At 66.6% G+C, this 56,451-nt stretch carries 51 protein-coding genes (2 of these 51 cut by a window edge); 24 read left to right on the forward strand and 27 right to left on the reverse strand.

The window, feature by feature from the left end; all coding sequences use genetic code 11:
- The 8 genes from DBY63_RS14645 to DBY63_RS14680 form a co-directional block, all read right to left on the reverse strand.
- Positions 1–578, reverse strand: the 5' portion of a protein-coding gene (locus DBY63_RS14645) for a PrkA family serine protein kinase (RefSeq protein ID WP_007159742.1). 1,345 nt of this gene lie to the left of the window's left edge; the window shows 578 of its 1,923 coding nt (coding positions 1–578); it begins with the start codon at positions 576–578; its stop codon lies off the left edge, out of view.
- Between the two features lie 377 nt (positions 579–955).
- Positions 956–1,282, reverse strand: coding sequence for a thiosulfate sulfurtransferase GlpE (gene glpE, locus DBY63_RS14650; protein ID WP_027597514.1), 327 nt, complete (start codon positions 1,280–1,282; stop codon positions 956–958).
- A complete protein-coding gene (locus DBY63_RS14655; RefSeq protein ID WP_058792038.1) occupies positions 1,279–2,100 on the reverse strand; it encodes a symmetrical bis(5'-nucleosyl)-tetraphosphatase in 822 nt (273 codons plus the stop codon). The genes glpE and DBY63_RS14655 overlap by 4 nt, the downstream gene beginning before the upstream one ends.
- An 8-nt stretch (positions 2,101–2,108) precedes the next feature.
- Positions 2,109–2,495 (reverse strand): Co2+/Mg2+ efflux protein ApaG, encoded by a 387-nt coding sequence (gene apaG / locus DBY63_RS14660; protein WP_007159739.1) that lies wholly within the window; start codon positions 2,493–2,495, stop codon positions 2,109–2,111.
- 34 nt (positions 2,496–2,529) lie between these two features.
- Entirely contained in the window at positions 2,530–3,321 is a 792-nt protein-coding gene (rsmA, locus tag DBY63_RS14665) for a 16S rRNA (adenine(1518)-N(6)/adenine(1519)-N(6))-dimethyltransferase RsmA (RefSeq protein WP_017640354.1), read from the reverse strand.
- Positions 3,322–3,409: 88 nt separating this feature from the next.
- The gene (gene pdxA, locus DBY63_RS14670) at positions 3,410–4,405 is read right to left on the reverse strand and encodes a 4-hydroxythreonine-4-phosphate dehydrogenase PdxA (RefSeq protein ID WP_108581591.1); all 996 of its coding nucleotides are present in this window, start codon (positions 4,403–4,405) and stop codon (positions 3,410–3,412) included.
- Positions 4,406–4,455: 50 nt separating this feature from the next.
- Positions 4,456–5,751, reverse strand: coding sequence for a peptidylprolyl isomerase (locus tag DBY63_RS14675; protein WP_108581590.1), 1,296 nt, complete (start codon positions 5,749–5,751; stop codon positions 4,456–4,458).
- Positions 5,732–8,536 carry an LPS-assembly protein LptD gene (locus tag DBY63_RS14680; protein WP_077171033.1) on the reverse strand — a complete coding sequence of 935 codons (2,805 nt, stop codon included), beginning with the start codon at positions 8,534–8,536 and terminating at the stop codon, positions 5,732–5,734. The genes DBY63_RS14675 and DBY63_RS14680 overlap by 20 nt, the downstream gene beginning before the upstream one ends.
- Before the next feature lie 119 nt (positions 8,537–8,655).
- Here DBY63_RS14680 and DBY63_RS14685 point away from each other — a divergent pair, with 119 nt between their 5' ends.
- Genes DBY63_RS14685 through DBY63_RS14695 form a run of 3 tightly spaced genes read left to right on the forward strand, consistent with a single transcriptional unit; the run spans position 8,656 to position 11,101 of the window.
- Entirely contained in the window at positions 8,656–9,678 is a 1,023-nt protein-coding gene (locus DBY63_RS14685) for a phosphotransferase (protein WP_108581589.1), read from the forward strand.
- Entirely contained in the window at positions 9,675–10,340 is a 666-nt protein-coding gene (gene murU, locus DBY63_RS14690; protein ID WP_108581588.1) for an N-acetylmuramate alpha-1-phosphate uridylyltransferase MurU, read from the forward strand. The genes DBY63_RS14685 and murU overlap by 4 nt, the downstream gene beginning before the upstream one ends.
- Complete coding sequence (locus tag DBY63_RS14695; protein ID WP_027600733.1) at positions 10,337–11,101, forward strand: DnaJ domain-containing protein; 765 nt, start codon at positions 10,337–10,339, stop codon at positions 11,099–11,101. Before murU ends, DBY63_RS14695 begins: the two co-directional genes overlap by 4 nt.
- Here the strand turns inward: DBY63_RS14695 and DBY63_RS14700 are convergent.
- Positions 11,076–12,086, reverse strand: a complete 1,011-nt coding sequence (locus DBY63_RS14700; RefSeq protein WP_108581587.1) for a DUF3530 family protein — start codon at positions 12,084–12,086, stop codon at positions 11,076–11,078. The two genes, DBY63_RS14695 and DBY63_RS14700, sit on opposite strands and share 26 nt — an antisense overlap.
- A gap of 138 nt (positions 12,087–12,224) precedes the next feature.
- Between DBY63_RS14700 and rpe the strand changes: the two genes are divergently transcribed.
- The 7 genes from rpe to DBY63_RS14735 all read left to right on the forward strand — a co-directional run bounded on the left by rpe (position 12,225) and on the right by DBY63_RS14735 (position 19,830).
- Positions 12,225–12,902: a ribulose-phosphate 3-epimerase gene (gene rpe, locus DBY63_RS14705; RefSeq protein ID WP_027600735.1), complete on the forward strand. Its 678-nt coding sequence runs from the start codon at positions 12,225–12,227 to the stop codon at positions 12,900–12,902.
- On the forward strand, positions 12,899–13,579 hold the full coding sequence (locus tag DBY63_RS14710; RefSeq protein WP_108581586.1) for a phosphoglycolate phosphatase: 681 nt from the start codon (positions 12,899–12,901) through the stop codon (positions 13,577–13,579). The genes rpe and DBY63_RS14710 overlap by 4 nt, the downstream gene beginning before the upstream one ends.
- 242 nt (positions 13,580–13,821) lie before the next feature.
- Positions 13,822–15,300: an anthranilate synthase component I gene (gene trpE, locus DBY63_RS14715; protein ID WP_027600736.1), complete on the forward strand. Its 1,479-nt coding sequence runs from the start codon at positions 13,822–13,824 to the stop codon at positions 15,298–15,300.
- A gap of 10 nt (positions 15,301–15,310) precedes the next feature.
- On the forward strand, positions 15,311–15,904 hold the full coding sequence (locus tag DBY63_RS14720; protein ID WP_027597527.1) for an aminodeoxychorismate/anthranilate synthase component II: 594 nt from the start codon (positions 15,311–15,313) through the stop codon (positions 15,902–15,904).
- On the forward strand, positions 15,905–16,954 hold the full coding sequence (gene trpD, locus DBY63_RS14725) for an anthranilate phosphoribosyltransferase (RefSeq protein WP_027600737.1): 1,050 nt from the start codon (positions 15,905–15,907) through the stop codon (positions 16,952–16,954).
- Entirely contained in the window at positions 16,951–17,778 is an 828-nt protein-coding gene (trpC, locus tag DBY63_RS14730; protein WP_108581585.1) for an indole-3-glycerol phosphate synthase TrpC, read from the forward strand. The genes trpD and trpC overlap by 4 nt, the downstream gene beginning before the upstream one ends.
- 270 nt (positions 17,779–18,048) lie before the next feature.
- The gene (locus DBY63_RS14735; protein ID WP_037007509.1) at positions 18,049–19,830 is read left to right on the forward strand and encodes a BCCT family transporter; all 1,782 of its coding nucleotides are present in this window, start codon (positions 18,049–18,051) and stop codon (positions 19,828–19,830) included.
- 58 nt (positions 19,831–19,888) lie between these two features.
- On the opposite strand, the gene crp is transcribed toward DBY63_RS14735, so the two are convergent.
- A complete protein-coding gene (gene crp, locus DBY63_RS14740; protein WP_027597530.1) occupies positions 19,889–20,533 on the reverse strand; it encodes a cAMP-activated global transcriptional regulator CRP in 645 nt (214 codons plus the stop codon).
- Between the two features lie 209 nt (positions 20,534–20,742).
- On the opposite strand from crp, the gene DBY63_RS14745 reads away from it, so the two are divergent.
- Together DBY63_RS14745 and speD are read left to right on the forward strand one after the other, a co-directional pair.
- A complete protein-coding gene (locus tag DBY63_RS14745; protein ID WP_007159722.1) occupies positions 20,743–21,165 on the forward strand; it encodes an OsmC family protein in 423 nt (140 codons plus the stop codon).
- Between the two features lie 264 nt (positions 21,166–21,429).
- Positions 21,430–22,224 carry an adenosylmethionine decarboxylase gene (speD, locus tag DBY63_RS14750; protein WP_007159721.1) on the forward strand — a complete coding sequence of 265 codons (795 nt, stop codon included), beginning with the start codon at positions 21,430–21,432 and terminating at the stop codon, positions 22,222–22,224.
- Positions 22,225–22,279: 55 nt separating this feature from the next.
- Here speD and DBY63_RS14755 read toward each other — a convergent pair whose 3' ends face one another.
- The 3 genes from DBY63_RS14755 to DBY63_RS14765 all read right to left on the reverse strand — a co-directional run bounded on the left by DBY63_RS14755 (position 22,280) and on the right by DBY63_RS14765 (position 27,528).
- Positions 22,280–23,539, reverse strand: coding sequence for a sodium:proton antiporter (locus DBY63_RS14755; protein WP_027600739.1), 1,260 nt, complete (start codon positions 23,537–23,539; stop codon positions 22,280–22,282).
- 202 nt (positions 23,540–23,741) lie between these two features.
- Positions 23,742–23,933, reverse strand: coding sequence for a hypothetical protein (locus tag DBY63_RS14760; RefSeq protein WP_027597532.1), 192 nt, complete (start codon positions 23,931–23,933; stop codon positions 23,742–23,744).
- An 88-nt stretch (positions 23,934–24,021) separates the two neighbouring features.
- Complete coding sequence (locus tag DBY63_RS14765) at positions 24,022–27,528, reverse strand: EAL domain-containing protein (protein WP_074584136.1); 3,507 nt, start codon at positions 27,526–27,528, stop codon at positions 24,022–24,024.
- 368 nt (positions 27,529–27,896) lie between these two features.
- Between DBY63_RS14765 and DBY63_RS14770 the strand changes: the two genes are divergently transcribed.
- Together DBY63_RS14770 and DBY63_RS14775 are read left to right on the forward strand one after the other, a co-directional pair.
- Positions 27,897–28,256, forward strand: a complete 360-nt coding sequence (locus DBY63_RS14770; RefSeq protein WP_007159717.1) for a BON domain-containing protein — start codon at positions 27,897–27,899, stop codon at positions 28,254–28,256.
- A 78-nt stretch (positions 28,257–28,334) separates the two neighbouring features.
- Positions 28,335–28,787, forward strand: coding sequence for a PA2169 family four-helix-bundle protein (locus DBY63_RS14775; RefSeq protein ID WP_007159716.1), 453 nt, complete (start codon positions 28,335–28,337; stop codon positions 28,785–28,787).
- 54 nt (positions 28,788–28,841) lie between these two features.
- Here DBY63_RS14775 and acs read toward each other — a convergent pair whose 3' ends face one another.
- The 9 genes from acs to DBY63_RS14820 form a co-directional block, all read right to left on the reverse strand.
- Complete coding sequence (gene acs / locus DBY63_RS14780; protein WP_108581584.1) at positions 28,842–30,785, reverse strand: acetate--CoA ligase; 1,944 nt, start codon at positions 30,783–30,785, stop codon at positions 28,842–28,844.
- 125 nt (positions 30,786–30,910) lie between these two features.
- Positions 30,911–32,575, reverse strand: a complete 1,665-nt coding sequence (gene pgi / locus DBY63_RS14785) for a glucose-6-phosphate isomerase (RefSeq protein ID WP_042138308.1) — start codon at positions 32,573–32,575, stop codon at positions 30,911–30,913.
- 181 nt (positions 32,576–32,756) lie between these two features.
- The gene (gene panC, locus DBY63_RS14790; protein WP_108581583.1) at positions 32,757–33,614 is read right to left on the reverse strand and encodes a pantoate--beta-alanine ligase; all 858 of its coding nucleotides are present in this window, start codon (positions 33,612–33,614) and stop codon (positions 32,757–32,759) included.
- Positions 33,611–34,411, reverse strand: a complete 801-nt coding sequence (gene panB, locus DBY63_RS14795) for a 3-methyl-2-oxobutanoate hydroxymethyltransferase (RefSeq protein WP_007159712.1) — start codon at positions 34,409–34,411, stop codon at positions 33,611–33,613. The genes panC and panB overlap by 4 nt, the downstream gene beginning before the upstream one ends.
- A gap of 129 nt (positions 34,412–34,540) precedes the next feature.
- The gene (gene folK, locus DBY63_RS14800) at positions 34,541–35,044 is read right to left on the reverse strand and encodes a 2-amino-4-hydroxy-6-hydroxymethyldihydropteridine diphosphokinase (RefSeq protein ID WP_177411457.1); all 504 of its coding nucleotides are present in this window, start codon (positions 35,042–35,044) and stop codon (positions 34,541–34,543) included.
- Positions 35,041–36,432, reverse strand: coding sequence for a polynucleotide adenylyltransferase PcnB (locus DBY63_RS14805; RefSeq protein WP_108581581.1), 1,392 nt, complete (start codon positions 36,430–36,432; stop codon positions 35,041–35,043). The genes folK and DBY63_RS14805 overlap by 4 nt, the downstream gene beginning before the upstream one ends.
- 698 nt (positions 36,433–37,130) lie before the next feature.
- Entirely contained in the window at positions 37,131–38,549 is a 1,419-nt protein-coding gene (locus DBY63_RS14810; protein WP_108581580.1) for a sigma-54 dependent transcriptional regulator, read from the reverse strand.
- Positions 38,550–38,664: 115 nt separating this feature from the next.
- Complete coding sequence (locus tag DBY63_RS14815) at positions 38,665–41,613, reverse strand: sensor histidine kinase (protein ID WP_027597540.1); 2,949 nt, start codon at positions 41,611–41,613, stop codon at positions 38,665–38,667.
- A complete protein-coding gene (locus tag DBY63_RS14820) occupies positions 41,597–41,773 on the reverse strand; it encodes a hypothetical protein (RefSeq protein WP_007159707.1) in 177 nt (58 codons plus the stop codon). The genes DBY63_RS14815 and DBY63_RS14820 overlap by 17 nt, the downstream gene beginning before the upstream one ends.
- A 104-nt stretch (positions 41,774–41,877) precedes the next feature.
- Between DBY63_RS14820 and DBY63_RS14825 the strand changes: the two genes are divergently transcribed.
- On the forward strand, positions 41,878–42,294 hold the full coding sequence (locus tag DBY63_RS14825) for a VOC family protein (protein WP_108581579.1): 417 nt from the start codon (positions 41,878–41,880) through the stop codon (positions 42,292–42,294).
- On the opposite strand, the gene gluQRS is transcribed toward DBY63_RS14825, so the two are convergent.
- Both gluQRS and dksA read right to left on the reverse strand, forming a co-directional pair.
- The gene (gluQRS, locus tag DBY63_RS14830) at positions 42,291–43,181 is read right to left on the reverse strand and encodes a tRNA glutamyl-Q(34) synthetase GluQRS (protein ID WP_108581578.1); all 891 of its coding nucleotides are present in this window, start codon (positions 43,179–43,181) and stop codon (positions 42,291–42,293) included. The genes DBY63_RS14825 and gluQRS overlap by 4 nt on opposite strands.
- A gap of 84 nt (positions 43,182–43,265) precedes the next feature.
- Complete coding sequence (gene dksA, locus DBY63_RS14835; protein ID WP_007159704.1) at positions 43,266–43,709, reverse strand: RNA polymerase-binding protein DksA; 444 nt, start codon at positions 43,707–43,709, stop codon at positions 43,266–43,268.
- A gap of 291 nt (positions 43,710–44,000) precedes the next feature.
- Between dksA and DBY63_RS14840 the strand changes: the two genes are divergently transcribed.
- The 6 genes from DBY63_RS14840 to deoA all read left to right on the forward strand — a co-directional run bounded on the left by DBY63_RS14840 (position 44,001) and on the right by deoA (position 50,084).
- Entirely contained in the window at positions 44,001–45,176 is a 1,176-nt protein-coding gene (locus DBY63_RS14840; protein WP_108581577.1) for a pyridoxal phosphate-dependent aminotransferase, read from the forward strand.
- Complete coding sequence (gene sfsA / locus DBY63_RS14845; protein WP_108581576.1) at positions 45,173–45,880, forward strand: DNA/RNA nuclease SfsA; 708 nt, start codon at positions 45,173–45,175, stop codon at positions 45,878–45,880. The genes DBY63_RS14840 and sfsA overlap by 4 nt, the downstream gene beginning before the upstream one ends.
- A gap of 105 nt (positions 45,881–45,985) precedes the next feature.
- Positions 45,986–47,248 (forward strand): NupC/NupG family nucleoside CNT transporter, encoded by a 1,263-nt coding sequence (locus tag DBY63_RS14850; RefSeq protein WP_007159701.1) that lies wholly within the window; start codon positions 45,986–45,988, stop codon positions 47,246–47,248.
- 151 nt (positions 47,249–47,399) lie between these two features.
- Positions 47,400–48,335 carry a nucleoside-specific channel-forming protein Tsx gene (locus DBY63_RS14855; protein ID WP_007159700.1) on the forward strand — a complete coding sequence of 312 codons (936 nt, stop codon included), beginning with the start codon at positions 47,400–47,402 and terminating at the stop codon, positions 48,333–48,335.
- Positions 48,336–48,348: 13 nt separating this feature from the next.
- Complete coding sequence (locus DBY63_RS14860; RefSeq protein WP_007159699.1) at positions 48,349–48,762, forward strand: cytidine deaminase; 414 nt, start codon at positions 48,349–48,351, stop codon at positions 48,760–48,762.
- An 11-nt stretch (positions 48,763–48,773) separates the two neighbouring features.
- On the forward strand, positions 48,774–50,084 hold the full coding sequence (deoA, locus tag DBY63_RS14865; RefSeq protein WP_108581575.1) for a thymidine phosphorylase: 1,311 nt from the start codon (positions 48,774–48,776) through the stop codon (positions 50,082–50,084).
- Positions 50,085–50,263: 179 nt separating this feature from the next.
- On the opposite strand, the gene DBY63_RS14870 is transcribed toward deoA, so the two are convergent.
- Positions 50,264–51,076 (reverse strand): cyclic nucleotide-binding domain-containing protein, encoded by an 813-nt coding sequence (locus tag DBY63_RS14870; protein WP_027597548.1) that lies wholly within the window; start codon positions 51,074–51,076, stop codon positions 50,264–50,266.
- A 130-nt stretch (positions 51,077–51,206) separates the two neighbouring features.
- Positions 51,207–52,754 (reverse strand): bifunctional aminoglycoside phosphotransferase/ATP-binding protein, encoded by a 1,548-nt coding sequence (locus DBY63_RS14875; RefSeq protein ID WP_027600754.1) that lies wholly within the window; start codon positions 52,752–52,754, stop codon positions 51,207–51,209.
- 153 nt (positions 52,755–52,907) lie between these two features.
- On the opposite strand from DBY63_RS14875, the gene mrcB reads away from it, so the two are divergent.
- From mrcB to DBY63_RS14890, 3 genes are read left to right on the forward strand one after another with little or no spacing between them, the layout of a single operon-like run.
- Positions 52,908–55,250: a penicillin-binding protein 1B gene (gene mrcB, locus DBY63_RS14880; protein ID WP_108581574.1), complete on the forward strand. Its 2,343-nt coding sequence runs from the start codon at positions 52,908–52,910 to the stop codon at positions 55,248–55,250.
- Between the two features lie 35 nt (positions 55,251–55,285).
- Complete coding sequence (locus DBY63_RS14885; RefSeq protein WP_108581573.1) at positions 55,286–56,038, forward strand: hypothetical protein; 753 nt, start codon at positions 55,286–55,288, stop codon at positions 56,036–56,038.
- The gene (locus DBY63_RS14890) at positions 56,038–56,364 is read left to right on the forward strand and encodes a YqcC family protein (protein ID WP_027597552.1); all 327 of its coding nucleotides are present in this window, start codon (positions 56,038–56,040) and stop codon (positions 56,362–56,364) included. Before DBY63_RS14885 ends, DBY63_RS14890 begins: the two co-directional genes overlap by 1 nt.
- A 1-nt stretch (position 56,365) precedes the next feature.
- Here DBY63_RS14890 and DBY63_RS14895 read toward each other — a convergent pair whose 3' ends face one another.
- Positions 56,366–56,451, reverse strand: partial view of a DUF4124 domain-containing protein gene (locus tag DBY63_RS14895; RefSeq protein ID WP_108581572.1) — the 3' portion only. Its footprint extends 379 nt past the window's final position; the window shows 86 of its 465 coding nt (coding positions 380–465); the start codon falls outside the window, past its right edge; the stop codon is at positions 56,366–56,368.

A 56,451-nucleotide genomic window follows, 5' to 3' on the forward strand; every position in this document is an offset into this window, starting at 1 on the left:
ACCACCCGGAACTTGCTGATGTCGCCGCCGAATTCCTGCAGACGCTTGGCCGCCCAGGGCGACATGATGCTGCGCAGGTAGTGGCGGGGGATGCCGTAGTCCTCTTCGAGGATCTGGCCGTCTTCGTCGGGATTGAACAGCCCGAGAGGCGATTCGAATACCGGCGAGCCCTTGATGGCGTAGAAGGGGATCTTCTCGATCAGGTGCTTGAGTTTCTCCGCGAGGGACGACTTGCCGCCGCCCACCGGGCCGAGCAGATAGAGGATCTGCTTCTTCTCCTCCAACCCCTGCGCCGCATGGCGGAAGTAGGACACGATCTGCTCGATGCAGTCTTCCATGCCATGGAAGTCGGCAAAGGCCGGGTAGCGGCGGATGACCTTGTTGGAAAAGATGCGCGACAGGCGTGAATCACTGGTGGTGTCCACCAGTTCGGGTTCGCCGATGGCCATGAGCATGCGCTCGGCGGCACTGGCAAAGGCGGTACGATCCTTCTTGCAGATCTCAAGGTATTCCTGAAGGGAATACTCTTCCTGGCGAGTCGCTTCAAAACGCCCCTGGAAGTGACTGAAAATGCTCATGACGTCTCCTCGCTGGATACCCTGGACCAGCTTGGAATCGATGCCTGGAGCCTTGCCTTGCTGCCGGTGGGGAGCGGTCATGCCGGGCGACGAAAGATAACGTCTCTAATACCTTCGCGGTCGTCTTGCCTAATCGATCCTTACACGCCTGCAGAATAGGGTTGGGTTTCGAGAGACGCACGAAGGAGACCGATGGAAACGGTCCCCCTGGAATTCCCCCGAATCTCCAGTGGTTACACCGATGGTCCAAAGCCGGTTATCGAGCCCGCCGTTTCCGGAGGGCCTGATTCCAGAATAGTCCTATCTGCGAGATGTGGAAGAGCCAATTCGGTTTATTCTTGTAACGACAGCGTCAATCGGCTGTGCTAGATGCCCGCTCAGGCCTGGCCGCTGGCGGTCTCGTCGGGATAGCGGGTGCGCCAGTTTTCGAAGCCGCCGTCGACGCTGTAGACCTGGCTGAAGCCCTGGCCGGCCAGGAAGGCGGCCGCACTCTGGCTGGAGTGACCGTGGTAGCAGAACACCAGCAGCGGCGCGTCCAGATCGGCGGCGGCGATGAAGTCGTGGATGTTCTGGTTGTCGAGCCGCTGCGCCCCGGCGACGTGCAGGGAGGCGTAGCTGTGCGGATCGCGGATGTCGACGATCTGGGCGCCCTGGCTGCGCAGCTCCAGGGCCCGCTCGGGGGAGATACAGGTGAATTCGCTCATTTCTTCTCCTTGCAACTGCAGAGATGACGGCGGTTGCCGTCGACGTCGAGCAGGGTCATGTCGCCGCCCCAGACGCAGCCGCTGTCTAGGGCCTCGACATTGGGTGCTGCGCAGCGACCCTTGAGCGCGGCCCAGTGGCCGAACAGGATGCGCACGTCGCGGGTCAGCCGGTGCTCATGGCTGAACCAGGGGGCGAAGCCGGCCGGTGCGCTGTCCAGGCCTTCCTTGCTCTTGAATTCCAGACGACCTTCGGGGCTGCAGAATCTCATGCGCGTCAGGTAGTTGGTGATCAGGCGCAGGCGTTCCTGGCCTTGGAGATCATCTTGCCAGAGCGCCGGCTCGTTGCCATACATCTGCTCGAGAAAGGGCACGTGGGCCTGGTCATCGCGCAGCACGGCTTCGACTTCGCCGGCCAGGCTCATGGCCTGGTCCAGGGTCCATTGCGGTGGCAGGCCGGCATGGACCAGCACGCAATTGCGCCCGGCATCGTGCTGGATCAGCGGCAGGTGGCGCAGCCAAAGCAGCAATTCGTCGCGATCGGGGGCGGCGAGGATGTCGCTCAGGGTGTCCTGTTTCTTCAGCCGGGCGCCGCCCAGGGCCACGGCCAGCAGGTGCAGGTCGTGGTTGCCCAGGACGCTGACCAGCGAATCGCGCATCGCGTACAGGTATCTCAGGGTTTCCAGGGACTGAGGTCCGCGGTTGACCAGATCCCCTACCAGCCAGAGGCGGTCCTGCGCAGGATCGAAGCGGACCTCGTCGAGGAGGCATTTGAGCGGGTCGAGGCAACCTTGCAGATCGCCAACGGCGTACAGCGTCATCGGGACTCCTAGTGCAGCGAGCCGGGTACGGCCAGGCGGAAGGTGGGGATGGCGGCTTCGAAGAGATGGCCATCGCTGGCGACCATCTGGTAGCTGCCCCTCATGCTGCCGACCTGGGTCGGCATCAGGGTGCCGCTGGAGTAGCTGTGGGTTTCGCCCGGGGCGATCAGCGGCTGTTCGCCCACCACGCCCGGTCCGCGCACTTCCTGCGCCTCGCCATTGCCATCGGTGATGATCCAGTGGCGGCTGAGCAGCTGCGCCGGGAGCTGGCCGTCGTTGCGGATGCTCACGTCGTAGGCGAAGGCGTAGCGCTCCTGGCTGGCACTGGATTGCTCGGGCAGGTAGCGGGTGGTGACCTGCACGGTGATGAGATAGCGCGGATCGGGCTCGGTCACGGAAGAATTCTCTGCGGAGGCGGGTGGAAAGGCTTCAGCTGGACGCCAGCTGGTTGGCCAGGCGCACATAGGCGGCCAGGTCCAGCTGCTCGGGGCGCAGCCCCGGATCGACGTCGGCGGCCTCGATGGCGGCGCTGTCCAGGGTACCCTTGAGGGTGTTCCTGAGGGTCTTGCGGCGCTGGCCGAAGGCCTCGCGGACGACGCGCTCGAGCAGCACCGGATCGCGGGCCACATGGGGCCGCTCGGTGTGGGGCACCAGGCGCACGATCGCCGAATCCACCTTGGGCGGCGGATTGAAGGCGCCTGGACCGACGTTGAACAGGTGCTCCACGCGGCAGTGGTACTGCACCATGATCGACAGCCGTCCCCAGTCGCCATTGCCGGGCACCGCGGCCAGGCGTTCCACCACTTCCTTCTGCAGCATGAAGTGCATGTCGGCGATGATGTCGGCGAAGCTGAGCAGGTGGAAGATCAGCGGCGTGGAGATGTTGTAGGGCAGATTGCCCACCACCCGCAGTCGATCGCCGGCGGCGATGCTGGAGAGGTCGTATTTCATGGCGTCACCCTGGTGCAGGGTGAACAGCGGATTGAGGCCGAACTTGAGTCGGAGCAGGGGAATCAGGTCCTGATCCAGCTCGATGACGTCGAGCCGGGCACCGCTGCCGAGCAGGCCCTCGGTCAGGGCGCCCTGGCCCGGACCGATTTCCAGCAGGCGCTCGCCGGGTCGCCCGTGGATGGCGCGCAGGATGCGATGGATCACCCCGGCGTCGTGCAGGAAATTCTGGCCGAACCTCTTGCGGGCGCGGTGTTGGTAGAGCTCGGTCATCAGGTGCTCCGGCGCAGGCAGCGGGCCTGCGATTTCAAGACGGCAAAGACCCACCAGTTTAGCAGACCCTTGGCCGTCACCGGAGCGCTCAGGTCACCGAACGGCGATGGGCCGCCATGCTGTAGGCGGTCTCCAGGGCCACCTTCAGACTGCCGGTGTCGATGCGTCCGCTGCCGGCCAGATCGAGGGCGGTGCCATGGTCGACCGAGGTGCGGATGATCGGCAGGCCCAGGGTCACGTTGACCGCCGCGCCGAAACCCTTGTGCTTGAGCACCGGCAGGCCCTGGTCGTGGTACATGGCCAGGACGGCATCGCAGTGCTCGAGGTGCTTGGGGGTGAAGAGGGTGTCGGCGGGCAGCGGTCCGACGAGATCAAGGCCTTCGGCGCGCAGGCTGTCCAGCGCCGGCTCGATGATCTCGATCTCTTCCCGGCCCAGATGACCGCCCTCGCCGGCATGGGGATTGAGACCGCAGACCAGGATGCGCGGCCGGGCCACGCCGAAATAGCGCTGCAGATCGCCATGCAGGATGCGGGTCACGTCCAGCAGCGTCTGGTGGTCGATGGCATCGGCCACTTCGCGCAGCGGCAGGTGGGTGGTGACCAGGGCCACTCTCAGGCCGGCGGTCGCCAGCAGCATCACCACCTGCGGAGTGTGGGTCAGTTCGGCGAGGAATTCGGTATGGCCGGAAAAGGCCACGCCCCCGTCGTTGATCACGCCCTTGTGCACGGGCGCGGTGATCATGCCGGCGAAGGTGCCGTCGAGGCAGCCCTGGCCGGCGTGCGTCAGGGTGTCCAGGACATAGGCGGCGTTGGCGGTGTCGAGCTGGCCGGTCACCACCGGCGCACCCAGCGGGGTATCCCAGACATAGAGGGCACCGGCGGGTGCCGGGCGGTCGGGCCAGGCCGCAGGGGCGACCTTGATGAGCTCGATGGCGAGTCCCAGTTCGAGCGCGCGGGCGGCCAGGAGGTCGCGGCTGGCGATGGCGATCAGGGCGTGGGGCTGGGCCACGCGGGCCAGCAGCAGACAAAGGTCGGGACCGATACCGGCGGGCTCACCGGGGGTCAGGGCGAAGCGCAGGGCCATGGCGGGCTCCGGAAACAAGAAGGCCGCAGGGGGTGCCTGCGGCCTCGGGGTTACTGCTTGATCTCGACGTAGGCTTCGTCGCGGATCTGCCGCAACCAGGTCTGCAGCTCCTGGTCGTACTTGCGGCTACGCAGGAGATTCAACGCCTGCTGCTCGCGGGCCTGCTGGGTGTTGTCGGTGGCCCGACGGCCCAGGACTTCCAGGATGTGCCAGCCGAAGGCGGTGCGGAACGGCTGCGACAGCTGGTTGACCGGCGAGTTGTTCATGACCTCGCGGAATTCCGGGACCAGGGATTCCGGATTGATCCAGCCCAGGTCGCCGCCATTGAGCGCCGAGCCCGGATCTTCCGAGAAGCTCTTGGCCAGGGTGGCGAAGCTCTCGCCATTCTGGATGCGCTCGCGCAGGCGCGCGGCCAGACGCTGGGTCTCGGCATCGCTGCGCACGGCATTGGGCTTGAGCAGGATGTGGCGCACGTGCACCTCGTCGACGATGCTGGCCTCGCCTCCGCGCTTCTCTTCCACCTTGAGGATCACGAAGCCGCCGGGTACGCGTAAGGGCTGGGTGATGCCGCCGACGCCGACACTGCCGATCAGGCGGTCGAAGGGCGGGGGCAGCTGGGCAGCCTTGCGCCAGCCGATCTCGCCACCGTCGAGGGCGTTGTCCCCGGCCGAGCGGGCGATGGCCAGCTGGTTGAAGTCGGCGCCCTGGCGCAGCTGGTTGTAGGTGTCCTGGGCTTGGCGCGCGGCGGCGTCGAGACCGGCATTGCCGGCGTTGTCGGCCACCGGGATCAGGATGTTGGCCAGCCGGTATTCTTCGGACAGCTGCAGCTTGCCCAGGTCCGAGGCGAGGAAGTTCTGCACCTCCTGCTGGGTGACCTGCACGCGCTGACCGACCTGGCGCTGGCGCACCCGGCTGATCATCATCTCGCGACGGACCTGCTCGCGCGCGGCATCGTAGGAAAGACCGTCGCGGGCCAGGGCCTGGCGGAATTCGGCCACGCTCAGGCCATTGCGCTGGGCGATGGTGGCGACGGCCTGATTGAGTTCCTCGTCGGAGATCTTCACGCCCATGCGGCCGGCCAGCTGCATCTGGATGTCTTCCAGGATCAGCCGCTCGAGCACCTGCTGGCGCAATTCGCTTTCCGGCGGCGCCGCGGCGCCGCGGCGGGTGATGTTCTGCTTGACCTCGTTGAGTCGCTGATCGAGCTGGCTCTGCATGACCACGTCGTTGTCGACGATGGCCACGACCTTGTCCAGCGGTACCACGGCAGCCTGAGCCAGGGGGGTGAGGGCGAGCGCCGCGCCCAGGGCGAGCGGGCGCAGGGCGTTACATAGCTTGGTCTTCACGTTCACGATAGCCTTGAATGCCTCTGTCCAGGAAGCCTTCGGTCTTGCCGCCGAAGACGTTGCCGAGTCCCTTGAGCACGATCTGCAGGAAGATCCCGCGATCGGCTTCGGAGCTCTGGGCGGTGTAGAAGACGTCGTCTTCGCTCTTGAGCCAGTAGCGGCTGATCAGGCGCAGCTTCCAGCAGCAGTTGTCGTACTCGAAGCCACCGAAGGCTTCCAGGGTACGGCTCTTGTTGTAGTCGAACTGCCAGCGGGCGATGGCGGACCACTGGGGCACGATCGGCCAGATGAAGGAGATGTCGTGCTGGTCGACCTTGTAGTCGTTGCTGTTGTAGGTGAAGCGGCCAAGGTTCGGATCGAACACCCGGACGTTGTCACGATAGCGATAGCCGACGTTGAGGATCTTGCCCGGTTCGGCTTCCGGCTGGTAGTGGAACATGACGCTGCCGGAGTCGGTCTGGTGCAGGGTCGGATCCCAGTTGAATTCGCCGTTCACGCGCCAGTCGCGGTTGAAGCGATACATGCCGGCCAGGGCATAGGGCGAGCGCGAGGTGGTGGCCTGGGGATTGTCGATGTCCTGACCTACGCTACGTGCGTATGCCAAGTCGTCCTTGGTCAGGCCGGGCAGCTGGACGTCGCGGTCGCGGAAGTAGAACAGCTGGCCGAAGCTGACGTTGGCGCGCTCGAAGCCGTTGGGCTCGATGAAGCGGCTGGTGGCACCCAGGGCCAACTGGTTGGCGTCGCCGATGCGGTCGCGACCGGTGAAGCGGTTGTCGCGCCACAGCGAGCTGTAGCTGAAGGTGTATTCGCCGGTATCGAACACTGGCAGATCGTCCTGGTCGCGATAGGGTACATAGAGGTACTTGGCGCGGGGTTCCAGGGTCTGCTTGCCGCCTTCGCCGAACAGATTCGAGGTGCGGTCGAAGTAGAGGCCGCTGTCGAGACTGAAGATCGGCACCGAACGGGTCGGGCTGTCGTTGAAGCTGGTCACGCTGGAGCCGGCCGAGGCGCGACGACCACCGCCGACCAGCGGCGAATTCAAGTCATTCTGGCCGGTGCTGTCCAGGTCGAGGTCGTAGCGGGTGTAGGCATAGCGCACCGACGGCGTCAGGAAGCCCCAGGACGCGGTCATCGGGCGGGCGATGCCCGGCTCGACGTGGTAGCGATTGCCTTCGGCGCGGGTCAGGCCGAAGAGATTGACGTCCGGGCGGTTGCGCACGTTGGTGCGATTGCCGTTGTCGTCCAGGTCGAAGTAGGTGTTGTCGTCGAAGCTGCGGGTGAAGCGCACCGCCTCGGTGTCGTAGGTGAAGTCCAGGCCGCCCGGGTTGTAGGGCAGGGCGCCGGTCAGGGTCAGCTGCGGCAGGCGGTTGTAGGGCGTCACGTCGGAGACCGTGGCCAGCTGGTAGGCCTGGGCGTTGAGGCCGGCGACAAAGGTGTCGCCACGGTAGGTCAGGCGGCCCTGCTGGTTGACGTAGGTCGGCTTGTTGATGCCGAGGTCGGTGTCCAGGTCCTGGAAGTAGTAGGGATCGCTGATGCGGGTGTAGTCGACCTCGGCCATCAGGCGCGAATCCAGGCCGCTGCGGTTCTTCCAGCCGTACAGCCAGCGGTTGTCGGTGGCTTCCGGTTCGCCCTCGTGCTCCGGATCGGTGTCCTTGAGGTAGGAACCGTAGACCTCGCCTTCGCTGCTGCGGGTCAGGTAGCGGAAGTCACCCTCGGTCTGCAGGCCATGCTTGGCCATGTAGCGCGGATAGAGGGTGGCGTCATAGTTGGGCGCTAGGTTGAAGTAGTAGGGCGTGGTGATCGCGAAGCCGGTGTCGCTGGAGGTGCTGATTGAGGGCGCCAGGAAGCCGGACTGCCGACGGTCGTCGATCGGGAAGTAGATGAAGGGCGTATAGAGGACCGGAATGTCCTTGACCCGTAGCGTCGCGTTGGTCGCATAACCCAGGCCAGTGGCCGGGTTCAGGGTCACGGTGTTGCCCTTGACCTGCCAGGCGTTGCTGCCCGGTTCGCAGGTGGTGTAGGTGCCATCCTTGAGGCGGATGATGGCGTCGTCGCCACGCTTGGCATAGAGCGCGCTGCCGCGGGCGCGGCTCTGGTGCATGACGAATTCGGCGTTGTCGACCTGGACCTGGCCGTTGTCCAGCTGCAGATCGGCCTTGTCGCCGACCATCAGCAGGCCGTTGTCGCGGAATTTGACGTTGCCCTTGAGCTCGCCGCGATTCTCCAGCTGGTGCAGGTTGGCTTCCTGGGATTCCACCTGCATGCCGCCCTGCCGCAGTACCACGTCGCCGGCCAGGGTGGCGACCTGCTGCTCCTGCTCGTAGCGCGAGGCCTTGGCCGAGACGTAGGTCGGGGCCTTGGACGTCGGGGTGTCGTCGTACATGCCCGGGCGCTGCGGCTCGACATAGGCGCCACTGCAGTAGGGGCCGGTCTCGGCCAGCTGGGCCGGGGTCAGCTGATCGCGCGGGACCCAGTCCAGGTGACTGTAGTCGGCGCTGCGGGACTTGAGGGCACGACCCTTGCTCTCGGTCACCAGCACGGCATCGTCGCCCTTGCGGGCGGCCGGCTCGGCGGCGACGCCCTGGGTCTCGCCCTTGCTGGGACGGGGCGGGATGGCCGCGGTCGGTGCCTGGGTGTTGCACGACCAGCCACCACCGGCGCCGGCACTGCAGCTGAACTGCTCGGCGGGTGCGGCGATAAGGGCGGTGACGGGCTGCATGGCGAGCAGGCTGCCGGTTACCAAGAGGGGGAATTTTCTGCGAAACGCGGGGGTTTTCACGGCCATCCTTAAAGTCGTCCTGCACGCCGGCCATTAAGGGGCCGCGGCCTCTCGATGGGCTCAAAAAGATAGCGGATAATAAAACATGACCTGCGCATCGGCTAGGGCCGGGGGATCCGCTGTAAATGACTGAAGATGTTCGCTTAAACCAGATAGAAGACTGGCTGACCACCGTTCTACCGGAAATTTTCCGGGAGCAGGCCTGGGGTGAGGTGCCCGTGGGCAGCCTGACCGCTGCCAGTAGCGATGCCAGCTTTCGCCGTTATTTCCGCTGGGCGGGCGAGGGCCGCAGCCTGATCGTGATGGATGCGCCGCCACCGCAGGAGGACTGCCGTCCGTTCGTCCGGGTGGCCGCGCTGCTGGCCGCCGCCGGTGTCCATGTGCCGCGCATCCTGGCCGAGGATCTGGAGCGGGGATTCCTGCTGCTGAGCGACCTCGGCACCCTGACCTACCTGGAGGTAATCAATGCGGCCAATGCCGACGATTATTTCCAGGCGGCCATCGACGCCTTGCTGGCTTTTCAGGGCAGGCAGCCGACGAACGGCAGCCTGCCGCTCTACGACAGGGCTCTGCTCGCCCGCGAGTTGAGTCTGTTTCCGGAGTGGTACGTGGGCCGCGAGCTTGACACGACTTTGAGCGCCAGCCAGCTCGAGCGCTGGCAGGCCATCTGCGAGGTGCTGATCGACAGCGCCCTGGCGCAACCCCAGGTGCTGGTCCATCGGGACTTCATGCCGCGCAACCTGATGCTCAGCACGCCCAATCCGGGGGTACTGGACTTCCAGGATGCGGTCATCGGCCCGGTGACCTATGACATCACCAGCCTGTTCAAGGACGCCTTCCTCAGCTGGCCGGAGCCGCTGGTGCAGCGCTGGCTGCTGGGCTACTGGGAGCAGGCCCGCGCCGCCGGCATCCCGGTGCAGGCCGAGTTCGCCGATTTCCAGCGGGCGTCGGATCTGATGGGCGTGCAGCGCCATCTCAAGGTAATGGGCATCTTCGCCCGCATCTGGCACCGCGACGGCAAGCCGCGCTATGTCGCCGACACCCCGCGCTTTCTCGACTATATCCGTACCGTGGTGGCGCGCCGCCCCGAGCTGGCCGACCTCGGCGCCTTGCTCGACGAGCTGCATGCCGAGCGGGCCGAGGCATGAAGGCCATGATCCTGGCGGCGGGCAAGGGCGAGCGTATGCGACCCCTGACGCTGAGCCTGCCCAAGCCGCTGATCGAGGTGAACGGCCGGCCGCTGATCGAGCACCACATCCGGGCCCTGGCGGCGGCGGGCATCACCGAGCTGGTGATCAATCACGCCTGGCTGGGCGCCCAGCTGGAAGCCGCCCTGGGCGATGGCAGTCCGCTGGGGGTCGCCATCCGCTTCTCCCCCGAGGGTGAGCCGCTGGAAACCGGGGGCGGCATCTTTCGCGCGCTGCCGCTGCTGGGCAGCGCGCCTTTCGTGCTGGTCAACGGCGACATCCGTACCGACTTCGCCTTTGGCAGCCTGGCCCTGCCGGCCGGTTGCCTGGCGCACCTGGTGCTGGTCGACAATCCGCTGCATCACCCGAGCGGCGACTTCGGCCTGGTGGACGGGCGGATCACCCTGGACGCCCCGGAGAAGCTCACCTACAGCGGCATCGCCGTGCTTCATCCGCACCTGTTCGCCAGTTGCACGGCCGGAGCCTTCAAGCTGGTGGACGTGCTGCGGCCGGCCATTGCCGCCGGGCAGGTCTCGGGCCAGCGACTGGACGGTCGCTGGGTGGACGTCGGTACCCTCGAGCGGCTGGCGGAAGCGGAGCGGCTGTTCGAGGCGGCTTCTTGAAGATCTGGTTCTGGCCGCTGACGCTGCTGGGTTTCCTGGCCGGCTGGGCGGTGGCCAGCATTCCCGGTGCGCTGCTGGTGGCGCTGCTCGCCCATGCCGGCGAGCGGCAACTGGGGCTGACCTCCCTGGCGGGCTGGAAGGCGCGCTGGCAGGGGCGCCCCGGGCGCTTCGAGCACCAGGCGCAATTCCAGATGCTCGGCCGGCTGGCCAAGCGCGGCGGGCGGGTGCTGACCGCCCACATCCGCCAGGCCGAAGGCGAGATCGAGCGTCTGGGGCTGGGCGCCGACGACCGCAAGAAGGCCATCGCCGCCTTCGAGCAGGGCAAGGGTGGCACCCTGCCGTCGACGGCCGATCTGCAGCGCCTCAGCGAGCGCAGCGAAGGCATCCTGCGCGCCTGCTGGCGCATGGTCTGGATCAGCGGCAGCGTGCGCCCCGGCGATCGCGACGAGATCCTCGGCTGGGGCCAGGCGATGGGCCTGGCCGAAGCCCAGGTGCTTGCCTTGCAGCCGCCGGTACAGACGGCGCCACGCCAGCCCAGCAACGAAGAAAAGTATCGCAAGGCGCTGCAGTTGCTCGGCGTCACCGATGACGCCGACGCCGCCACGGTCAAGCAGGCCTATCGGCGGCTGCTCTCGCGCCATCACCCCGACAAGAAGGCCGGCGCCGGGGCCGGCCAGTCGGCGGTCTATGCCGCTGCCCAGCGCACCGCCGAGCTGCATGCCGCCTACCAGGTGATCAAGACGCGGCGGGGCTTCCGCTAGCGGCCGGTGGCAGCCGATCCAGCCAGGCGCGCAGGCGACGGACGGTCTGTTCCTGCTCGGCGGCCCGGTCGCCGGGAATCACCGGCAGATCGATCTGCCGATAGCCCTTGTTGGCCTTTTGCGCCGCGCGTTCCTTGCGCCGCTGGGCGGCCGCTCCGGGGGCGTGCACCAGGTCGGCGATCTGCAGGTCGGTCTTGCCCATGGTGGCGTCCAGCCGCGGCGGCATGCCCTGGGGTTCGCGGGCGTCGATGAGCACCAGTTGCTTGACCTCGGCCGGTTCCTTTTCCGCCAGATAGCGCGCCGCCCAGTAGGCGCCGGTGCCGTGACCGACCAGCACGATGGGGCTGGCGCCCTGTTGCAGCGCCAGGTCGATGCCGGCGGCGATGCGCGCCAGTACCCGGGTGGCCTGGGCATTGGCCGCGGCTTCGGGATCCACCGGTGCGACCGCCGCCTGGGCCGGTTCGCCGCTGCCGGCTTCGGCCTGGGTCGGGGCGGCGGGCGCCGTACCGCTGCCGCCGGTCACCGGCGGTGCCGCCTGCTCGCTGTTGGCCTGGGCGTCGGTGTCCGCCGGCGCGGTGTCCTGCTCGATCGCCACCACGGGGTCATAGGGATCGGGCAGGCTCAGGCTGATGGTCTGCCAGCCGAAGGTGGGCAACTGCTGGCGCACGGGCGCCACCACATTGGGCCAGTCGGCCGATTCGCCATCGCCCGGCACCAGCACTACCGTCCCTGCCGCCTTGGCCCGGGCGGCGGGCATCAGCAGGGCGAGAAAGGATTCGTCGCCAGCCTGCAGGGTCTTCTGCTGCTCGGCGGGCAGCTGCCGCATCAGCGCCTGCTGCTGCTCCTGGCTGCGCTCCAGCGCCGGGGCCACGGCGGCCGGCGCCGCCGGCGTTTCCGGTGCCGGGGTGGGCGCCTCTTCGGCAAGCACCGGGGCGGCAAGGCCGAGCAGGAGGAGGCAGAGCGGCAGCAGGGCGGGCGACGACATCGACGGTAATCCTCGACAGGGGGACGGTTGACCCTGGCGAGCCTACCGCCGTTCGCCCCGTCGGGGCAGCGGGAACGCCCGAGCCGCAGACGGATCTCCGTTACAATGCCGCCACTTAACCTTCGCCGAGGCTATCCCATGCAACCCTTCGCCATCGCCCCCTCGATCCTGTCCGCCGATTTCGCCCGCCTGGGCGAGGAGGTCGACAAGGTCCTCGCCGCCGGTGCCGACATGGTCCATTTCGACGTGATGGACAACCACTATGTGCCCAATCTCACCATCGGTCCCATGGTCTGCAAGGCGCTGCGCAACTACGGGGTGACCGCGCCCATCGACGTGCACCTGATGGTCAAGCCGGTGGATCGCATCATCGGCGATTTCATCGAGGCCGGCGCCACCGACATCACCTTCCACCCCGAGGCCTCCGAGCACATCGATCGCTCGCTGCAGCTGATCAAGGACGGCGGTTGCCGGGCCGGCCTGGTGTTCAATCCGGCCACCTCGCTGGATGCCCTGAAGTACGTCATGGACAAGATCGACATGGTGCTGCTGATGAGCGTCAACCCCGGCTTCGGCGGCCAGAAATTCATTCCCGGCACCCTCGACAAGCTGCGCGAGGCGCGCGCCCTGATCGACGCCTCGGGTCGGCCGATCCGCCTGGAGATCGATGGCGGGGTCAACGTCAAGAACATCGGCGAGATCGCCCGCGCCGGGGCCGATACCTTCGTCGCCGGCTCGGCCATCTTCGGCCAGCCCGACTATGCCGCGGTGATCCAGGCGATGCGCGCCGAACTGGCCAAGGCCCGCTCGGTATGAGCGCCCTGGTACGCCTCGGTGGCGGGCATCCGCCCGCCCTGGTGATGTTCGACCTCGACGGCACCCTGCTGGATTCGGCGCCGGACCTGGCCGCCGCGGTGGATGCCATGCTCGAACGCCTGGGCCGCGCGCGGGCGGGACTGGACAAGGTGCGGCTGTGGATCGGCAATGGCGCCCGGGTACTGGTACGCCGGGCACTGGCGGATGACATGCGGCATGACGCGGTGGACGATGCCGCCGCCGACGAGGCCCTGGCGCTGTTCATGGCGCTCTATGGCGGCAGTCACGCCCTGACCCGCGTCTATCCCGGCGTGCTGGACAGCCTGGCGCTGCTGCGCACCCTGGGCGTGCGCCTGGCGGTGATCACCAACAAGCCGGAACGCTTCGTCGCGCCGCTCTTGGCCGACATGGGGCTGGGCGACTTCGACTGGATCGTCGGCGGCGATACCCTGCCGCAGCAGAAGCCCGATCCGGCGGGCTTGCTGTGGGTCATGCAGCAGGCGGGGGTAGCGGCCGGCCAGGCCCTGTTCATCGGCGATTCGCGCAACGACATCCGCGCCGCCCGCGCCGCCGGGGTGCGCTGCGTGGCCCTGAGCTACGGCTACAACCATGGCGAGCCCATCGCCAGCGAGCAGCCGGATCTGGTCGTCGACGATCTGCGCGAACTGTTTATCTAGCACGCCGAGGTTGCCGGCCGGTTGCCATGCCGCGCCGGCTAGGCTAACGTGGCCCTTCAACCCCCGCCCCAAGAGCAAGAGATCGCATCGTGGTGGTCACCCGCACAGGCTCCTCGCGAGCATGGATGAAAGTCATCAAGGCCCTGGCCCGTTGGCGCTGGCGCGCCTGATTTCGTCCCTGCCGGTATCAGACCGGCACGCTGTGCACCCGACCTTTCGTTTTCCTCGCCACGAGGCTGATCATGACCCGCGACGACTTCCTGCGCCTGGCCGCTCAAGGCTATAACCGCATTCCCCTGGCCTTCGAAACCCTGGCCGACTTCGACACCCCGCTGTCCCTCTATCTCAAGCTGGCCGATGCGCCCAACTCCTATCTGCTGGAGTCGGTGCAGGGCGGTGAGAAATGGGGCCGCTATTCGATCATCGGCTTGCCCTGCCGGACCCTGCTGCGTGCCCGCGGGTACGAGGTCACGGTGCACGAGGGCGAGCGAGAGCTCGAGGCGGCCACCGTCGAGGATCCGCTGGCCTTCGTCGAGGCCTTCAAGGCCCGCTATCGCGTGCCGGTGGTGCCCAATCTGCCCAAGTTCGATGGCGGCTTGGTGGGCTACTTCGGCTATGACTGCGTGCGCTATGTCGAGAAGCGCCTGGGCGCCAGTCCCAATCCCGATCCGCTGGGCACCCCGGACATCCTGCTGATGGTCTCGGACGAAGTTGTGGTCTTCGACAACCTGGCCGGCAAGCTGCACTGCATCGTGCTCGTCGATCCGAGCCAGCCGAACGCCTATGAGCAGGGCCAGGCCCGACTCGCGGCGCTGCGCGAGCGCATTCGCCAGCCCATCGCCCCGCGCCTGGGCCTGGACTTCGCCGCGGTAGGCAGCGGCAGCGAACCGGCCTTCCGCTCCAGCTACAGCCGTGCCGACTATGAAAACGCCGTGGAGCGGATCAAGGACTACATCCTGGCCGGCGACTGCATGCAGGTGGTGCCCTCGCAGCGCATGACCATCGATTTCCAGGCTGCGCCCATCGACCTCTATCGGGCGCTGCGCTGCTTCAACCCCACGCCCTACATGTATTTCTTCAACTTCGGCGACTTCCATGTGGTGGGCAGTTCGCCCGAGGTTCTGGTGCGGGTGGAAGACGGCGAGATCACCGTGCGCCCCATCGCCGGGACCCGTCCACGTGGTGCCACCGAAGAAGCCGATCTGGCGCTCGAGCGCGACCTGCTGGCCGATGCCAAGGAGCTGGCCGAGCACCTGATGCTGATCGACCTGGGCCGCAACGACGTGGGCCGGGTCTCCACCACCGGCAGCGTGACCCTGACCGAGAAGATGGTCATCGAGCGTTATTCCAACGTGATGCACATCGTCAGCAACGTCACCGGCCGGCTCAAGCCCGAGCTCTCCGCCATGGACGCCCTGCGCGCCATCCTGCCGGCCGGCACCCTGTCCGGGGCGCCGAAGATCCGCGCCATGGAGATCATCGACGAACTGGAACCGGTCAAGCGCGGCATCTACGGCGGCGCCGTGGGTTACCTGGCCTGGAACGGCAACATGGACACCGCCATCGCCATCCGCACCGCGGTGATCAAGGACGGCGAACTGCACGTGCAGGCGGGCGGCGGCATCGTCGCCGACTCCCAGCCGGCGGCGGAGTGGGAAGAGACCCTCAACAAGCGTCGCGCGATGTTCCGCGCCGTCACCCTTGCCGAACAGTCCGTCTGAGGAATCCACCATGCTGCTGATGCTCGATAACTACGATTCCTTTACCTACAACCTGGTGCAGTACCTGGGCGAGCTGGGCGCCGAGGTCAAGGTGGTGCGCAACGACGAGGTGCCGGTCGAGGCGCTGGACGACCTGGCGCCGGAGCGCATCGTCGTCTCCCCCGGTCCCTGCACGCCCAACGAGGCGGGCATCTCCCTGGCCACCCTGGAGCGCTTCGCCGGCAAGCTGCCGGTGCTGGGCGTCTGCCTGGGCCATCAGAGCCTGGGCCAGGCCTTTGGCGGCGAGGTGGTGCGGGCGCGCGAGCCGATGCACGGCAAGACCAGCCCGGTCTACCACAACGGCGAAGGCGTCTTCGCCGGCCTGCCCAATCCCTTCACCGTGACCCGCTACCACTCGCTGGTGGTCAAGCGCGAGACCCTGCCCGAGTGCCTGGAGATCACCGCCTGGACCCAGCATCCGGACGGCAGCATGGACGAGATCATGGGCCTGCGGCACCGCGAGTTCATGATCGAGGGGGTGCAGTTCCACCCCGAGTCCATCCTCACCGAGCATGGGCACGACCTGCTGGCCAACTTTCTCCAGCAGCAGGGAGGACGGCGCTAGATGGACATCAAGCAGGCCCTGAACCGCATCAGCGGACAACTCGACCTCAATGTGGCGGAAATGCAGGCGGTGATGCGCCAGATCATGACCGGTGGCGCCGACGAGGCGCAGATCGGTGCCTTCCTCATGGGCATGCGCATCAAGAGCGAGACCATCGACGAGATCTGTGGCGCGGTCAGCGTGATGCGCGAACTGGCCACCCCTGTGGTGCTGCCGAGCCTCGATCACGTGGTCGACGTGGTGGGCACCGGTGGCGATGGCGCCAACATCTTCAACGTCTCCTCGGCCTCGGTGTTCGTGGTCGCAGCGGCCGGCGGCAAGGTGGCCAAGCACGGCAATCGCGCGGTGTCCGGCAAGAGCGGCAGCGCCGATCTGCTGGAGGCCGCGGGCATCTACCTGGAGCTGACGCCCGAGCAGATCGCTCGCTGCGTCGAGCAGGTGGGCGTCGGCTTCATGTTCGCCCAGTCACACCACAGCGCCATGCGCCATGCCGCCGGGCCGCGTCGCTCCCTGGGGCTGCGCACCCTGTTCAACATGCTCGGGCCCCTGACCAACCCGGCCGGCGTGCGCCACCAGGTGGTCGGGGTGTTCAGCGCCGCGCTGTGCCGGCCGCTGGCCGAGGTGCTGCAGCGCCTGGGCAGCCACCACGTGCTGGTGGTGCACTCCCGCGACGGCCTGGACGAATTCAGCCTGGCCGCGGCGACCCAGGTGGCCGAACTCAAGGACGGCAGCATCAGCGAATACCAGGTGCTGCCGGAGGATCTGGGCATCAAGAGCCAGACCCTGGTCGGCCTGACGGTGGACGGCCCCGAGGCCTCCCTGGCGCTGATCCGCGACGCCCTCGGCCGGCGCAAGACCGAAGCCGGGCAAAAGGCCGCCGACATGATCGTGCTCAACGCCGGCGCGGCGCTCTACGCCGCGGATCTCGCCCATAGCCTGCATGAAGGGGTACTCTTGGCCCACGACGCGCTCTACAGCGGCCTGGCCCGGGAAAAGCTGGACGAGCTCGCCCATTTCACATCCGTCTATCGCGAGGAGGGTCGCCCGTGAGTGTGCCAACCGTGTTGCAGAAGATCCTGGCCCGCAAGGCCGAGGAAATCGCCCAGCTCAAGGCCCGGACCAGCCTGGCCGAACTCGAGGCCCAGGCCCGTGCCGCCGACGCCCCGCGCGGCTTCGCCCGCGCCCTGCAGGCCCAGGTGGCGCGCAAGGAGGCGGCGATCATCGCCGAGGTGAAGAAGGCCTCGCCGAGCAAGGGTGTGATCCGTGAATACTTCGTGCCGGCCGAGATCGCCCACAGCTACGCCCTGGGCGGCGCCACCTGCCTGAGCGTGCTCACCGACGTGGACTTCTTCCAGGGTGGCAACGCCTATCTGCAGCAGGCGCGCGCCGCCTGCCAGCTGCCGGTGATCCGCAAGGACTTCCTCGTCGATCCCATCCAGGTGGTGGAAGCCCGGGCCATTGGCGCCGATTGCATCCTGCTGATCGTCGCGGCGCTGGACGACGGCCTGATGGGCGAACTGGCCGCCACGGCCAAGGACGTCGGTCTGGACGTGCTGGTCGAGGTGCATGACGGCACCGAGCTGGAACGCGCCCTGACGGTGCTGGATACCCCGCTGGTGGGGGTCAACAACCGCAACCTGCACACCTTCGAGGTCAGCCTGGAAGCCACCCTCGATCTCCTGCCGCGCATCCCCCAGGATCGCCTGGTGATCACCGAGAGCGGCATTCTCAATCGCGCCGACGTGGAGCTGATGGAAACCAACGAGGTGCGCGCCTTCCTGGTCGGCGAAGCCTTCATGCGCGCCGACGAACCGGGCCAGGAGCTGCAGCGTCTGTTCTTCCCGGATCGCCGCTTCCCGCTCAGAGACGCCTGAGGCTTCGGTCGTCCGCACAAGGCCCCGGGGATATCCTCGGGGCTTTTTTCTTTCCACAGGGTGATCCAGGTCGACTCGCGCCCACCCCGGGCCGCGGGAACGACCTCCGTGTGCCCGCTGCCGACGCAGGGCTTTGTTTCTGTAGGGATAAACCCGGTTAATGGCCTCCGACTCGTTGCACCGTGGCGAGTCGCGGAGGCGGCTGGCCGTCGCAGGACGAGCCAGGACTCCGCCGCACCAGGCCATCCATAACCAGGGCATGCGAGAACCATGGCAACGGAAGAAAAAAGCGAAACACTTGATATCAGCGTCACCGATCCCTCCCGGACCGAGGAGGCGCGACGGGATCGGCGACTCGCCGGCACCACCGACTGGGTGGTCTTCGGCGTCACCAGCATCGCCGCGCTGGCCTTCGTGATCTGGGGCTTCGTCAGCCAGGCCAGTCTGGCCAGCAGCGCCTCGACCGCCCAGGGCTGGGTGATCACCCATTTCGGCTGGCTGTTCGTGCTCACCTCCACCGGCTTCGTGGTCTTCGTCATCTGGCTGGCCGCCAGTCGCTATGGGCGGATCCCCCTGGGGCGCGACGACGAGCAACCGGAATTCCGCACCCTCTCCTGGGTGGCGATGATGTTCAGCGCCGGCATGGGCATCGGCCTGATGTTCTTTGGCGTCGCCGAGCCGCTGTCGCACTATCTCAATCCGCCACCCGGCGGCGCCGCGGGGCAGAGCAGCGCCGCCCTGCAGGTGGCCATGGCGACCACGCTGTTCCACTGGACCCTGCACCCCTGGGCCATCTACGCCGTGGTCGGCCTGGCCATCGCCTATGGCACCTATCGCCGCGGCCGCTGCCAGCTGATCTCGGTGGCCTTCCGTCCGCTGATCGGCGAGCACGCCAACGGCCCCCTCGGCCGCGTCATCGACATGATGGCGATCTTCGCCACCCTGTTCGGCTCGGCCGCCTCCCTGGGCCTGGGCGCCCTGCAGATCGCCGGCGGCCTGGAGCACAACGGCTGGATCGAGCAACCGGGAAAGATGCTCTACATCAGCATCATCACGGTGCTGACGGTGGCCTTCGTCATCTCCGCCGTGTCCGGGGTCGAGAAGGGCATCCAGTGGCTGTCCAACACCAACATGGTGCTGGCAGTGGCCCTGGCTGTGTTCGTCTTCGTCGTCGGTCCGACCCTGCTGATGCTCAACCTGCTGCCCACCGCCATCGGCGACTACATCGACCTGCTGCCGGAGATGATGGCGCGCACCAGTGCCAGCGGAGGCGAGGCCATGGGCAACTGGCTGTCCAGCTGGACGGTGTTCTACTGGGCCTGGTGGATCTCCTGGACACCCTTCGTCGGCATGTTCATCGCCCGCATCAGTCGCGGCCGCACCATCCGCCAGTTCGTCACCGGGGTCCTGCTGGTGCCGAGTCTGGTCAGCGTGGTCTGGTTCGTCATCTTTGGCGGCGCGGCCATCGATGCCATGCGCCAGGGCGCCTTCACCCTGGTCGACGGCGCGGTGAACAGCAACTTCGCCCTCTACGACCTGCTGGCCAGCTATCCCTGGGTCTCGGTGACCTCGGTGCTGGTCATGGTGCTGGTGGCGATCTTCTTCGTCTCCGGCGCCGACGCCGCCTCCCTGGTGATGGGGACCCTGTCCGAGCGCGGTACCACCGAGCCCTCGCGGCGCACGGTGATCTTCTGGGGCGCCCTCACTGGCGCGGTGGCGGCGATCATGCTGGCCATCGGCGACCCGGGCAATCCGGGTGCGGCGCTCAATGGCCTGCAGAATCTGACTATTGTGGTCTCGCTGCCCTTCGTGGTGGTGATGGCGCTCCTGTGCCTGGCGCTCTACCGCGATCTGCGCAGCGATCCGCTGATGCTGCGGCATCTGCGCGGTACCGAGCTGATCGAGAAGGCGGTGCTCTATGGCGCGGTCAAGCACGGCGAAGAATTCCACTTCGTCGTGGGTGAGCCCAAGGCGAAGGGGAGCGAAGAGAAGACCGTCGACGGGAAGGCCACGGTGCGGGTGGAAAAGGTGTCGCGCAAGGTCGAGGGCTGAAGCCCTGGACGGGCGGGGGCCGTGGCCCCCGCCTGCAGGCAGGGGCTAGCGGGCGGGCTCAGCGGGTGCCGAACACCACCATGGTCTTGCCCTTGACGTGGACCAGACCCTGTTCTTCGAGGGACTTAAGGACCCGACCGACCATCTCGCGGGAGCAACCGACGATGCGGCCGATCTCCTGGCGGGTGATCTTGATCTGCATGCCGTCCGGGTGGGTCATGGCGTCGGGCTGCTTGCACAGGTCGAGCAGGGTGCGGGCCACGCGACCGGTGACGTCGAGGAAGGCCAGGTCGCCGACCTTGCGGGTGGTCTGGCGCAGGCGCTCGGCCATCTGGCGACCCAGGGAGAACAGCATGTCCGGATCCTGCTGACTCAGTTCGCGGAACTGGCTGTAGCTGATCTCGGCGACTTCGCACTCGGTGCGTGCGCGGACCCAGGCGCTGCGCTCGGGCTCGCTGCCTTCCTTGGAGAACAGCCCCATCTCGCCAAAGAAGTCTCCGGCGTTGAGATAGGCGATGATCATTTCGCGGCCTTCATCGTCTTCGATGAGGATGGTCACCGAACCCTTGAGGATGAAGAACAGGCTTTCGCTGTTGTCGCCAGCGTAGATGATGGTGGTTTTTGCCGTGTAACGGCGACGCGAGCAATGCGCTAGCAGCTTGTCGATGTGCTGTAACTTCGCGGGTGGGATGATAGCGGCCATGCTGATTCCTGAGGTTGAAAGCTAACCTGAGTCGGGGGCACCGATGTCCGAACCGGTGCATGCACAGGCTGCGCCGGTTCCAATTCAAAGACCGGATAAGAACATGCGCAGCTTAAATGCGAGCTGAATAACCCTTCACTGCTTACCAGTTTACGCCATCCAGCATGTTAAGCTGATCACCATTTGTATATATAAGTAGGACGAAAGCGATGAAAGCGCGCATCCAGTGGGCAGGCGAGGCCATGTTCCTCGGTGAATCCGGCAGCGGCCATGTGGTGGTCATGGATGGCCCGCCGGAAAGCGGTGGGCGCAACCTCGGCGTACGGCCGATGGAAACCGTGCTGATCGGCCTGGGCGGTTGCGCCAGCTACGACGTGGTCAGCATCCTGCGCAAGGCGCGGCAGCCGGTGGAAAGCTGCGAGGCCTTCCTCGAGGCCGACCGCGCCGACACCGAGCCCAAGGTGTTCACCCGCATCCACCTGAAGTTCGTGGTCAAGGGCCGCGGCCTCAAGGAAGCCCAGGTCAAGCGCGCCATCGAGCTGTCGGCGGAAAAGTACTGCTCGGCCTCCATCATGCTCGGCCGCGCCGGCGTCGAGATCAGCCACAGCTACGAACTCGTCGACCTCGCCTGACCCCTGCCCGCGACGCCCGCCCGGGCGTCGCTGTCCGCCTCGTCTCCCTCCCGCCGACATCAATTCATCACCTGGGCCCGGCAGACTCTGGCCCCAACCGCTGCCGATCTGCATAATGCGCCGCTCTTAAGGGGCAAGGGCCCCGAAAGCACAGCCAATCGCCATCGCGAAGAGGTGTTCGCCGCCCTACGCAGCTTGCGCAATCCGCAACTGACGGGCATTCAGGACCGCGGTCAGAGACCGCACGACGGGAGCTTTACCACCGTGAAAAGCAAACTCAGGCTCCATGGTTTCAATAACCTGACCAAGACCTTGAGCTTCAACATCTACGACATCTGCTACGCCGAGACGTCGGAAGATCAACAGGCCTATGTCCAGTACATCGACGAGGAATACGACGCCGAGCGTCTGACCCAGATCCTGACCGACGTGGTCGATATCATCGGGGCCAACATCCTCAACATCGCCCGCCAGGATTACGATCCCCAGGGTGCCAGCGTGACCATCCTGATCTCCGAGCAACCGGTCGAGCCGACCGAGAGCCAGATCGAGGAGTCGCCCGGTCCGCTGCGCGAGACCATTCTCGGCCACCTGGACAAGAGCCACATCACGGTGCACACCTATCCGGAGATCCATCCGGACGACGGCATCGCCACCTTCCGCGTCGATATCGACGTCTCCACCTGTGGCGTGATCTCTCCGCTCAAGGCCCTGAACTACCTGATCCACCAGTTCGACTCGGATATCGTCACCGTGGACTACCGGGTGCGCGGCTTCACCCGCGACATCGAAGGGCGCAAGCACTTCATCGACCACGAGATCAATTCGATCCAGAACTACCTGTCCGAAGACACCCGCGCGGCCTACCAGATGACCGACGTGAACGTGTACCAGGACAACCTGTTCCACACCAAGATGCTGCTCAAGGAATTCGAACTGGACAACTATCTGTTCGGCGACGCCTCCCGCAGCCTCTCGTCCGAGCAGCGTCAGCAGATCACCCAGCGTCTCAAGCACGAGATGCGCGAGATCTTCTCCGGCCGCAACCTGCCGCGCTGATCGCTCGGCTGTTGCGCAGAGAACCCCGCCACGGCGGGGTTCTCTCGTTTTGGGGTCAGTGGTGTTCGTCGCGCGCGACCGGGGCGCCGCCGGTGACGCTCTTGACCACCCGGCCGATGGTCAGGCCCTGGCCGAGGATGGAGACCAGCACCACGATGTAGGTGAGAGCCAGGATCAGATCCCGCTCCGGACCGGCCGGCAGACTCAGCGCCAGGGCCACCGAGACACCGCCGCGCAGCGCGCCCCAGGTGAGGATGCGCGCCGTGCCCCGGGTCATGTTGCGCCAGTGCGGGCTGAGCAGCACCACCGGCGCCACGCTGATCCAGCGGGCGAAGAGGATCGCCAGGGTCACCAGCAGCGCCGCGCCCAGGTGGGTCCAGCTGAAGGGCAATACCAGCAGCTCCATGCCGATCAGGGCGAACAGCAGGGCGTTGAGGATTTCGTCGATCAACTCCCAGAAGCCGTCCAGGTAGCGTCGGGTGAAGTCGTTCATGGCCTTGGTACGACCCAGGTTGCCGATGATCAGACCGGCCACCACCATGGCGATGGGACCCGAGACGTGCAGGTGGCTGGCCAGGGTCGAGCCGCCGATCACCAGGGCCAGGGATAGCATCACCTCGATCTGGTGCTGCTCGATGCTCAGCATCAGCCAGTAGCAGACGAAGCCGATCAGCAGGCCGAACAGGATGCCGCCGCCGGCTTCCTCGACAAACAGCCAGAGCGCTGCGTTGACCGTAGGCGTCTCGCCCAGCTGGATCACCCCCAGTAGCACCGAATAGACCACCACGGCCACGCCGTCGTTGAACAGCGCCTCGCCGACGATGGTGGTCTCCAGCGACTTGGGCGCCCCGGCCGAGCGCAGGATGCCGAGCACGGCGATGGGATCGGTCGGGGAGATCAGGGCGCCGAAGATCAGGCAGTAGAGAAGGTCGACGTGCCAGCCCAGCCAGCCGAAGATCCAGTGGCTGAGATAGCCGATCAGCACCGTCGAGATGATCACCCCGAGGGTGGCCAGACCGCCGATGGCCCATTTGTAGTCGCGCAGGTCCTTGAGATTGACGTGCAGGGCGCCAGCGAATAGCAGGAAGCCGAGCATCCAGTTCATCAGCAGATCGTTGAAGTCGATCTGCCCGAGGAGTTCGCCGATGCGGTGTTCCAGACCGGGGAAGCCCAGCCAGGACAGACTCTGCAGACCGACCGAAAAGATCAGGGCGATGACCATGACGCCGATGGTCGGCGGCAGGCCAACGAAGCGGTAATTGAGGTAGGTGAGCAGGGAGGTAAAGCAGATGAAGGCAGCAGCGAGTTCAAGCATGGGCGTTCCAGATCCATCAGACAGCGAGCCCCTGCGAACGCAGGGCCTAGAGGTAGGATGGGGCGGACGCCGCAAAAGTTACATGTTCGATAGCTACCTAGCCAATTGTTCGCGCAAGCAGCGCTGTGAATCACCCTGGCCCGCCGCTGAACGGGCGGTGCCAGGGCGATCCGCAAGACCAGCGGTCAGGGCGGCGTGAGGCCTAGAGCGGCGCGGCCAGGCCTGTCGCAGCTTCGCGCAGGGGCAACGGATGGGGTGCGGCGATGCGCGCTTCCAGCGTCGCGACATAGCTGCGGGCATCGGCTTCGCTGAGAAAGGTGATGGCCTGCTTGTCGATGCAGACCTGCCAGGCACTGGTGGTGGACTTGCGCAGGGGACGAACCACGATCTTCATGCTGATACCCTCGGGGACAGACGAAAAGTGGAAGCCCGAGTCTAGAGCGGTTTTGATTACAGTACAGTGACATTCGTCGGTCAGGGCGCTAGGCGCGCGCCTTCTGCCGTTCGGCGTACCAGACCTCGAACTCCTCCGGCGGCAGCGGTGGGCTGAACAGGAAGCCCTGGCATTGCTGACAGCCCAGCTTGCGCAGGATGTCCCACTGTTCGGTGGTCTCCACCCCTTCGGCCAGGACGTCCAGGTCCAGACCCTGGCCCAGGGCGACGATGGCCGCGGCGATGGCCTGGCTGCTGTGGGTACCGCTGTCACTGCGCAATTCGTGCATGAAGCTCTGGTCGATCTTGAGCTTGTCCAGCGGAAAGCGGCGCAGATAGGCCAGCGAGGAATAGCCGGTGCCGAAGTCGTCCACGGCGATGCGCACCCCCAGGGTCTTGAGGGTCGCCAGGGACAGCAGCGCCTCCTCGACATTGCCCATCAGGGTGCCTTCGGTGATCTCCAGTTCCAGGTGCTCGGCCGGCAGGCGACTGCGCGCCAGGGCGCGGGAAATGGTGCTGGCCAGGTCGCGCTTGGCGAATTGCCGGGGCGAGATGTTGATCGCCAGGGTTTCCAGTTCCAGGCCCTGGGCCAGCCAGCTGTGCATCTGCTGGCAGGCGCTCTCGATGATCCAGTCGCCCAGGGGCACGATGAGCCCGGTTTCCTCGGCCAGCGGAATGAATTCGGTGGGCGGGATGAGACCCAGCTCCGGATCCCGCCAGCGCACCAGGGCTTCCACGCCAATGGTCTGGGCGGTGCTGACGCTCATCAGCGGCTGGTAGTAGAGGACGAAGTCGCCGCGCTTGAGCGCCGTACGCAGCCGCGACTCCAGATTCAGCCGCCGGCGCGACTGCTCGGTAAGGGCCTGGGTATAGAAGCGGAAGGTGTCGCGGCCCTGATCCTTGGCCTGGTGCATGGCCGTGTCGGCATTGCGGATGAGGTCATCGGCGGTGGCGCCATCGTCGGGAAAGAGACTGATGCCGATGCTGGCGTTGAGATAGATGTCGTGTTCGCCGAGGTGGAAGGGCTGTTCCAGCTTGCCGAGCATGGCCTGGGCGATCTGGGCGGCGAATTCGGGTCGATCCAGCCGCTCGATGATGACCAGGTACTCGTCGCCACCGATGCGCGCCAGGGTGATGTCCTCGCTGAGCAGGGCGCGCAGCCGGGCGGCGAATTCCACCAGCAGTTCATCGCCCAGGGCGTGGCCATGGCTTTCGTTGACCGTGCGGAAGTAATCGAAGTCGAGGATCAGCACGGCGACCAGGTATTCCTGGGGCTCGGCCAGGGCCAGGGCGTGTTCCAGATGGGTGCGCGCCAGCAGGCGATTGGGCAGGTCGGTCAGCGGATCATGATGCGCCAGATGACTCAGGCGCGCCTCGCTCTCGCGCAGGCGGGTGGTGTCGCTGACGGTGACCGTGTACTGCCGGGTCTCCCGGGGGTAGAGGGTGTCGATGGCGGTCCAGGCCGGAAAGGTGCTGCCGTCGAGGCGCGGCCAGAGCAATTCGCCTTCCCAGCGGCCCTCGCGGCGCACGGTGCGCCAGAGATCGCGATAAAAGCGCTGGTCCTGGCGACCGCCACCGGGCAGTCCCAGGCGCTGGCCGAGCAGGATGCCTTCCTGGGTGCCCAGCAGGCGGGCGAAGGCCGGATTCACCGCCAAGATCCAGCGGCGCTCGTCGAGCAGCAGCAGGCCGTCGCGACTGTTCTGGAACATGGCGGCGGCCTGGCGCAGGCTTGCCTCCTGCTGCTTGCGCAGGGTGATGTCCTGGGCGGTGCTGATGAAGTACTGGGGCACGCCTTGATCGTCGCGGATCAGGCGGGTGGTGACGTTGGTCCACACCGGCGTGCCGTTGCGGTGCAGATAGCGTTTTTCCAGGGTGTAGCGGTCCTGGCCGGTGTCGACCAGCTGCTTGCGCAGGGCGGCGCCCAGGGCCCGCTCTTCCGGATGCGTCACCGAGGCGGTGTCCTTCTGCAGCAACTCCGGTTGCGAGTAGCCGAGCATCTGGCAGAAGTGGTGGTTGACGCTCAGCCAGCGGCCCTCCAGATCGCTGAGCATGATGCCGGTATAGGCCTGCTCGAAGATGCCGCGGTAGCGCGCCTCGCTGGCGCGTTGCGCCTGGACCACGCGCTGTTGCCGGATGGCCAGCACCGCCAGACGGGTGAATTCGGTGATCAGCGCCTGGGTCTCCGCTTCGGGCAGTCGCGCCTCCCCGTAGTAGATGCCCAGGGCGCCCACGGCGCGCTGCTGCTCGTCCTGCAGCGGCAGGGCCCAGGCGCCGCGAATGCCGGCTGCCTGGGCGACCGGCAACAGCGGCTGCCAGGCCGGATCCAGTTCGACATCGATGGTGAAGACCGGGGCATTGGCGGCGACAGCGCTGCAGCAGCCCTGGTCGTGGCGACTGCGCGGCACGCTTTCCAGCGCTGCCTGGAAGGCGGGGGGCAGACTGGGCGCCGCGGCGACCCGCAGATGCTCGCCCTGGTCGTCCAGCAGCAGGGCGACGCGCATCTCCGGGTAGATACGCTCCAGCCGCAGGGCGATGCCCTGCTGGATTTCCGCCAGCGGCAGGCCGGTGAGCAGGTCGTCGAGGACATCGCTGCGGGCCTGCTGCAGTTGCTGCGCCTGGTAGTCGTGGTGGATGTCGGTCAGGGTACCCTGGATCTCGCCATCGAGGCCGGCGCGCAGCTCCATCTGCATCCAGCGATGACTCTCCACCGACAGCCGCAACCGCACCACGCCGTTCCAGTGCAGGCGCTGACCCGCGGCGAATTCCGCCACCAGCTGGCGCAGTCGGGCGCCGTCCTGGGGATGGAAAGCCTGATCCAGGGGATGGTTTAGGGGTTGGGTGGCGGGTTGGCCGGTCAGGGCTTCCCAGGCCGGATTGAGAAATTGCCAGCGACCACGGTGGTCGCTGGCGAACACCACCAGTGGCAGGTGCTGGACCAGCTCGCGATAGCGTCGCTGGCTGTCCTGCAGTGCCTGTTCGGCCAGCTTGTAGCTGGTGATGTCGACCAGGGCGCCGCGAGTGATGCCGGCTTCGTCGAAGTCGCTCTGCCAGTTGAGCCAGCGCCAGCTGCCCTGGCCGTCGTCGAAGTGCGCGGAGAAATTCAGCGGGCCCTGCATGTGCTGCAGACGCTCCAGCATGCTGCGCACATGGTCACGGTCGTCGACGCGAGCGCAGGCGGCGATGGTGGCGAAATCCAGCGGATCGCTGCCCTTGGGCTGGTGCAGCATCACCAGGGTGCGTTCGGAGCAGAGCAGACGGCCATCGTCCAACAACTGCCAGTCACCGGTATTGGTCAGCCGCTGGACGAAATCCTGAGTGGCGCGCTGGTTCTGCAGCTCGCCGATGAAGCCTTCGCGATAGCTGGCCTCGCGCCGCAGCAGGCCATAGAGCACCAGCGACAGCAGGCTCATGAAGGCCAGGCCCTTCAGGGTGTGCCACAGATAGGCATTGTCCCGATCGCTGAGCAGCAGATACAGCAGCCCATCGCTGCCGATCACCCAGAGGGCGCTCAGCAACAGATAAACCAGGGCAATGCGCGCGGGAGAAAGAGGCCGCATCCCGGATCCTCAAGGCCCGATCGCAGGTGTCGGGTTCAATTCAGCATTGACCGGATAAAGGTACGGCAGTTCGGGTCGGGTCACCTGGAAACCTACTTCTTTCGTCCGCCTTTATCGGCTTTGGCACCTTCGACGACAACGCGTCCAGGCTCGGGCTCAAGAGTCGTCTGACCTCGTGCAAATTACCAGGTCTATTCGCCAGGAAGTTGCATTTTGCCCGCCTGTCATCCACGTCTAATTGAAATAAGTCATTGATTTTTAACGTCTTTAACAAGTCTTGGAATTCGGCGCAGCCGTTGCGCTCTACATCTAGGTCGCTGCTGCCAGGACCTGGGCGCAGTACAACCAAGGAAAACAGGAGTCATCTCATGAAAAAGACTTTCGGTACCTTTGCCCTCGCTGCCGTCACCGCTTCCGTACTGAGCCTGCCGCTGGCCGGCGGTGCCTTTGCTGCCACCAGCCAGAACATGACCCTGGCCGCCAACAACACCGTGGACAAGACCGAAGAAGCCGCGTCCGACACCTGGATCACCAGCAAGGTGAAGGCGTCGTTCCTGGCCGACGAACACATCAAGGGCACCGCCATCAAGGTCGAGACCAACAAGGGCGTCGTGTCCCTGTCCGGCACCGTGGCGACCGAAGCCCAGCGCGACCTGGCGATCAAAGAAGCCAAGGCCATCAAGGGCGTGAAGGCCGTATCGGCTGACGCCCTGAAAGCGGCTCAGTAACGACGCCCGCTAATACCCGGCACGATGGCGGCGCCCGACGCCGCCATCACCCCTTGCCCTTCGCCCCGGAGAACTGCCATGACCAGCACGACCGAAACCCTCAACGATCTGATCGAGATCGCCCGTGACGGCAAGAATTTCTACGAGCACGCCCTCACCGAAGTGAAGAACCCCGAATTGAAGGCCCTGTTCACCGAGATCGCCCAGAGCAAGGCCGAGATCATCAGCGCCCTGAGCAGCCAGGTGTCGGCTGCCGGTGAAAAACCCGCCGAGCAAGGCACCTTTGCCGGCAGCTTCCGCAAGTACTACACCGACGTCAAAACCTCCTTTGCCAGCAAGGAAAAGGAAGAGGTCACCTACGTCAGCGAACTGGAAGAGCAGGAAGACCGCCTGCTGCACGCGCTGGAGCGTGCCGTCAACGAACACGCCACCCCGGATGCCCAGGCCAACCTGCGCAGCCAGCTGGAAAAGGCCCGTGCGACCCACGATCGCATGCGTGACCTGAAGCACCGCATGCAAGCCGCCCACTAAGGTCGGCAGCAGCAAAAAGCCCCGCCTAGGCGGGGCTTTTCTTTGGGTCTCCGGCTAGCCTTGCGGGGCGCGATTGAGGCGGGCGTCGATCAGGCTGTCGACCACCGACGGATCGGCCAGGGTCGAGGTATCGCCCAGGCTGTCCAGCTCGTCGCAGGCGATCTTGCGCAGGATGCGTCTCATGATCTTGCCGGAGCGGGTCTTGGGCAGCGCCGGCGCCCATTGCAGGAATTCCGGCTTGGCGAAGCTGCCGATCTGGTCGGCCACCTGCTGGCGCAGTTGCGCCTTGAGTTCGTCGCTCGGCGTCACCCCGCCCTTGGTGGTGACGAAGGCATAGACCGCCTGGCCCTTGACCTCGTGGGGGCAGCCCACCACCGCCGCCTCGGCCACGTCCGCATGCTCGGTGAGCACGCTTTCTACCTCGGCGGTACCGATGCGGTGACCGGAGACGTTGAGCACGTCATCCACCCGCCCGGTGATCCAGTAGTAGCCGTCTTCGTCCCGGCGCGCCCCGTCACCGGTGAAGTAGTAACCCGGGTAGGCGCTGAAATAGGTGTCGATCAGGCGCTGGTGATCGCCATAGACGGTGCGGATCTGGCTTGGCCAGCTGGATTTGATCGCCAGCACGCCGCTGCCGGGCCCGTCGATTTCCTGGCCCTGCTCGTCCAGCAGCACCGGCTGCACGCCAAAGAAGGGCAGGGTGGCCGAACCCGGCTTCAGCGCCAGGGCGCCGGGTGGCGGGGCGATGAGGATGCTGCCGGTCTCGGTCTGCCACCAGGTGTCGACGATGGGGCAGCGCCCTTCGCCCACCACCCGGTGATACCACTCCCAGGCCTCGGGATTGATCGGCTCGCCGACGCTGCCCAGCAGCTGCAGACTCTTGCGCGAGGTGCGCTGTACCGGGCCGTCGCCTTCGCGCATCAGGGCGCGCAGGGCGGTGGGGGCGGTATAGAAGATGTTGACCTGGTGCTTGTCCACCACCTGCCAGAAGCGACTGGCATCGGGATAGCTCGGTACCCCTTCGAACATCAGGGTGGTGGCGCCATTGGCCAGGGGGCCGTAGACGATGTAGCTGTGGCCGGTGACCCAGCCGACATCGGCGGTGCACCAGAAGACCTGGCCCTCGTGATAGTCGAACAGATACTTGAAGCTCAGGGTGGCCCCCAGCAGGTAGCCGCCGGTGGTGTGCAGCACGCCCTTGGGTTTGCCGGTGGAGCCGGAGGTGTAGAGGATGAACAGCGGATCCTCGGCGTCCATGGGCTCCGGCGGGCAGTCGGGCGAAGCCGCGGCCACCGCCTGGGCATAGGGCAGGTCGCGCCCCTCCTGGCGGGCCACGGCGGCGCCGGTGCGCTCGACCATGACCACGGTATGGACCTCCGGGCACTTGGCCAGGGCCTTGTCGACATTGGCCTTGAGCGGGACGCGCTTGCCACCGCGCACGCCTTCGTCGGCGGTGATCACCACCCGGCAGTCGGAATCGAGGATGCGGTCGCGCAGCGCCTCGGGCGAGAAGCCGCCGAACACCACCGAATGCACCGCGCCGATGCGGGCGCAGGCGAGCATGGCGTAGGCCGCCTCGGGGATCATCGGCATGTAGAGGCAGACGCGGTCGCCCTTCCTGACCCCACGCTCCTTGAGCACGTTGGCCAGGCGGCTGACGTGCTCGTGCAGCTGGCGATAGCTGATGGCTTGGCTGTCGGCGGGATCGTCGCCTTCCCAGAGGATGGCGGTCCGCTCGGCCCGGGCCCCCAGGTGGCGATCGATGCAGTTGTAGGCGACGTTGAGCTGGCCGCCGCTGAACCAGCGGGTCTGGCCCTGGCGCATATCGCCGCTATGGACTTCGTCCCAGGTGCGCGACCAGTCGAGCAGGGCGCTGGCCTGTTCGCTCCAGAAGCGTTCCGGCTGCTCCACCGAGCGCTGGTAGAGCTCGCGATAGCGGGCTTCGTCGAGGTGGGTACGGGCACTCAGGCTCTCGGGCACGGGGTAGCGTTGGCTCATGGCCGGCTCCTTCTTGGTGTTGTTGTGCTCCCAGTTTAGGCCGCGGATGCCCTGCCGGGGTTCAGCGAGGCGACAAAACGAAAAAGCGCCGCAGAGCGGCGCCTTTCGGAACGGACCGGAGACGATCAGCCGCGATGACGACCGCGGAAGTAGTCGATCAGGCCCTGGGTGGAACCGTCGTCGGCCTTGCCTTCGCTGCGGCCGATGATGTGCTGGTAGACGTCCTTGCCCAGCTCCTTGCCCAGCTCGACGCCCCACTGGTCGAAGCAGTTGATGCCCCAGATGACGCTCTGCACGAACACCTTGTGCTCGTACAGGGCCACCAGCGCACCCAGGCGCCGCGGCGAGATGCGCTCCAGCACCAGGGTGTTGCTCGGGCGGTTGCCCGGGATCACCTTGTGCGGCGCCAACTTGGCGATCTCGGCTTCGCCCAGGCCCTTCTCGCGCAGCTCGGCCTCGGCTTCTTCGCGGGTCTTGCCCAGCATCAGTGCCTGGCTCTGCGACAGGCAGTTGGCATACAGCCACTGCTGGTGATCGGCCACCGGGTTGTGGCTCACCACCGGCACGATGAAGTCGCCGGGGATCAGCTGGGTGCCCTGGTGCAGCAGCTGGTGGTAGGCGTGCTGACCGTTGCAGCCGACGCCGCCCCAGATCACCGGGCCGGTCTCCAGGCTCACCGGCGAACCGTCCTGGCGCACGCTCTTGCCGTTGGACTCCATGTCCAGCTGCTGCAGGTGCTTCACGAAGTTACGCAGGTGGTGGTCGTAGGGCAGGATGGCGTGACTGGTCGCGCCCCAGAAGTTGCCGTACCAGACCCCGAGCAGGCCCAGCAGCACCGGCATGTTCTCTTCGAAGGGAGCGCTGGTGAAGTGCTGGTCCATGGCATAGGCACCGGCCAGCAGGTCCTTGAAGTTGGACATGCCGATGGCCAGGGCGATGGGCAGGCCGATGGCCGACCACAGCGAATAGCGACCGCCGACCCAGTCCCACATCGGGAAGATGTTCTCTTCGGCGATGCCGAATTCCACCGCCACCTTGACGTTGCTGGAGACGGCGATGAAGTGCTTGTGCAGCTCCGGCTCCGGGCAGCCCTGGGCCAGGCACCAGGCACGGGCGGCCTGGGCGTTCTTCAGGGTCTCCAGGGTGCCGAAGGACTTGGAGGAGACGATGAACAGGGTGGTGTCGGCGGCGAGCTTGGAGGTCACCTCGCGGAATTCGCTGCCGTCGATGTTGGCCAGGTAGTGGCAGCGCACGCCGCGCTGGGTGAAGGGCACCAGCGCCTCGGAGACCAGCTGCGGACCGAGGAAGGAGCCACCGATGCCGATGTTGACCACGTCGGTGATCGGCTTCTCGGTGTAGCCGCGCCAGAGGCCGTTGTGGATGCGGGTGACCAGCTGGGTCATCTGGTTCAGGACCCGGTGCACCTCGGGCATGATGTCCTGGCCATCGATCCGGACGCTGTCGCCCACCGGGCGGCGCAGCGCGGTGTGCAGGGCGGGGCGGTGTTCGGAGGAGTTGACGTAGGCGCCATCGAACAGGGTGCGGATGGCCCCTTCCAGGCCCGCTTCCCGGGCCAGATTCACCAGCAGGTCACGGGTCTGCTCGGTGATGAGGTTCTTGGAGTAGTCGAGGAACAGACCACTGCTGCTCAGGGAGAACTGCGAGAAGCGCTGCGGATCGGCGGCGAAGGCATCGCGCATGCGGAAGTTCTGCATGGCCTTGCGGTGTTCCTGCAGGGCTTTCCAGGAGGCGAGCTGGGTCACGTCGAGGGGGTGTTGATAGTACTCCATGGCTAGGCTTTTCCTTGGTGGCTCTTGTTTGCTGTTGTGCCCCACAAGCCGCTGGCTTGCAAGAGAAAGTCGGTGACCGCGAGACGCCGGTCGTGGCGCCGCGCTTCGAGCATGAAAAAGCCCGGTATGTTCCGGGCTTCCAGGGTTCAGGCAGGGTCGGGTGAGCTAACCTTCGGTTGCGTCACACTCGGACCCTGCGGCGAAAGCTCAGATTGTCGATCAGGCGGGTCTGGCCGAGGTAGGCCGCCACCAGCAGGACCAGCGCGGTGGTGTCCGGCCCGGCCGGTTGCAGACTCAGCTGCTCGCGCAATTCCAGATAGTCGACCTTGAGCCCCTGAGCTTGCAATTCGGCGACACCGGCGGCGAGGGTCGGCTCGACCGCGGCGCCGGCGGCGAGCTGATCGGCGAGGCGCCTGAGCAGGCTGTACAGGCAAGGCGCACTGGCCCGCTGGTGGTCATCGAGATAGCCATTGCGCGACGACAGCGCCAGGCCGTCGGTGGCCCGTACCGTGGGCTGGGCGACGATCTCGATGGGCATGTCCAGGTCCTGGACCAGCTTGCGGATCACCGCCAGCTGCTGATAGTCCTTTTCGCCAAACACCGCCACGTCCGGTTGCGCCATCTGGAACAGCTTGGTGACCACCGTCGCCACGCCTTCGAAATGCCCGGGCCGGCGCGCACCGCACAGGCCTTCGGACACCACGGGGACATTCACCCGGGTCAGGCCGTCCATGCCATTGGGATACATCTCGGCCACCGCCGGCGCGAACAGCAGGTCGCAGTGGGCCTCGTTCAGCTGGCGACTGTCTTCCGCCAGGGTGCGCGGATAGGTGTCCAGATCCTCGGTGGGACCGAATTGCAGCGGATTGACGAAGATGCTCGCCACCACGAAGTCGGCGTGACGCCGCGCGGTGTCGACCAGGGCGATATGCCCGGCGTGCAGATTGCCCATGGTGGGCACCAGGCCGATGCGCAGGCCCTGGCGGCGCGCGGCGGCGACGGCGGCGCGCAGTTCGCGGACGCTATGGACCGTTTTCATGCGGAGAATCCGTGTTCGGGAGCGGGAAAGCTGCCGTCCTTGACGGCAGCGACATAGGCCGCCAGGGCAGCCTGGATGCTGTCCTGACCGGCCATGAAGTTGCGCACGAATTTCGGCGTGCGCCCGCGCAGGGCTAGGCCGAGCATGTCGTGCAGCACCAGTACCTGGCCATCGGTGGCCGCCCCGGCGCCGATACCGATCACCGGCACCCGGGCGGCCCGGGTGATTTCCTCGGCCAGCGCCGAAGGAACGCATTCCAGCAGCAGCATGGCCGCGCCGGCTTCCTCCAGCTCACGCGCCGCCTCGCGCAACTGCTGCGCCCGGGCCGGATCGCGGCCCTGTACCTTGAAGCCGCCGAAGACGTTGACCGACTGGGGCGTCAGGCCCAGGTGGGCGCAGACCGGCACGCCATTGGCGGCCAGGCGGCGAATGGGTTCGGCCAGCCAGGCATCGCCCTCGAGCTTGACCATCTGCGCGCCCGCCTGCATCAGGCGACCGGCGCTGGTCAGGGTCTGCTCCAGGGTGGCATAGGTCATGAACGACAGGTCGGCGACGATGAAGGCACCCGCGTGGCCGCGCTTGACGCAGGCGGTGTGGTAGACCATGTCGTCGAGGGTCACCGGCAGGGTGCTGTCGTGACCCTGCAGCACCATGCCGAGGGAATCGCCGATGAGCAGCATCTCGACGCCGGCCTGACTGGCGGCCTGGGCGAAGGTGGCATCGTAGGCGGTCAGCATGGCGATCTTTTCGCCGCGCTGCTTGAGCCCCTGAAGGGTCGTGAGGCTGATATCAGGCATGCAAGGGGTCCTCGTGGGACGGCGCTATGGTTATTGTCTGGGCGCCGCGGGCGCGGGGTGGCCGCGCGCAAACGGCTGCTATAGTCCTGGCGCATCCGGCGCAAGTCAATGCTCGGTGTTACGGCTGTGTTACCGCGTGGATGACGACGGTAGCAGCCGCTCCAGGCCTTCGAAAGGGCAGGCGGACAGCAGGTCCGGCAAGCGGCGGCCATCGGGCAGGTGCAGCGCGGGGGCGAGATCGGCCAGCGGATAGAGGACGAAGGCACGGGCCTGGAGGTGGTAGTGCGGCACCTGCAGGCGTGGCTCGTCGATCAGTCGCTCGCCGAATAGCAGGATGTCGATGTCCAGGGTCCGCGGACCCCAGCGTTCATCCTTGCGCACGCGGCCCTGCTGCTGCTCGATGGCCTGGGTGGCGTCGAGCAGCGCCAGGGGCTCGAGCCCGGTGTCCAGGGCGGCGACGGCGTTGACGTAGCGCGGCTGATCGGGTGGTCCCAGGGGATCGCTGGCATAGAAGGCGGAGACCGCCACCAGCTCACTGTGAGGCAATCGGGCCAGGGCCTCGAGGGCCGCCTCCAGCTGGCGCCGCGGCTCGGCCAGGTTGCTGCCCAGGCCGAGATAGACCCTTTCCATCATTCGTCGCCGGCGGTGGGCGCATCCGAGGTGCGCCGCTTGCGATTGCTGCCGCCGCGGCGGCGCCGCTTGGCCGGTGCGCCTTCGTCGCGGCTGAGGTTCTTGATCATCTCGCGCCGCTGGCTGTCGCCGACCTCCTGGTAGCGGGTCCACCAGTCGCCCAGGCCACCGGTTTCCTCGCCGGCGCTCTCGCGCAGCAGCAGGAAGTCGTAGCCGGCGCGGAAGCGCGGATTCTCCAGCAACTGATCGGCGCGCTTGCCCTGGCGGCGCGGCAGGCGTTCCTGCATGTCCCAGATCTCGCGCATGGGCATGGTGAAACGCTTGGGGACGGCGGTGCGCTGGCACTGCTGCTGGGTGAGGTCGTGAGCGGCTTCCTGCATGGCCGGAATCGGCGGCAGGCCGAGGTCCTGATGATGACGGACGCGCTCGGGCAAGGCCGGCCAGAGCAGGGCGGCGAAGAGGAAGGCCGGGGTGACCGGCTTGCCTTCGCGGATGCGGGCATCGGTGTTGGCCAGGGCCTGGCGGATCAGGCTGCCGGCGTAGTCGGGATCGCGTTCCAGGGCTTCGCCACTGGCCGGAAACAGCGGGGCGAACAGCCCGTACTGGCAGAGCAGCTCGAAGGTGCGCTCGGCCTTGCCACCCAGCAGCAGCTTGATGACCTCGTCGAACAGCCTCGGTGCCGGAATGTCCCGCAGCAGCGGCGCCAGGCGGCTGATGGGTTCGGCGGTGGCGGCCTCGATCTCGAAATCCAGCTTGGCGGCGAAGCGCACGGCGCGCAGCATCCGCACCGGATCTTCCAGGTAGCGCTGCTCCGGATCGCCGATCAGCCGGATCTGCCGCAGGCGGATGTCTTGGGTGCCGTTGGCGTAGTCGAGGATGCTTTCGCCGCTGGCGTCGTAGTAGAGCGCGTTGATGGTGAAGTCGCGCCGCTGGGCATCCTGCTCCTGGTTGCCATAGATGTTGTCGCGCAGGATCCGGCCGCTTTCATGGCGCGAGCCCTGGGTCTCGTCCTCGGCATCCCCGGTGGGGTGATTGGCGCGGAAGGTCGCGACCTCGATGATCTCGCGGCCGAAATGCACATGGACCAGCTTGAAGCGCCGCCCGATGACCCGCGCATTGCGGAATTCGGCCCGCACCTGCTCGGGCGTGGCGCTGGTGGCGACGTCGAAGTCCTTGGGCTCGAAGCCCAGCAGCAGGTCCCGGACGCAACCGCCCACCAGGTAGGCCTGATAACCCGCCTTTTCCAGCCGGTCGACGACACTCAGGGCGTAGCGACTGATGCGCTCTCGTTCCAGAGCATGCTGACTGCGGGGCAGTTCGATGGGCAAGGCAGGCGCGGGCGGAGTACGCCGCAGGGGCGAGCGCAGAGTCTGGATCAGCTTCTTCAGCATGCGAGTTTCTGTTCGGAGAGACGGCTATACGCAATCTGGACCACAGCGGGAGCCGTTGCGCAATAGATAAGGAGGGGATCTTGAACGAGGGAGGGGAGGCTGTCAAAGGCACTGGGGGAGCCGAAGCTCCCCCCCAAAGTGGTACGTGCTTTGTTTTTATTGTCTATCCAGACCTCTTGTTTTTCTTGTGTGGTCTGTCCCGTGCGGATACCGGCCGCCGGAAAGGCTCTGAAGTCTAGAGCCAAGAGCAAACGGATTACTTTGGAAGCTGATGTCGTCAGGATCATTCCTGCTCTGCCTGGTACCGGTGCTGCCTCGGGGCAGTTTTATTGTTCTCTGGCCTGACATCGCGGGACCATCCCGCAAGACGACTCTTCTCCAAAATGATCAGTTAGCTACGCCTCCGCCTGCTTGTTCTTGTTGTGCTGGAGTCGCTACGTCTTGTTTTTGTTATGGAGGGGGTACGTTTTTATTGTTCTTGTGCCAGAACATAAAGCAGATGCCGTGCCAGTTTTGAAAAATGCTTTTATTTCAGTGGCTTACGAAAAATGTAGCCTTTTTGCCTGGTGGCTACAGAGAGATTTTCGTTACCGCTGAACCCGCCTCCTGTTACGGCGGTAACACATTGCAAAGGATGGGGAGGCGAGGCGGGAGGGTGTTACCGCGGGACGTGCAGGGCTGCCACGTCCCGGCGTGGATCAGCTGGCGTCGCTGCTGGCGCTGGCCTTGCGCCGCGGAATGCCCAGGCGCTGGCGACGTTCCCACAGGCATTTGCGGCTGACGCCGAGCTTGCGCGCCAGCTCGGTCTCGGTCATGTGATCCTGGTGCTCGAGCACGAAGTGCTGGAAGTAGTCCTCCAGCGACAGGTCCTCGGTAGGCTCATGAGCGCCGTTGCCGTTACCCAGGCCCGCGCTGGGCAGCGGATCCAGGTAGCTGTCGGCCAGGTCCAGTTCGCCGAGCTCGACGTCGATGCCCAGCTGGTCGGCATTGATCTCCTGGCCTTCGCTGAGGATCACCGAGCGCTCGATGGCGTTCTCCAGCTCGCGCACGTTACCCGGCCAGCTGTAGTGGCGGATGGCGGCCTCGGCTTCGGCGCCGAACTTGAGCCCCGGGCGACTCATGCGCGCGGACTGACGGGCGAGGAACACCCGGGCGATCTCCATGACGTCCCCACCGCGCTCGCGCAGGGCCGGCAGGCGCAGGGAGATGACGTTGAGGCGATAGAAGAGGTCTTCGCGGAACTGACCGATCTTGGCCAGGCCCTTGAGATCCCGGTGGGTCGCGGCGATCAGGCGCACATCGACCTTTTGCGACTGCACCGAGCCGACCCGGCGGATCTCGCCTTCCTGCAGCACGCGCAAGAGGCGCGCCTGGGCTTCCAGCGGCAATTCGCCGATCTCGTCGAGAAACAGGGTGCCGCCGTCGGCCGCTTCCACCAGGCCGGTACGGCTGGCGCTGGCGCCGGTGAAGGCGCCCTTCTCGTGGCCGAAGAGTTCGGATTCGATCAGGGTTTCGGGAATGGCCGCGCAGTTGACCGAGATCAGCGGCGCCTTGGCTCGGCGCGACAGGTTGTGCAGCGCCCGCGCCACCAGTTCCTTGCCGGTGCCCGACTCGCCCTGGATCAGCACGGTTGAGTCGGTGGGGGCGACCTTGCGGATCTTGCCGAAGAGGTCCTGCATTGGGGCGCAGTTGCCGATGATGCCGATCTCGCCGGTGGCCGGCGGCGGCGCGACGCTTTCCTCGACGGCGGCAGCCGGCTGGCGCTGTTCACGCTCGACCAGGATGCGTGCCACGGCCTGCAGCATCTCGTCGTGATCGAAGGGCTTGGCGATGTAGTCCACCGCGCCCTGCTTCATGGAGTCGACCGCCGATCTCAGGCTGGCGTAGCTGGTCATGATCAGCACCGGCTTGCCCTTGGCGAGATCGATCATCTCGGTACCGGGGGCGCCGGGCAGACGCAGATCGCTGATGACGAGATCGAAGCTCGAGACATCGTAGAGATCCTGGGCTTCCTGCACGGAGCCGGCTTCGCTGACGCGGAACTGGTTGCGCTCCAGCAGACGGCGCAGCGCCGAACGGATGATCTTCTCGTCTTCGACAATCAGGATATGGGCCATCAAGTGCGCTCTCTTACGGGAAGGCAAGACGACCCACGCCAGGCAGCGTGTCTTGTCGCGGTCGTCTGGACTTCCGAATGCTTTAGCAGATCCATCCAGCAGGCGGATGGGTCCGTCACGGCGCCTCCGGCAACCCGAGATAGCGCGGCAGCAGTACCCGGATGCGGGTGCCCTGGCCGGTCACGGGGTCGGTAGGACTATCGATCATTATCTGACCATAATGCTCTTCTACGATGGAATAGACCAGCGCCAAGCCAAGCCCCGTCCCCTTGCCCGGATCCTTGGTGGTGAAGAAGGGTTCGAACAGCCGGCTGACGATGGCCTTGGGAATGCCGCTGCCCTCGTCCTCGACGCTCAGGGTCACGGTCTGGCCCTGGGCCTCGCTGCGCACCCGGATCGGCGCACCGGGCGGCGAGGCGTCCCGGGCGTTGGACAGCAGGTTGATCATCACCTGCACCAGCCGCTGGGGATCGCCCTGCACCAGGTGTTCGGGATCGCAGAGATTGAAGAAGTCGACGTCCACGCTCTGGCGGTTGAGGGAGAGCAGGGCGATGGCCTCCTGGGCCGCCTCGGCCACGCACACCGGTTCGTGGGCCTGCTGGCGACCGCCGGCATGGGCGAAACTCATCAGCGACTGGACGATGCGGGTGATGCGCCGAGTCTGCTCGATGATCTGGCTGCTGATCTCGTCGATCTCTTCGTCCGCCTCGCGCTCCTCGCGCAGGTTCTGCGCCAGGCAGGCGATGCCGGTGACCGGATTGCCGATCTCGTGGGCGACGCCCGCGGCCAGCCGGCCGATGGAGGCCAGGCGCTCGGAGTGGATCAGGCGGTCTTCCAGCAGCTGGGTCTCGCTGATGTCTTCCACCACCAGCACCGTGCCGTTGCTGCCCACCGCCAGGGGTTCGTCGATGGTCGCCTTGTGCAGGTTGAGCCAGCGCTGCTCGTGTTCCTGGGGCAGCCGCTGCTTGTAGAGGTGCTGCTGCGCCGGTTCGGCGAGAAAGCGCTCGAACAGGTCCTGCCAGGGATCGGGCAGGGCGCTCAGGCGCGAACCCACCACCCGGGCGCCGTCGATGCCGGTGAGCTCTTCCATGGCGCGGTTCCACATGAGGATCTCGCGGTCACGCGCCAGGGAGCAGACGCCCATGGGCAACTCCTGCAGGGTCTGGCGGTGATAGCGGCGCAGGGCGTCCAGCTCGGCGGCCAGGCCGGTCAGGCGCGACTGGTAGTCTTCCAGGCGATTCTCGATGAAGTGGATGTCTTCGGTGGCATAGGCCTCGCTTTCCGCCTTGAACGGCAGAAAGGTCTCGACGATGTCCTGGGCGACCCGCGGACCCATCAGGCCCGAGAGGTTGGCCTCGATGCGATCGCGCAACCGGCGCAGGGCATAGGGGCGCCGTTCGTCATAGGGCAGCAGCAGATCGGCCAGGGCGCGCTCGACTTCCTTCTGCGCGGTCTTGGCGCCCAGCGGCTTGGCCAGCTGGGCGGCGAAGTCCTGGGGCGAGCTGGCCGCCAGTTCGCGGCGCTGCGGACGGCGGACGTTGTCCACGGCGCAGGCCTCGGCGGCGCTCTTCTCTTCTTCGCTGGCCTCGGTGAAGAGCGAGACCAGGGCGAACACCAGCACGTTGACGGTGAGCGAGGCCACGGCGGCGAGGTGCCAGTTGCTGGCGCTGATGCGATAGCTGAAGACGCCGATGTGCAGCGGATTGATGTCGGCCACCAGCGGCATGAGCATGCTCAGGAACCACAGGCCCAGGCCGCACAGCAGGCCGGCGATGAAGCCCTTGCGATTGGCCGTCTGCCAGTAGAGCACCGACAGCGCACCGGGCAGGAATTGCACGGTGGCGACAAAGGAGACGATGCCCAGGCTGGAGAGATCGCCATGGCCCTGCAGCAGGCGATAGAAGCCATAGCTGCCGAGGATGATGGCGGCGATCAGCATGCGCCGGGTCATGCGCAGCCAGCGATAGATGTTGCCGTCGGTGGGCGGCTGGTAGAGCGGCAGCACGATGTGGTTGAGCAGCATGCCCGACAGCGCCATGGTCACCACGATGATCAGGCCGCTGGCCGCCGACAGCCCGCCGACGAAGGCCACCAGCGCCAGCAGCGGATTGTCCAGCGCCAGGCCCACGCCCAGGGTGAAGTACTCCGGCGGCGTCGGCGAACCCAGCGCCAGGCCACCCCAGAGAATCGGCGGCACCGCCAGGCTGATCAGCAGCAGGAACAGCGGCAGGCCCCAGCTGGCACTGACCAGCGCCTGGGGACTGAGATTCTCGGTGAAGGCCATGTGGTACATGTGCGGGGTGACGATGGCCGCGGCAAAGAACACCAGCAGCAGGATCCGCCAGGGACCTTCCTGCAGCGGGGTGTGCAGGGTGGAGAGGGCGCTCTGGTTCTGCTGCAGCCAGGTCTCCAGGCCGTTGGGTCCGCCGAACACGGTATAGAGGGTGACGCCGCCGACGATGCCCAGGGCCAGCAGCTTGACCAGGGATTCGAAGGCGATGGCCACTACCAGGCCCTCGTGGCGTTCCTTGGAATTGATCTGGCGCGCGCCGAAGAGCATGGCGAACAGGGTGATCAGCAGGCAGAAGCCCAGCGCCGGGGCGTCCTGGGCGCGGGCCTGCACCAGGATGCCGGTGCTGGTGGCCACCGCCTGGATCTGCAGCGCCAGCAGCGGCAGCACGGCGATCAGCATGCCCAGGCTGGTGAGGGCGCCGGCCCAGGTGCTGCGGAAACGGAAGGCGAAAAGATCGGCCAGGGACGCCAGCTGGTAGGCACGGGTCAGGCGCAGGATGGGATAGAGCAGCACCGGCGCCAGCAAGAAGGCGCCGCACAGGCCCAGGTAGTAGGCGAGAAAGCCGTAGCCGTAGTCGTAGGCCAGGCCCACGGTGCCATAGAAGGCCCAGGCGCTGGCGTAGACGCCCAGCGACAGGGTGTAGATCAGCGGATGGCGCACCAGCCGGCGCGGCACCCAGCCCTTCTCGGTCATCCAGGCGACGCCAAAGAAGATCAGCAGGTAACCGGCGCTGATCAGCACTAGTTGGGACAGACTAAAGCTCGTCGGCATCGCGCTGGCTCTGCAGGATAAAGGTCACCACGATGAGGATGAGCCACAGCAGGTAGGGGCGATACCAGGCGCCGCTGGGAGCGATCCACCAATCCATGATGGCGGGGGAGAACAGATAGATGCCTACCACGAGGAGCAGGACCAGCCGGTAGATGTACATGCGCGGTTCCCGAACGGCGATGGCGCCATGGTAATGCAAAAGCGCTGTACCCCGGAGAGGGAGGCCTCTACCGTGAAGGCTTCTTTCCTCGCCGGAGTTCGCCGATGACCAGACCCCGTCTCGCCGCCGTGCTGGAAACCGCGCTCTATGTCGCCGATCTGCTCCGGGCCCGGCGCTTCTATGAAGAGCTGCTGGGGCTCACGCCGATGTTCGCCGATGAGCGCCTGGCCGCCTATGCGGTGGGCGCCAGCGTCCTGTTGCTGTTCCAGCGGGGTACTACCGAACAGCCCGTCAGGCTGCCGGGCGGCTGCATTCCGCCCCATGGCGCCCAGGGCTGTCAGCACCTGGCCCTGGCCGTGGCGGCGGATGAGCTGGAAGCCTGGGCCGCACAGCTGGTGGCTGCCGGGGTCGCCATCGAAGAACGCACCCGCTGGCCGCATGGCGCGATCAGCCTGTATTTCCGCGATCCGGATGGCCACCTGCTGGAACTGGCCACGCCCGGCCTCTGGCCCAACTACTAGTCCGGTAATCGGGCTTCGGCCAGGTGCGGCACCCGCGGGATCAGCGCGGCATCCCAGTGGGTGACGCCCCAGGCCAGCACCCCGGCCGGGGTTTCCCGGGCCAGCTCCGCATGCGTCGGCTGGCCCAGGGTGCGCAGGGCGCGCACCAGCAGGGCGCCGGCCTGCTCGGGTGGCAGCGGCGGCGAGCGGTAGCTCTTGCCCAGCTTGTGGCCATCGGGCTGGATCAGCAGCGGCACGTGCAGATAGCGCGGCGCCGGATGACCGAGCAATTCCTGCAGATAGAGCTGGCGGGGCGTCGAGTCCAGCAGGTCGGCGCCCCGCACCACGTCGGTCATGCCCTGCAGGGCATCGTCCATCACCACCGCCAACTGGTAGGCGATCAGGCCGTCGCGGCGCTGGATGACGAAGTCGCCCACCTCGCGGCCCAGGTGCTGGCGGAATTCGCCCTGCACCCGGTCGACGAAGCGGTAGTCCAGCTCAGGGACACGGATGCGGATGGCGGCGTCCGTCGCCGGCAGGCCGCGATTGCGGCAGTATCCGGGGTAGAGGCCGCCACTGCCTTCGAGCTGCTTGCGCGAGCAGTCGCAGGCATAGGCCAGGCCGCTGGCCAGCCACTGCGCGATGACCGCGCGATAGGCGTCCAGGCGCTCGCTCTGGCGCAGCACCGGGCCGTCCCATTCGAAGCCGTAGGCCTCCAGAGTGGTGAGGATGGCCGCCTGAGCGCCGGGGACCTCGCGCGGGGGGTCCAGGTCTTCCATGCGCACCAGCCACTGCCCGCCCGCGGCGCGGGCATCCAGGTAGGAGGCGAGGGCGGCGACCAGCGAGCCGAAGTGCAGATAGCCGCTGGGCGTGGGGGCGAAACGGCCGACATAGGGGCGCCTGGACATAGCTCATCCTGTGAATGCCGGAAAAACCGAAGTCTGGAAAGAACAAAGGGCGCCGTAGCGCCCTCGTCGGTGAGGCAGCAGGACTCAGGTCCCGGTCTGCTTCTCGCGGATCTCGGCCAGGGTCTTGCAGTCGATGCACAGGCTGGCGGTCGGACGGGCTTCCAGGCGACGGATACCGATTTCCACGCCGCAGGAGTCGCACCAGCCGTATTCGTTGTCTTCGATCAGCTGCAACGTCTCGTCGATCTTCTTGATCAGCTTGCGCTCGCGGTCGCGGGCACGCAGTTCCAGGCTGAATTCCTCTTCCTGGGTCGCGCGGTCGGCCGGGTCGGCGAAGTTGGCCGCTTCTTCCTTCATGTGGTGCACGGTGCGATCGACTTCTTCGCGCAGTTCCTGCTTCCACTTGTTCAGAATGCCGGTGAAGTGGGCGCGCATGCGCTCACTCATGTATTCCTCACCCTTGGCAGGCTGGTAGGGTTCGTAGCCACGGGCCAGATGATTGTTCTGCTGATTTGCTTCGCTGGGCATGATTGACCCTCTCACTTTCGCTGATCCTGTCCACAGGCTGGATGCGTTTCCAGGCCTCTCCATGTTGGAACGCCCGGGGTCTGTGGCTGCCGATGGCGTCCCGCGCAATGCCGACGCCAGGCTGAATATGTTCTCGACTGGCCAGTCGCCCTGCGGATGCAAGCCGGCGAACTTACCAGAAGCTTCCAGGGGGCGCTACTACTGGCCTCCCGCTCCTTGCCGACGCGGCGGATGCCGGTCTGCGAAGCCTTGGTTAGAATCCCGCCTTCGCCACAAGTTCGGACCCCCTCCATGTCCAATTCCTACAGCGCGCGCAGCCAGGCCATCGAGCCCTTCCATGTGATGGCCCTGCTGGAGCGCGCCAACCAGCTCCAGGCCGCCGGGCATGACGTCATCCACCTGGAAATCGGCGAGCCCGATTTCACCACCGCCGCCCCGGTGGTAGCGGCCGGCCAGGCCGCGCTGGCGGCCGGTCAGACCCGCTACACCGCGGCCCGCGGCCTGCCGGAGTTGCGCCGCGCCATCGCCGCCTTCTATGGCGAGCGCTACGGCGTCGACCTGGATCCGGAACGGGTGCTGATCACCCCCGGCGGCTCGGGCGCCCTGCTGCTGGCCAGCGCCCTGCTGGTCGATCCCGGGCGTCACTGGCTGCTGGCCGATCCCGGCTATCCCTGCAATCGGCACTTCCTGCGCCTGGTTGAAGGCGCGGCCCAGCTGATCCCGGTCGGCGCCGAGACCCGCTACCAGCTCACCCCCGAGCTGGTCGAGCGGCACTGGCAGGCGGACAGCGTCGGCGCCCTGGTGGCCTCGCCGGCCAATCCGACCGGCACCCTGCTGGATCGCGACGAACTCGCCGGGCTGTCGGCCGCCCTCAGGGCACGTGGTGGTCACCTGGTGGTGGACGAGATCTACCACGGCCTGACCTACGGCCTGGACGCCCCCAGCGTGCTGGAGGTGGACGACTCGGCCTTCGTGCTCAACAGCTTCTCCAAGTATTTCGGCATGACCGGCTGGCGCCTCGGCTGGCTGGTGGCGCCGCGCGCCGCGGTGCCGGAGCTGGAAAAGCTGGCGCAGAATCTCTACATCAGCGCCTCCACCGTGGCCCAGCAGGCGGCCCTGGCCTGTTTCACCCCCGAGGCCATGGCCATCTTCGAGGAGCGTCGCGCCGAATTCGCCCGCCGTCGCGACTACCTGTTGCCGGCGTTGCGCAACCTGGGCTTTGAGATCGCCGTCGAGCCCCAGGGCGCCTTCTACCTCTATGCCGACATCGCCGCCTTTGGCGGCGACGCCTATGCCTTCTGCCAGTTCCTGCTGGAGACCGAGCACGTCGCCATCACCCCCGGCCTGGATTTCGGTCGCCACCGCGCCGACACCCATGTGCGCTTCGCCTACACCCAGTCGCTGCCGCGCCTGGAAGAGGCCGTCGCCCGCATCGCCCAGGGCCTGCAGCGCTGGAGCGCCCGGTGAGATTCGAGCCGCCCCTGGAAGAGGGTCGCCTGCTGCGCCGCTACAAGCGTTTTCTCGCCGACATCGAGACCGCCAGCGGCGAGGTGCTGACCCTGCACTGCCCCAATACCGGCTCCATGCTCCACTGCCAGCCGGCGGGCGCCCGCGTCTGGTTCAGCCGCGCCAATGGTCCCAAGCGCAAGCTGCCCGGCACCTGGGAGTTGGTCGAGACGGATCACGGCCGGCTGGCCTGCATCAATACCGCCCGTGCCAATCGCCTGGTGGAGGAGGCCTTGCTGGCCGGTGGCATTCCCGAGCTGGCCGGTTTCACCGCCCTGCGCCGGGAGGTGGCCTACGGGCTGGAGAACAGTCGCGCCGATTTCCGCCTGGAGTATCTCGCGGGGCCGCTGTACCTGGAGGTCAAGAGCGTCACCCTGGGCTTTGCCGACACCGCGATCGCTGCCTTTCCCGACGCCGTGACCACCCGTGGGGCCCGTCATCTGCGCGAGCTGGCGGCCCTGGCCGCGGCCGGTGAGCGGGCCGTGCTGCTCTATTGCGTCTTGCTCGACGGCATCGAGGCGGTACGCCCGGCCGCGGAAATCGATGCCGCCTATGCCCTGGCCCTGGGCGAAGCCCGTCGCCAGGGTGTGCAGGTGCTGGCTTATGGGGCACGGCTCTCGCCCGCGGGCCTGCAGCTGGACCGACCGCTGCGCCTCGCTGACTAGGCAGTCACAAAAAGCTGATCGCCCGGACAGGATCTGGCAGGCGCCTTGCTTACGGATATCGCCCATCGATCGCCGCTATCGGGTGATCCTGTCAGGAGTCCTTTGATGATCTCTGTGTTGGGCATGCTGTTGCTGGTGGCCATCGCCATCCTCTTTTCCCGCCAGCGGCGCGCCATTCGCGTGCGTACCGTGCTCGCGGCCTTTCTGTTGCAGGCGGGGCTCGGCCTGTTCGTCCTCTACATTCCCTGGGGCCAGCAGGTGCTTGGCAGCGTCTCCGGCGCCGTCTCTTCGCTGCAGCTCTATGCCGACAAGGGCATCGAGTTTCTCTTCGGCGGTCTCGCCGGACCCAAGATGTTCGAGTACTTCGGTAACGGTGGCTTCGTCTTCGCCGTGCGGGTGCTGCCCCTGATCGTCTTCTTCGGCAGCCTGATCGCGGTGCTCTACTACCTGGGCATCATGGGCTGGATCATCCGCCTGGTGGGCGGCGCGCTGCACGCCCTGCTCGGCACCAGTCGGGTGGAATCCACCACGGTCACCGCGACCCTGTTTCTCGGCCAGTCGGAAATGCCGCTGGTGGTGCGGCCCTTCATCGCCGATCTCACCCGCTCTGAGCTGTTCGCCATCATGGTTGGCGGTTTCGCCGCGGTGGCCGGTTCGGTGCTGCTGGGCTACGCCGGCATGGGCGTGGAACTCAAGTACCTGATCGCCGCCAGCTTCATGGCCGCTCCGGGCGGACTGCTGATGGCCAAGCTGATGGAGCCGGAGACCGAACAGCCGCGCGACCAGGCCATGAAGACCCTGGGGGAAGGGGAGGAGCGCCCGGCCAACGTCATAGACGCAGCCGCCGAAGGCGCCCAGGTCGGGCTGCGCATCGCCCTGGCGGTCGGTGCCATGCTGCTGGCCTTCATCGCCCTGATCGCCCTGCTCAACGGCATCCTCGGCTGGTGCGGCGCCTGGTTCGGCGTGCCGCAACTGAGCATGCAGCTGGTGCTGGGCTATCTGCTGGCGCCGGTGGCCTTCCTCATCGGGGTGCCCTGGAACGAGGCGGTACAGGCCGGTGGCTTCATCGGCCAGAAGCTGGTGCTCAACGAATTCGTCGCCTATGCCGACCTCTCGACCTATCTGGACCCGGTCAAGTCGGCAGCGGCGGGCGTCCAGCCGCTCTCGGCGCATACCCAGGTCATCGTCACCTTCGCCCTCTGCGGCTTCGCCAATCTCTCTTCCATCGCCATCCAGCTCGGCGGCCTGGGCGGCATCGCGCCCCAGCGGCGTCACGAACTGGCTCAGCTGGGCCTGCGCGCCATGCTCGGCGGCACCCTGGCCAACCTGATGAGCGCGGCCCTGGCCGGCTTCTTCATCGGCCTCTAGCTCGATGTCGATTGGACCATCCGGTCCACTTTATGGTGCACCGCTGGCCTGGGTGCGCCAAAACGTAACAGCGGATGACCGTGGCGTGCGCCTGCTTCGCCGCCACGGGTTGTCCGCGGCTTCTAAAGGCTTTCGCTCAGGAACCCTCCTCATGACGTTTTCCCGCCTCCGTCGCGTGCGCTTCGGCGCGCTACCGCTCCTGTTCTGCTGCAGCGCCCAGCTGCTGGCCGCTCCCGCCGTCGCCACTGACAGCGCCCAGGGCGAGACCGCCAGTCCCGCCGCGCAACAGACGGACAATCGCTCGCCCTATCTGTCGTCCTGGTACAACCAGGATCTGACCCTGATCGGCAGCAAGGACATCAGCTTCGGCCCGCAGCCCGTGGACGACGTCTATCTGGAGTACGAGTACTTCGGCCGCAAGGGGCCCTTCGAACTCTATGGCTACATCGACGTGCCCAGGGTACTGGGTATCGGCAACAGCCATGACTCCGGCGTCTGGGACCGCGGCTCGCCCCTGTTCATGGAGCACGAACCCCGGATTTCCATCGATCAGCTCAGTGGTCGCTCGCTAGCCTTCGGGCCGTTCAAGGAGTGGTACCTGGCCTTCGACTGGATCTACGACCACGGCAGCAGCCGGGCCAGTCGGCAGAACACCCTCTACGCCGGCTTCGGCACCGATATCGAGACCCATACCCCGGTGCTGCTGTCCGCCAACCTCTACGGCCGCCGCCAGTGGGAAAACTATGGCGCCGCCAACGAGAATTCCTGGGACGGCTATCGGGCCCAGCTCAAGTACATCTGGCCGCTGGCCAAGTTCGACAACGGTGCCTCCCTGACCTATGTCGGCTTCACCAACTTCGATTTCGGCTCGAAGCTGGGCGACGAGCCGGGACGTACGGCCAATGCCACTGTATCCACCAATGTGCTGCTCTATGCCTTCACCCACCTGCGCTTCATGTTCGCTGCGCGGCATTTCCACAATGGCGGCAACTGGCGCGACGGCACCGAGCTGAACTTTGGCGAGGGCGATTTCGAGGGCCGCTCCAACGGCTGGGGCTACTATGCGGGGGTGGGTTATCAATTCTGATCTGGAGACTGTCATGAGCACCAACCTGCCTGCGCACCTGGCCGCACTGCTTCCGCAAGCGGTCGCTGCGGCCGAGCGCGCCTACTGTCCGCATTCGGAATTTCCCGTGGGCGCCGCCCTGCTGACCGCCGAGGGCGAAGTCATCCATGGCTGCAACGTGGAAAACATCTCCTACGGCCTGACCAACTGCGCCGAGCGCAGCGCCCTGTTCGCCGCCATCAGCCGGGGCCTGCCGCCGCGCAGTTTCACCGCCATGGCCATCCATGCGCCGGGCGTTCCCCTGATCAGTCCCTGTGGCGCCTGTCGCCAGGTGCTGCTGGAACTGATGGCGCCCGACGCGACCATCGTCTGCAGCGGCAGCGAACCCGGCCGTACCCGCACCTGGACCCTGGCCGAGCTGCTGCCCGGCGCCTTCGACGACTTCTAAGGAGTCCGCCCATGTGGCTTGCCCAGGAGGTGATCCGCCAGAAGCGCGATGGCCTGGAACTCACGGCTGCGGATCTTCAGCGACTGGTCCGCGGCATCGTCGACGACAGCCTTAGCGAAGGCCAGATCGCCGCCTTCGCCATGGCCACCCTGCTGCGCGGCATGACCGCCGCCGAGCGCACCGCCCTGACCCTGGCCATGCGCGACAGCGGCCAGGTGCTGCGCTGGGACCTGCCCGGGCCGGTGGTGGACAAGCATTCCACCGGCGGCGTGGGCGATCTCACCAGCCTGGTACTGGCGCCGCTGCTCGCCGCCTGTGGCTGCCACGTGCCGATGATCTCCGGGCGCGGCCTGGGCCACACCGGCGGCACCCTGGACAAGCTGGAGAGCATCCCCGGCTATCGCATCCGGCCTGGCCTGGCGCGCTTTCGCCAGGTGGTGGCCGAGGTGGGGTGCGCCATCGTCGGTCCGGACGCCGATCTGGCCCCGGCCGATCGCCGCCTCTATGCCATCCGCGATGTCACCGCCACGGTGGAATCGGTGGACCTGATCACCGCCTCCATCCTGGCCAAGAAACTGGCCGCCGGCCTGGACGTGCTGGTCATGGACGTCAAGACCGGCGGCGGCGCCTTCATGGCCGAGCGCGACGCGGCTCTGCGCCTGGCCGACAGTATCGTTGAGGTCGCCGAAGCCGCCGGGGTCCGGACTCGCGCCCTGGTCACCGACATGGGCCAGCCCCTGGCGCGCAGCGCCGGCAACGCCCTGGAGGTGGAGGAGGCCATCGCCCTGCTGGCGGGCGAGGTACGCAGCGAGCGCCTCTGGCAGGTGATCCGGGCGCTGGCCGAGGAAACGCTGCAACTGGCCGGACTGGCCAGGGACGCCGCCACCGCCGAGCGCCTGGTGCTGGAGGCCTGGCAGAGCGGCGCCGCCCTGGCGCGTTTCGCGGCGATGAGCCTGGCTCTGGGCGGCCCGTCCGACCTGACCGAGCGGCCCTGGCAGCATCTGCCCCGGGCTCCGGTGGTGCGCGCCGTCCATCCGGCCCGCTCGGGCTGGGTGCGGCAGGTGGATACCCGCGCCCTCGGTCTGCTGGTGGTTGAACTGGGCGGCGGGCGGCAACGTCCGGAGGATGAAGTGGATCCGGCGGTGGGTCTGGCCGGCCTGGCACTGCCCGGCGAGTGGGTCGACGAGCACCGGCCCCTGGGGGTGATCCATGCCGGCGACGCCCAGAGCGCCGCGCGGGCTGCCCAACACCTGCAGCTGGCCTATGGCCTGGGGGAGGAGCGGCCGGCCGATGCCGTGCCCGTCGTGCTGGATCGGCGCTAGCGCCGGATTCCAGACAAAAAAAGACCCGGCAGAGCCGGGTCCAAAACCGTGATTAGCCTGATGAGGAGATAACCCGAAAGACCAACTGCTGGACCTTCAGTTATCGACCGGTCTCGCGACCGGCTGAGTTGAATAATAACAATTCTCATTCCATCGTCAAGCGTATTCGAGAATATTTCTTAATTACCGCTGGAAGGTCGCTCTTGGGCACCGCGCAGGCGGGTGACCTCCTTGTTCAGGGTGTCGATATGGCGCGCCATGTTTTCGATCAGGCTGTGGGCGATGCGCGGGGTGGTCTCCATCAGGGAAACGAACTGATCCTGGGGGATCACCAGCACGGTGCAGACGGTCTTGGCGATGACGCTGGCGGTACGAGGCGTATGGGTGAACACCGCCAGGGCGCCGACGATCTCGTCCTGGCAGACCTCGCCGACCTTGCAGCCATCGACCCAGGCCTCGGCATGGCCTTCGGTGATGACGAAGACATGCTCGGCGGAATCGCCCTGGCGGATGATGACCTCGCCGGCGGCATAGCGACGAAAGCCGGTGGCTGGCTGGGTGACCGGCGGCTTGAGCCGGATCAGCGCCTGGGCCAGCAGCGATTGTTGACCCAGCATGTACCTCAGCAGGGCATCGCGCTGGACCGGCGTGGCGGTGGCCGCCGCGAGAAAGGTCTCGCGGTCGTAGGGCAGCACCCGCACGTCGGCCTCGCTCTCGTAATTGAGGATCGGCAGATCCAGGGTGCGCCCCAGGCCGATCAGGTCGCCCTCGCCGAGCTGGAACAGCGCCCGCTGATCCAGGACCACCCGCAGCGGGCCACGCTGGATCAGATAGACCTCGTCATTGCGCATCCAGTCCTGTAGCAGGGCGGCAGGACTCAGCTGCAGGGGCTGCCGACTCGGCGCCACACCACTGACCAGTCGCGCCGGAATGGCCTGCAGCGCCTGACGCAACTGATCGACATAGGGAGGCTGATCGCCGATGAGGTACATGGTGCCAATTCCTTCTTGTTACGCAGAGGTTGTGACGTGGGTCGCACGATAAGCCGCTCGTCGGCGACCGTAAATCCACAACTCCACGAGCTGTGACGGAACGCTTGTTCTGCCCCCCAGGAGGTCGTGGTCAGGCCGGGGCGCGACCCAGGCGGCGCAGCAGGCGAGCCGGCAGGGCCTCCAGCTGTCCGGCGCGACCCAGCTCCACCACCAGCGCCCGATCCTGCTCGGCGGGTTCGAGCGGATCCTGGGCCTGGCGCTGGGCTGCCACCACCGCGAGGGTGGCTTCGGAAGGATCGGTCCCCTCGGCCTGGCGCTCCTGCAGCCAGCGGGCGATGAGTTCGTCGTCCGCCTGGCAGTCGATGATCAGCAGGGGGGCGGCCTGGGCTTCGGCCAGGGCCTGGGCCGCGGCGCGCTGGGCCTGCTTGAGGTAGGTGGCGTCGAGCACCAGCGGATAACCGGCCGCCAGCACCTGGGCGCCGATCTCGTGCAGGCGCGCATAGGTGGCTTCGCCGGCTGCGGCGCTGTAGCGGGTGGCCTCGTCGCTGTCGGCATAGAGGCGCTGGCGCTCGACATCGGATCTCAGGCGAATGGCGCCGAGCGCCTCGACCAGGGCCAGGGCCACGGTGCTCTTGCCGATCCCCGACACCCCGTGCATCACCGCCGCGAAGGGCTGGGGCACCTGGGTATAGCCTTCGGCCAGGGCCGTGTAGCTGCGATAGCTGGCAAGGATCTCGGCCCGCAGCGCCGGCTCCTCGGCCTGGCCGAGGCGGAAGAGGGCGATCTTGGCGCGCACCATGGCGCGATAGGCCTTGTAGAAGTCGAGCAGGGCGAGGCCGCTGTAGTCGCCGGTCGCCTCGAAGTAGGCATTGACGAATCTGTTGCTCAGGGCCTTGAGGCCGCGATCTTCCAGGTCCATGGCCAGGAAGCCGGCATCGCCCATGGTGTCGGTCAGGCGGAAGGGCTCGTTGAATTCGATGCAGTCGAACAGCACCACCTCGCCGTCGAGCAGGGTGGCGTTGGCCAGGTGGATGTCGCCATGGCATTCGCGGATGAAGCCGTCACGGCAACGCGCCTCGAACAGCGGCAGCAGGCGCGCGTAGCTGGCTTCGGCCCAGGCTTCCAGCTGGTCGAGCTGCCGGAGATCGGCCGCTTCGCCGAGCATGGCGCGGATCTGCTCGAAATTCTGCCGCACCGGCGCCATGGCGGCGTCCGGGGTGCACAGCGGATGCTCGGTCCCTACCTGGGGTGCGGCCAGGTGGAAGCGGGCGATCTGTGCAGCCAGGGCGTCGATGTGCGCCTCGGTCAGCTCGCCGCGCTGCTGCACCTCGCTGAGCAGCTGGCTCTGGGGGAATTCGCGCATGCGTAGGGCGTATTCGATCACCGGACCGCTGCCGCCCAGCTCGGGAGCGCTTTCGCTGCCGGTGATGGCCACCACGTCCTGGTAGAGATCGCGGGTCAGGCGCTGGTTGAGGCGCAGCTCCTCGCGGCAGAAGTGGCCACGGGCTTCCAGGTCGGTGAAGTCGAGGAAACCGAAATTCACCGGCTTCTTGATCTTGTAGGCGACCTCGCCAGTCAGCACGACCCAGGAAATATGGGTTTCGATGACCCGGAACGCCGAGGTGGGATGGGGATAGAGCGCCGGGTTCTGCAGGGCGGAAATCAGGAGCTGGCTCACGGGCGGTCCTTGTAGGGAATGGATGGCGGCATTATCGCTGCCAGGGCGGTCCACGCAAGCCGCGACACCGGGAAGGGGCGTCCTTGAACCCCAGCTGACGAAGCGCTGGCAGGCCGCTGTCGGCCACCGGGCAAGTGCGTATAATGCGCCGCCATGAAGCGACCCCGATCCTCTCGTTCCCGCAAGCGCAAGACCTTTGACTGGCGCCGCCTGTCCGGCTGGGCAGTCAAGCTTGGTCTGGTCGCACTGGTAGCCCTGGCTGGCGTATGCATCTATCTGGATGCCGTGGTCCAGGAAAAATTCTCTGGCAAGCGCTGGACCATTCCGGCCAAGGTCTATGCCCGGCCGCTGGAATTGTTCAATGGCGTCAAGCTCAGCCGTGACGACTTCCTCACCGAACTCGATGCCCTCGGCTATCGCCGCGAGAAGACCGTGGACGGCCCTGGCAGCGTCTCCGTGGGCGCCTCCACGGTCGAGCTGAACACCCGCGGCTTCCAGTTCTACGAAGGCGTCGAGCCGGCGCGGGCGATCCGTGTGCGCTTCGCCGGCGGCACCGTCTCCGGCGTCAGCGCCCTGGATGGCAGCAATCTGGCCGTGGCCCGCCTGGAACCGCTGATGATCGGCGGCATCTATCCGGCACATAACGAGGATCGCATCCTCATCAAGCTCGACCAGGCGCCGCCGCACCTGGTCGATGGCCTGGTGGCCGTCGAGGACCGCGAGTTCTGGCATCACCACGGCGTCTCGCCCAAGTCCATCGCCCGGGCGGTCTGGGTCAACGCCACCAGCGGCCAGGTGCGCCAGGGTGGCAGCACCCTGACCCAGCAGCTGGTCAAGAACTTCTACCTCACCAACGAGCGCAGCATCACCCGCAAGGGCACCGAAGCCCTGATGGCGCTGCTGCTGGAGCTGCACTACAGCAAGCAGGAGATCCTCGAGGCCTACCTCAACGAGGTGTTCCTCGGTCAGGACGGCTCGCGCGCCATCCACGGCTTTGGTCTGGCCGCCCAGTACTTCTTCGGCCAGCCCTTCAGCGAGCTGAAACTGCATCAGGTCGCCCTGCTGGTCGGTCTGGTGAAGGGCCCGTCCTACTACAACCCGCGCCGCTACCCCGAGCGCGCCATGACCCGCCGCAACCTGGTGCTCGACCTCATGGCCGAGCAGGGCGTGGTCAGTGCCACCGAGGCGGAAGCGGCCAAGGCTCGGCCGCTGGGCATCACCAAGGCCGGCAGCCTGACCAACAGTTCCTTCCCGGCCTTCGTCGACCTGGTCAAGCGCCAGCTCAAGCAGGACTACCGCGACGAAGACCTCACCGAAGAAGGGCTGCGCATCTTCACCAGCTTCGACCCCATCCTGCAGACCAAGGCCGAAGCCGCCATGGGCGAGACCATGAAGCGCATCGACGGCCGCAAGGGTGCGGAAAACGTCGAGTCGGCCATGGTGGTGACCAATCCGGAAACCGGTGAGGTCCAGGCGCTGCTGGGTGGCCGCGATCCACGCTTCGCCGGTTACAACCGCGCCCTCGACGCGGTGCGCCAGGTCGGCTCGCTGATCAAGCCGGCGGTCTATCTCACCGCCCTCGAGCGCCCCAGCAAGTACACCCTGACCACCCTGATCCAGGACGAGCCCTTCTCGGTGAAGGGCGCCGATGGCCAGGTCTGGCGGCCGCAGAACTACGAGCACAAGGCGCACGGCACCATTTTCCTCTATCAGGGGCTGGCGCATTCCTACAACCTGTCCACCGCGCGCCTGGGCCTGGACCTCGGGGTCCCCGAGGTGCTCAAGACCGTCGCGCGCCTGGGCGTGAGTCGCGCCCTGCCGCCCTATCCGGCGACCCTGCTCGGCGCCGGTGCCCTGACGCCCATGGAAGTGGCGACCATGTACCAGACGCTGGCCAACGGTGGCTTCAACACGCCGCTGCGCAGCATCCGCAGCGTGCTCGACGCCAATGGCGAGCCGCTCAAGCGCTATCCCTTCCAGATCGAGCAGCGCTTCGATACCGGCGCCATCTACCTGGTGCAGTACGCCATGCAGCGCGTCATGCGCGAAGGCACCGGGCGCTCGGTCTACAACCAGATCCCCACCAGCGTGAACCTGGCGGGCAAGACCGGCACCACCAACGATTCCCGCGACAGCTGGTTCTCCGGCTTCAGCCAGGATCTGCTGGCGGTGGTCTGGCTGGGTCGCGACGACAACGGCAAGACGCCCCTGACCGGTGCCACCGGCGCCCTGCAGGTCTGGAGCAACTTCATGCGTCGCGCCGATCCGGTCTCCCTGGACATGCCGGTGCCGGACAACATCACCCAGGCCTGGGTCGATGCCACCACCGGGCGCGGCACGGATCCCTCGTGTCCCAACACCGTGCAGATGCCTTATATTCGCGGCAGTGAGCCGCCACCGGGCGCCTCCTGTGGCGCGCCGGCCGCACCCGCTGCCGGCGGCAACGGCAACGGCGGCAATCCGGTCATGGATTGGGTCAAGGGTTGGTTGAATTGAGAGGTCCCAAGGTGACGAAAGCAGTCTGGCCGGTGATGATCGCCGGTGTTCTCCTCGCCGGTTGCGCCGCGCCGCAGCGTGGCGCCATCCCCGTGGTCGATTCCGGTGGTCCGGTGTCCAACGGCGAACTCTATCGCCAGGGCAACAACCGGCCCCTGCCGGCGCAACGTCAGGCCCCCGTGGCCGCCGCGCCCAGCGCGCCGGCCGATTCCGGGGTGACCGTCATGGTGCCGGGCGGTAGCTCCGCACCCCTGGAAACCTATGCCGCGCCGGCGGCCTCGGCGCCGCTGATCACCTCGTCCAGCCCCAGTGCGCCGCCCGCCCAGGCCCCGGTGCAGCCGAGCTATTCGCAGCCGGTCTATCCGCCCGCCACCCCGAGTGGCTCCGCGGCCGCCAGTACGGCGCCGACCGGCATTCCCGCCACCGGCAATTCCAGTGGCGGCGGCCTGGCTGCCGACGAACAACTCGACGGTCCGGTGCTGGCCCTGTTGACCACCGCCCAGCAACAGCAGAGCGGCGGCGATCTCAACGGCGCCTCCTCGAGCCTGGAACGCGCCCAGCGCATCGCCCCGCGCGAGCCCCAGGTGCTCTATCGCCTGGCCCAGGTGCGCCTGGCGCAGAACGATCCGGCCCAGGGCGAGCAACTGGCCCGGCGCGCCCTGACCTACGCCAATGGCCGCCCGGCCCTGCAGGCCAGTCTCTGGCAACTGATCGCCCAGGCCCGCGAGGCCCAGGGCGATGCCTCCGGCGCCGCCCTGGCCCGGCAGAAGGCGCAGGTGGGTACCTGATGGACGAGCGCCTGCCCGCCCTGGCCGATCAGCTGCTGCAGATCGAGCGTGAATTGCGCCTGCTCGGCTGGTGGTCGGCGCAGGCGCCCAGCGCAGAAGCCCTGGCCAGCCAGGAGCCCTTCTGCGTTGATACCCTGAGTTTCGCCCAGTGGCTGCAGTGGATCTTCGTGCCGCGGATGAAGCTGATCATCGAGAGCGATGCGGCCCTGCCGGCGCGCTCGGGCATCCGGCCGATGGCCGAGATGGTCTACCAGGGCAATCTCGACCCCGTCCTGCCCCTGCTTGCGTCCCTGGCCGAATTCGACCGCATCATCGAAAGCGCCTGAGTTACTTGCCGCAGTTCTGCTCGATGGACAGCTGGGTCTCGGCCAGCCTCTGCTGACGTTCCTCTTCACTCAGCCGCCGCGTCTCGC

This window comes from Pseudomonas sp. RIT411 (assembly GCF_003057735.2).
GTDB lineage: Bacteria > Pseudomonadota > Gammaproteobacteria > Pseudomonadales > Pseudomonadaceae > Chryseomonas > Chryseomonas oryzihabitans.

What these genes read in the sequence shown, in the direction of transcription:
- glpE (WP_027597514.1), bottom strand. Translation starts at nt 1,282, where the DNA reads ATGAGCGAATTCACCTGTATCTCCCCCGAGCGGGCCCTGGAGCTGCGC.
- DBY63_RS14655 (WP_058792038.1), bottom strand. Translation starts at nt 2,100, where the DNA reads ATGACGCTGTACGCCGTTGGCGATCTGCAAGGTTGCCTCGACCCGCTC.
- rsmA (WP_017640354.1), bottom strand. Translation starts at nt 3,321, where the DNA reads ATGACCGAGCTCTACCAACACCGCGCCCGCAAGAGGTTCGGCCAGAAT.
- pdxA (WP_108581591.1), bottom strand. Translation starts at nt 4,405, where the DNA reads ATGGCCCTGCGCTTCGCCCTGACCCCCGGTGAGCCCGCCGGTATCGGT.
- DBY63_RS14680 (WP_077171033.1), bottom strand. Translation starts at nt 8,536, where the DNA reads ATGGCCGTGAAAACCCCCGCGTTTCGCAGAAAATTCCCCCTCTTGGTA.
- DBY63_RS14685 (WP_108581589.1), top strand. Translation starts at nt 8,656, where the DNA reads ATGACTGAAGATGTTCGCTTAAACCAGATAGAAGACTGGCTGACCACC.
- murU (WP_108581588.1), top strand. Translation starts at nt 9,675, where the DNA reads ATGAAGGCCATGATCCTGGCGGCGGGCAAGGGCGAGCGTATGCGACCC.
- DBY63_RS14700 (WP_108581587.1), bottom strand. Translation starts at nt 12,086, where the DNA reads ATGTCGTCGCCCGCCCTGCTGCCGCTCTGCCTCCTCCTGCTCGGCCTT.
- rpe (WP_027600735.1), top strand. Translation starts at nt 12,225, where the DNA reads ATGCAACCCTTCGCCATCGCCCCCTCGATCCTGTCCGCCGATTTCGCC.
- DBY63_RS14710 (WP_108581586.1), top strand. Translation starts at nt 12,899, where the DNA reads ATGAGCGCCCTGGTACGCCTCGGTGGCGGGCATCCGCCCGCCCTGGTG.
- trpE (WP_027600736.1), top strand. Translation starts at nt 13,822, where the DNA reads ATGACCCGCGACGACTTCCTGCGCCTGGCCGCTCAAGGCTATAACCGC.
- DBY63_RS14720 (WP_027597527.1), top strand. Translation starts at nt 15,311, where the DNA reads ATGCTGCTGATGCTCGATAACTACGATTCCTTTACCTACAACCTGGTG.
- trpD (WP_027600737.1), top strand. Translation starts at nt 15,905, where the DNA reads ATGGACATCAAGCAGGCCCTGAACCGCATCAGCGGACAACTCGACCTC.
- DBY63_RS14735 (WP_037007509.1), top strand. Translation starts at nt 18,049, where the DNA reads ATGGCAACGGAAGAAAAAAGCGAAACACTTGATATCAGCGTCACCGAT.
- crp (WP_027597530.1), bottom strand. Translation starts at nt 20,533, where the DNA reads ATGGCCGCTATCATCCCACCCGCGAAGTTACAGCACATCGACAAGCTG.
- DBY63_RS14745 (WP_007159722.1), top strand. Translation starts at nt 20,743, where the DNA reads ATGAAAGCGCGCATCCAGTGGGCAGGCGAGGCCATGTTCCTCGGTGAA.
- DBY63_RS14755 (WP_027600739.1), bottom strand. Translation starts at nt 23,539, where the DNA reads ATGCTTGAACTCGCTGCTGCCTTCATCTGCTTTACCTCCCTGCTCACC.
- DBY63_RS14760 (WP_027597532.1), bottom strand. Translation starts at nt 23,933, where the DNA reads ATGAAGATCGTGGTTCGTCCCCTGCGCAAGTCCACCACCAGTGCCTGG.
- DBY63_RS14765 (WP_074584136.1), bottom strand. Translation starts at nt 27,528, where the DNA reads ATGCGGCCTCTTTCTCCCGCGCGCATTGCCCTGGTTTATCTGTTGCTG.
- DBY63_RS14770 (WP_007159717.1), top strand. Translation starts at nt 27,897, where the DNA reads ATGAAAAAGACTTTCGGTACCTTTGCCCTCGCTGCCGTCACCGCTTCC.
- DBY63_RS14775 (WP_007159716.1), top strand. Translation starts at nt 28,335, where the DNA reads ATGACCAGCACGACCGAAACCCTCAACGATCTGATCGAGATCGCCCGT.
- acs (WP_108581584.1), bottom strand. Translation starts at nt 30,785, where the DNA reads ATGAGCCAACGCTACCCCGTGCCCGAGAGCCTGAGTGCCCGTACCCAC.
- pgi (WP_042138308.1), bottom strand. Translation starts at nt 32,575, where the DNA reads ATGGAGTACTATCAACACCCCCTCGACGTGACCCAGCTCGCCTCCTGG.
- panC (WP_108581583.1), bottom strand. Translation starts at nt 33,614, where the DNA reads ATGAAAACGGTCCATAGCGTCCGCGAACTGCGCGCCGCCGTCGCCGCC.
- panB (WP_007159712.1), bottom strand. Translation starts at nt 34,411, where the DNA reads ATGCCTGATATCAGCCTCACGACCCTTCAGGGGCTCAAGCAGCGCGGC.
- folK (WP_177411457.1), bottom strand. Translation starts at nt 35,044, where the DNA reads ATGATGGAAAGGGTCTATCTCGGCCTGGGCAGCAACCTGGCCGAGCCG.
- DBY63_RS14805 (WP_108581581.1), bottom strand. Translation starts at nt 36,432, where the DNA reads ATGCTGAAGAAGCTGATCCAGACTCTGCGCTCGCCCCTGCGGCGTACT.
- DBY63_RS14810 (WP_108581580.1), bottom strand. Translation starts at nt 38,549, where the DNA reads ATGGCCCATATCCTGATTGTCGAAGACGAGAAGATCATCCGTTCGGCG.
- DBY63_RS14815 (WP_027597540.1), bottom strand. Translation starts at nt 41,613, where the DNA reads ATGCCGACGAGCTTTAGTCTGTCCCAACTAGTGCTGATCAGCGCCGGT.
- DBY63_RS14820 (WP_007159707.1), bottom strand. Translation starts at nt 41,773, where the DNA reads ATGTACATCTACCGGCTGGTCCTGCTCCTCGTGGTAGGCATCTATCTG.
- DBY63_RS14825 (WP_108581579.1), top strand. Translation starts at nt 41,878, where the DNA reads ATGACCAGACCCCGTCTCGCCGCCGTGCTGGAAACCGCGCTCTATGTC.
- gluQRS (WP_108581578.1), bottom strand. Translation starts at nt 43,181, where the DNA reads ATGTCCAGGCGCCCCTATGTCGGCCGTTTCGCCCCCACGCCCAGCGGC.
- dksA (WP_007159704.1), bottom strand. Translation starts at nt 43,709, where the DNA reads ATGCCCAGCGAAGCAAATCAGCAGAACAATCATCTGGCCCGTGGCTAC.
- DBY63_RS14840 (WP_108581577.1), top strand. Translation starts at nt 44,001, where the DNA reads ATGTCCAATTCCTACAGCGCGCGCAGCCAGGCCATCGAGCCCTTCCAT.
- DBY63_RS14850 (WP_007159701.1), top strand. Translation starts at nt 45,986, where the DNA reads ATGATCTCTGTGTTGGGCATGCTGTTGCTGGTGGCCATCGCCATCCTC.
- DBY63_RS14855 (WP_007159700.1), top strand. Translation starts at nt 47,400, where the DNA reads ATGACGTTTTCCCGCCTCCGTCGCGTGCGCTTCGGCGCGCTACCGCTC.
- DBY63_RS14860 (WP_007159699.1), top strand. Translation starts at nt 48,349, where the DNA reads ATGAGCACCAACCTGCCTGCGCACCTGGCCGCACTGCTTCCGCAAGCG.
- deoA (WP_108581575.1), top strand. Translation starts at nt 48,774, where the DNA reads ATGTGGCTTGCCCAGGAGGTGATCCGCCAGAAGCGCGATGGCCTGGAA.
- DBY63_RS14870 (WP_027597548.1), bottom strand. Translation starts at nt 51,076, where the DNA reads ATGTACCTCATCGGCGATCAGCCTCCCTATGTCGATCAGTTGCGTCAG.
- mrcB (WP_108581574.1), top strand. Translation starts at nt 52,908, where the DNA reads ATGAAGCGACCCCGATCCTCTCGTTCCCGCAAGCGCAAGACCTTTGAC.
- DBY63_RS14885 (WP_108581573.1), top strand. Translation starts at nt 55,286, where the DNA reads ATGATCGCCGGTGTTCTCCTCGCCGGTTGCGCCGCGCCGCAGCGTGGC.
- DBY63_RS14890 (WP_027597552.1), top strand. Translation starts at nt 56,038, where the DNA reads ATGGACGAGCGCCTGCCCGCCCTGGCCGATCAGCTGCTGCAGATCGAG.